Consider the following 55,440-nt stretch of genomic DNA (forward strand, 5'->3'; position numbering starts at 1 on the left):
GGAAAACGAAGCGCGTCTCGGTTATGCTCACGCCGAGCGATAGCAGTCCAGGTCATCGGAAACCCCATTTTGATTTAGCACCAAAAGGGAATCACAACCTGCTGTTATCGCTCAACTACTTTTAAATCGGGCTCTTAGAACATCGGGCCGGAGTAACTGGTCAGCCCCAAAATTAATGTGCATGAAGCCAGTCGAGCCACCCGCCCGCTGGTGAAATCCGATCGTAATTAAGCCACGCGAATGCTGGATTTTCGCCCGGCATCAATTGGCCGATGATCTCCGGCATGATAGCCATTCCGTTGGAGCCATTCGTAAAAACAACAACGGCTGACTGTGTTGCGACAGAGCCGACCACGAATGCTTTAAATCCTCCATTGTCGCCCCAATGGAAAAACAAGCCTTGATCGGGTTCAAGCCCCCAGCCCAAGCCCCAGGCAACGTGCTGATCCGCATCCGGCGTGTCCAACTGGACACATTCGATGCATCGCTGATGAAGCCTGATTTTCGGTTTTAGCCATTCGGCTGCCGTGGCGGGTTTAAGGCGCGCACCTGATAGAACCGCTTGCAGGAAGCGCGCGTAATCTGCCACCGTAGTGTGCAGCGTCGAGGCGACCAGGGGTTTGGCTGGTCGCTTTTTATTGCCGGGATTCAATTGTGCATCATGCGGCGTCGCATAGTCTGCCTCAAAATCGGAACGCCAGATGTAGCTCGATTGCTTCATTTCAAGCGGATCAAACACCAAGCGTGCCATCAGATCATTTAACGTTTCGCCAGTGATCGCAACGACCACACGCTGAAGCCAAATAAATCCTTCGCCAGAATAGCTAAAGCGGCTACCCGGCGCGAAATAGGTTTTCAAAGGACTCGTCTTGCTGCGCCAATTCTGCAAACCGGACGTTTGACTGAGCACATCACCCACGGTGACCAGGGCGGCGCGCGGATCGTCCTTGACATAATCAGGGACATATTTCGATAGCGGGTCATCCAGCGATAGAACCCCAGAATCGACAAGCTGCAGAACGGCATATGCGAAAACAGGCTTCGACAGGGATGCCGCCTCAAAGACGGTGTTCTCGTCGACCGGGTTCCTAGACGACGCGTCACGCACACCAAACGCCTTCAGATCGACAATTTTGCCGCCACGGATAACAGCATAGGCGAGCCCCGGCACGTGGCTATTCTTCAACAATTGCTCGAGATCGGCGGCTTGACATGGAACAAACAAGGCTACGCATAGCCAAGCGCAAACACAGATGATGATAGCCCAACCCGAATTAAACGACGAGAACCGCATTTAGAAGCACCTTGAGCTGTGTTGCTAAAGGGCGATCTTGCCGGTGGAACGTGGCATTTCCAAGTGCTGTCGCCTTCCGCAAGCATTGCGCACGCACTCAAGAATGCGTTGCGCATCGGTCGCCAAGGCGAAATCCGTGACCGCACCTCTGAGGGACAGCACTACCGGATTGCCGGGCTCAACTTGCTCGCCGCAATCATCATTTACTGGAATACCGTTCATCTCGGTCGCGCTGTCGCTGCGCGGCGAAACGAAGGACATGATGTCCCGCCTGAGCTTCTGGCGCATATCTCGCCGCTGGGCTAGGCGCACATACTATTGACCGGCGAATATCTATGGCCCAAGGGAGCCAGCGCTCAGGGTGTCATTTCGCCCCCAGCCGGAACCGACCCCATGGCGAGGATGCGGCCATATCGGGCCATGGCAACGATGGCGAGCAGGGTAACTTCGGCGATTGGCTCACCCCGTCTGCCGGGCAGAAGGGGGGTGAGCCGCATGCGGTTTCTGCGGTGTGATCACCGCGGCAGCGTCGATTCCCCCATCAGCGCCTCGTCGATCGCGCGCGCCGCCTGGCGGCCCTCACGGATCGCCCAGACGACCAGCGACTGGCCGCGGCGCACGTCGCCCGCCGTCCACAGCTTGTCGACCGAGGTCTTGTAGTCGCTCTCGTTGGCAACGACATTGGTCGAGCCGCGCTTGTCGGTGGCGAGCGTGAGGCCGTCGCCGAGTTCGGCGATCAGGCTCGTCTGGAACGGTCCGCGGAAGCCGATGGCGATGAAGGCGAGGTCGGCCTTGATGATGAAGTCCGTGCCGGGGATCGGCTTGCGGCGTTCGTCGACCTGGCAGCATTTCACGCCCGTGAGAACACCATCCTCGCCGACGAATTCCAAGGTCGCGGCCTGGAACTCGCGCACCGCGCCCTCGGCCTGCGAGGAGGAGGTGCGCATCTTTGTCGCCCAATAGGGCCAGACGGACAGCTTGTCTTCCTTTTCCGGCGGCTGCGGCCGGATGTCGAGCTGGGTGACACGCACCGCGCCCTGGCGGAAGGCCGTGCCGACGCAGTCGGATGCCGTATCGCCGCCGCCGACCACGACGATATGCTTGCCGCCGGCCAGGATCGGCGAAGACGGCCAGCCGACGCTGTCGATATTCTCGCGGCCGATGCGGCGGTTCTGCTGCACCAGGTAAGGCATGGCGTCATGTACACCGGCAAATTCGACGCCGGGAATGCCGGCATCGCGCGGTGTCTCGGAGCCGCCGCAATAAACCACCGCATCGTGCTGCGCCAAGAGGGACTCGATCTTGACGTCGACGCCGACATTGGTGCTGCATTGGAAAGTGACACCCTCGCCCTTCATCTGCTCGACGCGGCGATCGATGAAATTCTTTTCCATCTTGAAGTCGGGAATACCATAGCGCAGCAGGCCGCCGGGACGGCTTTCACGCTCGTAGACAGTCACATCGTGGCCGGCGCGCGCCAATTGCTGCGCTGCCGCCATTCCGGCCGGACCGGAGCCGATGACGCCGACCGATTTGCCGGATTTCACCGTCGCCGGCTGCGGCACGATATAGCCCATCTCATAGGCCTTGTCGGCAATCGCCTGCTCGACGGTCTTGATGGCGACCGGAATGTCTTCGAGGTTCAGCGTACAGGCTTCCTCGCAGGGCGCGGGGCAGACGCGGCCGGTGAATTCCGGGAAATTGTTGGTCGAATGCAGATTGCGGATCGCCTCGTCCCATTTGCCGTTGAAGACAAGGTCGTTCCAGTCCGGAATCTGGTTATGCACCGGGCAGCCGGTCGGACCATGACAGAAGGGAATGCCGCAATCCATGCAGCGGGCGGCCTGTTTCTCCACTTCCTGATCCGACATCGGAATGGTGAATTCGCGGAAATGGCGAATCCGGTCCGAAGCGGGCTGGTACTTGCCAACCTGCCTGTCGATTTCAAGAAAACCCGTTACCTTGCCCATCGTCCCTTACTGTCCTCTAAGCGCCGGAAACCCGGCTTTCCTACTTCAACCAGTTCTCAATCTTCAATCCCGGCACCCGGGCAAACTCACTTTCATTTGCAGTCACCAGCACCGCATCGAGTGCAAGTGCATGTGCTGCGATCCATAGATCGTTAGGACCTATATTCCGGCCTTGGCGCAATGCCAGCCTGACATCCGCATAGTGTCGATCACCTGGCATCGTGAAGGCAGCGATGTAAATCCGCTGTGTGACGTTCGCTACCTTCTTTGACAACGCCTCGGAGCCTTTCTTCTTGACCCCGTACCAGATTTCGGCGTGAACGAAGATGCTCGTAAAAACGTTCTCTTCGCCCACCTCGACTATCTTCTCGTAGACCGTTCCCTGCGGTTCGTAGACGAGTGCCGAGACAATGTTCGTGTCGAGCATGTACCTCACGGCAGATCGATTTCGTCCAGCGGCAGAAGATCGTCTTCATCGTCCAAAAACGGCTCGCCAGTCCAGGCTTCGGCAGTCTTTAGATAATCTACGAGACCGGCTGTCTCTCCGGTCCGAATGAGAATCGAGCCGTCGGGCTGCTTCGCCATCAAGACGCTCTTGCCGGCGAACTCGAATTCCTTTGGAATCCTGATCGCTCGACTCCTGCCGTTCTTGAAAACGCTGACTTTGATACCCTTGGATTCGTCTTCGATCTTCGAATGCTCATTCATTGGCAGCTCCATCACAGTAATATGCCATTGTCATATCACAATGACGACATCCCAACAACCTTACTCCGCCGCCTCCTGCATCTTCATCCGCTCCATGTCCTCGAGCGCGCGGCGATATTCCACCGGCATCACCTTGCGGAATTTCGGCCGGAAGCTGGTCCAGTTGTCGAGGATGTCCTTTGCGCGGGTCGAGCCGGTGAAATGGGCATGGTTGGAGATCAGCTGGAAGAGCCGTTCCTCGTCGTGCTTCGTCATATCGCCGGAGACGTCGACCATGCCCATATGGGCGATGTCGCCGCCATGGTGATGCAGCTTTTCGAGCAATTCGTCCTCTTCCGGCACTGGTTGCAGCTCGACCATCGCCATATTGCAGCGACGGGCGAAATCGCCGGCCTCGTCGAGCACATACGCCACGCCGCCGGACATGCCAGCAGCAAAATTGCGGCCCGTCTCGCCGATAACGACGACGACGCCGCCGGTCATATATTCGCAGCCATGGTCGCCGACGCCTTCGACGACGGCGATGGCGCCCGAGTTACGAACAGCAAAACGCTCACCGGCAACGCCGCGGAAATAGCACTCGCCGGCAATCGCGCCATACATGACGGTGTTGCCGACGATGATCGACTTCTCCGCCACGATCCGCGAGTTTTCCGGCGGCCTGACGATGATCCGCCCGCCCGAAAGACCCTTGCCGACATAGTCATTGCCATCGCCTTCGAGTTCGAAGGTGACGCCGCGAGCGAGGAAGGCACCGAAGGACTGGCCAGCCGTGCCCTTGAGCTTGACGGTGATCGTGTCGTCGCGCAGGCCCTTGTGACCAAAACGCTTGGCAACTTCGCCCGAGAGCATCGCGCCCGCCGTGCGGTCGACATTGCGGATCTGAGCCTCGATCGTCACCGGCTGGCGTGCTTCGAGTGCGGGCTTTGCTTCCTCGATCAGCTGGCGGTCGAGGACCGTGTCGATCGGGTGCTTCTGCCTCATCGTCCAGTGGGTCTCGGATTCGGGCGCCGCGACCTTGTGGAAGATTTTGCTGAAGTCGAGACCCTTGGCCTTCCAATGATCGATCGCGCCGTTGCGGTCGAGCAGCTCGGACTTGCCGACGATCTCGTTGAGGCTGCGATAGCCCATCGCCGCCAGCATTTCGCGCACATCATTGGCAACAAAGAAGAAGTAGTTGATCACATGTTCCGGCTCGCCCTTGAAGCGCTTCCTCAGCACCGGGTCCTGTGTGGCGACGCCGACCGGGCAGGTGTTGAGATGGCACTTGCGCATCATGATGCAGCCCGCCGAAATCAGCGGCGCGGTCGAGAAGCCGAATTCGTCGGCGCCGAGCAACGCGCCGATGATCACGTCGCGGCCGGTCTTGAGACCGCCATCGACCTGCAGCGCCACGCGGCTGCGGAGCCCGTTGAGCACCAGTGTTTGCTGGGTCTCGGCGAGGCCGATTTCCCAGGGGCTGCCGGCATGCTTGAGCGAAGTGAGTGGCGATGCACCCGTGCCGCCGTCATAGCCGGAAATGGTGATATGATCGGCGCGCGCCTTGGCGACGCCGGCGGCGACCGTGCCGACACCGACTTCGGAGACCAACTTGACCGACACATCGGCCGTCGGGTTGACGTTCTTCAGGTCGAAGATCAGCTGCGCCAGGTCTTCGATCGAGTAGATGTCATGGTGCGGCGGCGGCGAGATCAGTCCGACGCCCGGCGTCGAGTGCCGGGTCTTGGCGATCGTCGCATCGACCTTGTGGCCCGGCAGCTGCCCGCCCTCGCCGGGCTTGGCGCCCTGCGCCACCTTGATCTGCAGCATGTCGGCATTAACAAGATATTCGGCCGTGACGCCGAACCGGCCGGAAGCGACCTGCTTGATTGCCGAGCGTTCGAGCGGAAGGGTACCGTCGGGCTTGCGCAGATAGCGCTCGCTTTCTTCGCCGCCTTCGCCGGTATTCGACTTGCCGCCGATCTTGTTCATGGCAATAGCAAGTGTCGTATGCGCCTCGCGGCTGATCGAGCCGAAGGACATGGCGCCGGTAGCGAAACGCTTGACGATATCCACCGCCGGCTCGACCTCGGAAATGTCGATCGGGGCGCGGCCGGTATCTTCAGCCATCTTGACCTTGAACAGGCCGCGGATGGAATTCATCCTGACTGAGGATTCGTTGACCAGTTCAGCGAACTCACGATAGCGGTCTTCGGCATTGCCGCGCACGGCATGTTGGAGTGCGGCCACGACATCCGGCGTCCACGAATGCGCCTCGCCGCGCATGCGGTAGGCATATTCGCCGCCGATATCGAGCGTGCTCGTGAGAATCGGGTCGCGGCCGAAGGCGGCAACGTGCCGGATGAAGGTTTCACGCGCCACCTCGTCGAGGCCGACGCCCTCGATGGTCGTCGCCGTGCCGAAGAAAAACTTGTCTACAAAGGCCGAGGACAGGCCAACGGCGTCAAAAATCTGCGCGCCGCAATAGGACTGATAGGTCGAGATGCCCATCTTGGACATGACCTTGAGGATGCCCTTGCCGACCGCCTTGATGTAGCGGTAGACGACTTCGTCCTGCGACACTTCCTTGGGGAATTCGCCGCGCTTGTGCATGTCGATCAAGGTGTCGAAAGCGAGATAGGGATTGATCGCCTCCGCGCCATAGCCGGCGAGACAGCAGAACTGGTGCACTTCGCGCGGCTCGCCGGTTTCGACGACAATGCCGACCGAGGTGCGCAGGCCCTTGCGGATCAGGTGATGGTGCACGGCCGCGGTGGCGAGCAGCGCCGGGATCGCCACGCGATCCGGCCCGATCTGGCGGTCGGAGAGCACGATGATGTTGTAGCCGCTCTTCACCGCCGCTTCCGCACGTTCGCAAAGACGCTCAAGCATGGCCGGCATGGCTTCGGCGCCGCGCTCGACATCGTAGGTGAAGTCGAGCGTCTTGGTGTCGAAACGGTCTTCGGTATGGCCGATAGAACGGATCTTTTCGAGATCGCCATTGGTCAGGATCGGCTGGCGCACTTCGAGCCGCTTGGCGCGCGAGGCGCCTTCGTGATCAAGAATGTTCGGCCGCGGCCCGATGAACGATACGAGGCTCATCACCAGCTCCTCGCGGATCGGATCGATCGGCGGATTGGTGACCTGAGCGAAATTCTGCTTGAAATAGGTGTAGAGTAGCTTCGACTTATCCGACATCGCCGAAATCGGCGTATCCGTGCCCATCGAGCCCACGGCTTCCTGGCCGGTGGTCGCCATCGGCGACATCAACAGCTTGGTGTCCTCGATCGTGTAGCCGAAGGCCTGCTGGCGGTCGAGCAGCGACACGTCGCGGCGTAGCGCCCTGGGCTCGACTTCGTTCAGGTCTTCGAGGATCAGCTGCGAGCGTCCCAACCACTCGTGATAGGGATGCTCCGCCGCCAATTGCTGCTTGATGTCGGCATCGGAGATGATTTCACCCTTCTCCATGTCGATCAGCAGCATCTTGCCTGGCTGCAGCCGCCACTTCTGCACGATCAATTCTTCCGGCACCGGCAGCACGCCGGCTTCGGAGGCCATGATCACCCGGTCGTCGGAGGTGACGATATAGCGGGCCGGACGCAGGCCGTTGCGGTCGAGCGTCGCACCGATCTGGCGGCCATTGGTAAAGGCGATCGCCGCCGGGCCGTCCCATGGCTCCATCAGAGCGGCGTGGTATTCGTAGAAGGCCTTGCGCTCCGGGTCCATCAGCTGGTTGCCGGCCCAGGCTTCGGGGATCAGCATCATCACCGCATGCGCCAGCGAATAGCCGCCGCGGATCAAAAATTCGAGCGCGTTATCGAGACAGGCCGTATCCGACTGGCCTTCGTAAGAGATCGGCCAAAGCTTGGAAATGTCGTCGCCATAGAGCGGCGAGGACACCGATGCCTGGCGCGCCGCCATCCAGTTGACATTGCCGCGCAGCGTGTTGATTTCGCCGTTATGGGCGACCATGCGATACGGATGCGCCAGCCGCCAGGACGGGAAGGTGTTGGTCGAGAAACGCTGGTGCACCAGCGCCACCGCCGACTCGAAGCGCGGATCGGCAAGGTCCTTGTAATAAGCGCCGACCTGATAGGCGAGGAACATGCCCTTGTAGACCACGGTCGTGGTCGACAGCGACACGACATAGAAGCCCTTATCGTCGCCCTTGCCCTGGTCATAGATGCGGTTGGAGATCACCTTGCGCAGCACGAACAGCCGGCGCTCGAACTCGGCATTGTCGGCGACAGCAGCGCCTGCGCCGATGAACACCTGCAGATGGAAGGGCTCGGTGGCAGCGATATCCGGCGCCTTGGACAAAGACGAATTATCCACCGGCACTTCGCGATAGCCGAGCAGAACCTGGCCCTCGTCGGCGATCACCTGGGTGACAATGTCCTTGAAATGGGCACGCACTGCCTCATCGCGCGGCATAAAGAGATATCCGACGGCATATTCACCCGCCGGCGGCAGGGTGACGCCCTGCCCCGCCATTTCCTCGCGGAAGAAGCGATCGGGGATCTGCACCAGGATGCCGGCGCCATCGCCCATCAGCGGATCGGCGCCCACGGCGCCGCGATGGGTGAGGTTTTCGAGCATGAACAGGCCGTCGCGGACGATCTGGTGCGACTTCACGCCCTTGAGATGACAGGCAAAACCGACGCCGCAGGCATCATGTTCGTTGCGCGGATCGTAAAGGCCCTGCTTTTTCGGCAGACCGGCATTGAAAGAGGCGGTTTTCAGCGAAGTTTCAGACACAAGGGTCTCAAACTCACCGAATGCGCGTGACGAGGCATGGTCCGTCATCTCAAATCCTCCTGCCGTGTGCCCAAACGGGCGCTCTTGTGGTCGCGCAAAGCCGCGAGTGCCGCCCTGCGCACAAAATCTTTTCGCATTTTCCTGAACAGGCTGCAATTGTCGGGCCAGTTCGGCGCCGTCACGCAGCTGCCGGCTTCTGCCCTCGCCCGCTTTCCCCAGCAGTGTCGAAGGCCGGACCGCTCTCAGTAAGACCGGATAAATTCCGGCTTCCAGGATCCATGCAGCAAAATAGGACAGCATGACTGTCCTAATTCCGCTATTCTATGACAGAGATCGACCCTGTCTGCAAGGGCCAATACACCAAAAATATGACAAGTGATGGACCGGGAATTTCATTGAAGCCTCTAGCATTTCCTGGCTTTTTAGCCCCGCTATAATCGCCTATAAGCGACCTACCTCAAGACGGAGTCCCGCCTCATGATTTTCGCTTCCGACAACTGGGCCGGCGCCCATCCCCTGATCGCGCAAAAACTGTCCGAAGCGGCAGCCACCCATGCCGTGCCCTATGGCGAAGGCGAGGCCGACCAGAGGGTCGAGGCGAAGCTTTCGACCCTGTTCGAGCGTGATATCAACGTCTTCTTCGTCGCCACTGGCACGGCAGCCAATTCACTGGCGCTTGCCTCGGTGTCGAAAACGGCGCCGCTGATCTTCTGCCATCCGGCAGCGCATGTGATCCACCATGAGGGCGGCGCGGTCGAATTCATGACCGCCGGCGGCAAACTCGTTCCCGTGGACGGCGACGGCAAGACGCAGGGCAAGATCGACCCGGCCAAGCTGAAGAAAGCCATTGCCCGTTACCCCGTCACCGACGTCCACATCGGACAAAAGGTCGCGCTGACCCTCTCCCAGGCAACCGAAGCCGGCACGATCTACACGATCGACGAGATTGCCGATCTCTCGGCCATCGCCCATGAGGCCGGCATGAAGGTGCATATGGACGGCGCCCGCTTCTCCAACGCGGTTGCAGCCCTCGGTGTGACGCCCGCGGAAATGACCTGGAAAGCCGGTATCGACATCCTGTCGCTGGGCGGCACCAAGAACGGCTGCTGGTGCGCAGAATCGATCATCTTTTTCAACAAGCAAGATGCCGCCGGCCTGCCGCACTTGAGAAAACGCGCCGCCAACCTGTTCTCCAAGTCGAATTTCATCGCCCAGCAATTCGACGCGTGGCTCGACGACAATCTCTGGCTGGAACTCGCAAAACACGCCAACCGCACGGCCGACAAGCTGGTCGCCGCGGTGAAAGCCTCCAAGGACGTTCGGCTCGCCTGGGAAACCGGCTCCAACCAGATTTTCCTGATCATGACCGATGCCAAGGCCGAGGAACTGCGCGCCGTCGGCGCCGCCTTCTACGAATGGGAAACCCCGGCCGGCCTGGAACATCTCGTCGGCGAGAACGAACAGCTCCGCCGCTTCACCACGTCGTTTGCGACGAAGGAAGAGGATATCGATACGGTGGCGGCATTATTTTGAGAGCAACGCTGTCTGGGGAACGCTTGGTCTTCCCGCGTTCACCATACATTGCCTCAGCGCTGTTCCAGGAACGAACAAAGAGAAACCATGACTGCCGTTGTTGTCATAGCGAAAGAGAATTTCCCAGCAATTGGGACCTCGGAAAATCCGGCGACGTTCTACGACGGAAGCAACGTATTTCTGTGCTACCGGATCGCGCCGATTGGAGGGGACGGCAATGCTGTGATCAAATTCAAGGATGTCATCGACTTCCGGATTAGTCCCATGAACGTGGATGCTTTGCCCAAATGCAGATACCCACTCAAATATTGGGAATTTAATGAGATTTTGGACGCTGAAGAAACCCAGTATTGGAAATCTCTCAAGCCCAGATTTTGGATGATTTCGTTTCGTGACGTCACTGTTGAAATTCTTTTTGAAGATGTGGAATTCCTCTTTCGCGCGCAAGACGGGGTCGATCCAAGGATCACCTTACTGAAATTCCTGGGCGACATAGGCGACAAAAACTCGTAGCTTCGGCCTGGCCTACAAGATGGCGGTTCACCAATCAAAAAAGCCCCTCCGGCCGGCGGGACCGAAGGGGCTTTCCAATCACTGAGAGGGAGGAGTGATTGTGCTTGGCGTGATCAGCTGTTGACGACCTGGGCCTCGATGGTCTTGGCGGCTTCGGCAGTCGGGGCGGAAATCTCGATCTTGCGGGGCTTCATGGCTTCCGGAATTTCGCGCACGAGGTCGATATGGAGCAGGCCGTTCTTGAGATGGGCCGCACGCACTTCGACATGGTCGGCGAGCTGGAAGCGACGCTCGAAGGCGCGCTTGGCGATACCGCGATAGAGAACATCGCCGTTCTCGTTCTTCTCCTCGGCCTTCTCGCCCTTGACGGTCAGGATGTGCTGATTGAGCTCGATGGAAAGCTCGGTCTCGTCGAAGCCGGCCACCGCCATCGAAATGCGATAGGCGTTGTCGCCGGTCTTTTCGATATTATAGGGCGGATAGGTGGGCTGTTCCGGCTGGGCCAAGCTGTCGAGCATGGTGAAGACGCGGTCAAAACCGACGGTGGAACGATAAAGCGGGGAAAAATCGAAATGACGCATAGTGTCCTCCTTGGAGCAACGTTGCGATTGTTGTTTTGGAGACTGCCGCCCTGATTGACAGGCGCTGGCCGCTCCGCTCATCGAGACCCGACATCGGCGCCTCGCACGACATGAAGTGGTTAGAGCCCAAAAGCGTTTCAAGGGCGCATTGCAAAAAACCGAATGAAAACACCGGTGCCTGGAAATGAACGGCAGATGAACGCAGAGTTCGGAATGCGTTCAGCAAGGCCCTGCTAATCCTTGGACCATTGGGAGGTTCCCTCCCTCGGCTGGTGTGAAACGTCCCTTCCATTCCAGTCTAAGCTTCGGGCCGGAACCCCGCGTCACCTTCGGCGCAGCGTGGTTTCCGGCTCTTTTTATTGGCAGACTTTCGCCATTGTCGCTGTAGGTCCCACAACGCCGCCGCAGCACACGCAAATATTCAGTCCACCGCTCCATACTGCGTATCGGTCACTTTCTCCATCCAGTCGACGACCTTGCCGTCGAGGTTCTCCTGCAGCGCGATATGGCTCATGGCGTTGTTGGGCGCCGCGCCGTGCCAGTGCCTCTCGCTGGGTTCGAACCAGACGATATCGCCCGGGCGGATTTCCTCGATCGGGCCGCCTTCGCGCTGCACCCGGCCGAGGCCGGCCGTGACGATCAGCGTCTGGCCGAGCGGGTGCGTGTGCCAGGCCGTGTGTGCGCCGGGCTCGAAGGTGACCAGGGCACCCGCCGCACGGCGCGTGCCGTTGGCGTGGAACAAAGGATCGACACGCACTGTGCCGCTGAACCAGTCGGCGGGGCCTTTGCCTGACGGCTGCGCGCCGTTGCGAATGATATTCATGAGCTTTCTCCTATGTTTTTGCTTGCGGCGAACGCGCCACGCCGACTGCGATAACGCTCGAAGCCAGAAACAGGATGCCGCCGAAAGCAAACGGGCTCCACCACCCGCTGCTGTCGAACAGCATGCCGCCAATGAAGGCACCGAAGGTTATGGCGAACTGGATGAGGGCCACTTGCAGCCCCCCACCGGCCTCGAGTTCACCAGGAATGACGCGCGTCATCCATGTGCTCCAGGCCACCGGGACCGGCGTGGTGAAAAAACCGAAGAGGAAAAGCATTGCCGCGGTCGTGGTGACAAATGGCCCAAGCGGTATCAACAGCACGGCGATCACCATCAGCACCGCCGGGAAGCCGATCAGCACCGCACTCAGATGCGAGCGCAGCAGGAAGCCGATCAACGAAGTTCCCACAAGGCCGGCAAGGCCGATCCCGAGAAGCACCAGCGACAGGCTGTTCACCTCAAGGCCGGTCACGCTACCCAGAAACGGCCGCAAATAGGTGGACAGCGCGAACTGTCCGGCGAAGAAGAACGTCATCGCCGCCATGCCGACGGCGAAAGTGCGGTTGCGCAGCAGGCCGAATGTGGCCGTAACGGACCCGCTCGCGCTGCCCGGCATGCGCGGAAGCATGATTGCCTGCCATATCAGCGCGACGATCCCGATCGGGACCAGGATGAAGAAGGCACCGCGCCATCCGATCAATCCGCCCAGAAAACTGCCCAGAGGCGCTGCGATGATGGAGGCGAGCGCGGTGCCGCCCTGCAGCATGGCCAACGCCTTCGGCAGGTCGTTGCCGGAAGCGATGCGCGCCAATATGGCCGTGGACAGCGACCAGAAGCCGCCGATGGACACGCCGATCAGCGCTCGCCCCAGCATGAAGACCAGGTAGTTCGGCGCAAACGTGATCGCCAGTCCCGAGGCCACGAGCACGCCGGTATAGGCAAGGACCACGGCGCGTCGGTCCAGGCGCGCCAGCAGCGCATTGCTGAACAGGCTGGTGACGACGGCGAAGAAGCCGGAGATGGAAATCGCCTGGCCGGCTTGTCCCGCACTGATGCCGAGATCATCGGCAATGGGCGTGAGCAGGCTGACCGGCATGAACTCCGAGGCGACGAGCACGAAGGACATCAGCGTCATGCACAAGACCGTGCCCCAAGGATTGGCGGTGGTCTCGATGCGGTTATTGTACGTGGTTTCCATAACGCTTTCCTTGAGGGATGTTCACCGCATCCGGCGACGGCTTGCCATCGGGCTTTGCGCCGCCGGAATTTCGCGTTCCGCAGCGCGGGACGCGCTCACATCCGCAACAGCGCTTTGATCGCGCTGCGCTCGTCCATGGCCTTGTAGCCCCGGGCGACATCGGCCAGCGGCAGTTCGAGATCGAAGACCTTGCCGGGATTGATCTTCCGCGTCATGATCAGATCGATGAGATGGGGCAGGAAGCGGCGCACCGGGGCCGGCCCGCCCATGAGATTCTTCTGTTGGAAGAACAGCATCTGCCCGTCCAATTCCACGCCATGCGGCACGCCGACGAACCCGATGGCGCCGCCGGGCCGGGCACAGTTGATCGCCTGCATCATCGATTCCTGCGTGCCGACGCATTCCAGGACCGAGTCCGCGCCAACGCCGCCGGTCAACTCCTTGATCCTGGCTACGCCCGCATCACCGCGTTCCGTGACGATGTCAGTCGCGCCATATTCGAGGGCGAGTTCCTGGCGCGCCTTGTGGCGGCTCATGGCGATGATGCGCGCGGCGCCGAGCTGTTTGGCCGACAGCACACCCATCAGGCCGACCGCGCCGTCGCCGACCACCACAGCCGTGCATCCCGGCGTGACGCGCGCGGCATCGGCGGCATACCAGCCGGTGCCGAGAACATCCGAGGCGGCCAGCAGGCTCGGGATCAGGTCGTCGGACGGCATGCCGTCGGTCGCAACCAATGTACCGTCCGCCATCGCAACCCGAGCATAGGGCGCCTGCGCGCCGGACATGAATTCGCGGTGCTCGCAGGAGGATTGGAAACCGAAGCGGCAATGTGGGCAGGTATTGTCCGACAGGCAGAACGAGCCGACGACGAACTGGCCGGGGCGGATGGTCTTCACCGCGCTGCCGACCTCGACGACCACACCGCAATATTCATGGCCCATATGTTGCTGGCCATTGACCGGCTGAAGTCCGCGATACGGCCAGAGATCGGAGCCGCAGACGCAGGAGGCCGCAAGCTTGATGATTGCGTCGGTCGGCTTGAGGATCTTGGGTTCGGCGACTTCCTCGCAGCGAATGTCGCTGGGGGCGTGAAGGACGGTTGCGAGCATGTTATATCCGATCTCTGGCTGTCCGGGCGGCGGCGCCCGTGTTCATTCCGGTTCACGGAGACAGATAGCACCCTTCGATAATCCGGATTAGACACGGCAATTTGCATGGACTTATCGAAATCCGCTAATAATGTGCATCGATCTGATGAGCCGGAGGATGCAGATTGGCGCGCGAAAATTTCAACGAACTGCTGTTATTCCTCGCCGTCGCCGAAGAGCGCAGCTTCACCAAGGCCGCAGCCAAATTGGGCATTGCCCAATCGACCCTCAGTCACGCCGTCCGGCAGCTCGAGGCGCGCATGGGTCTCCGGCTCCTGACCCGCACGACCCGCAGCGTGGCGACCACCGAGGCCGGGGAGCGCCTGCGGCAATCGATGGCGCCGCGCATCGCCGAAATCGAAGCCGATATCGAGGCCTTGATGGCCTATCGCGACAAGCCCGCCGGCACTGTCCGGATCACGCTTTCCGATCACGCCATGGAAAGCGTAGTCTGGCCGAAACTATCCCCCATTCTTGCCGACTATCCGGATATCCGGCTCGAACTCAGCATCGACAACAGTTTTCGCAACATCGTCGAGGATGGTTTCGATGCCGGCGTAAGGCTCGGCGAAAGTCTCGAAAAAGACATGGTGGCGGTGCGGATCGGGCCGGACTGGCGCTTGGTGGCCGTCGGCTCTCCCGGCTATTTCAAGTCTCGCGCCATACCGAAAACACCGCAGGAACTGATGCGCCAAAATTGCATCAACCGGCGTCTCGACAGGCTTGGCAGTCTCTATGCCTGGGAATTCGAGAAAGATGGCGAGGAGGTCAGGGTCAGGGTCGAAGGACAGCTGACCTTCAACGCCTCCAGGGACATGGTCGATGCCGCCCTTCAGGGCCATGGCATCGCCTTCGTGCCGGAAAGCGATGTCGAGCAGCATCTGGCAGCCGGGCGCCTGCAGCTCGCGCTGGACGACTGGTCGCAGAAATTCCCCGGCTATTACCTCTACTATCCCAGCCGGCGACAGAACCTGCCGGCTTTCTCGGTGATCGTGGACGCGCTTCGCAAGCCGAGCTGAGGGATCGCAGGTCGATTTCTGACCAAATCCGGTCAGCGCGTTGCGGCTTCGAAACGCGATGGCGCAACTTGGATGAAACGTCTTTTCCATTCTCCGCGCATGGCGGCACTATCCGATGGATGGGCGCCGCGGCGGTCATCCCGTCGAAACGCTCCCGCAAGATCGCAATCGCGCATGATCCAGTCGTCTGCAAACATCACAATCGCATCGAACGGTGCTTCAATCACCTCAAGCATTTCCGCTGCTTTGCTTCCCGTTGCGAACGCCAACCATTGACTTCACGGGCTTCATCCATCTGCCGGCGTCCGCGCCGCCTCACTTGCCAACGCGCTGTTGAAGATGTTGAGGGTATCGTGCGCCCTGGACTTCGATGCCCTCGAGCGCCTCGCGAATTTGCGCGATGTCTTCCGGCGTCAATTCCACGTCAGCGCCACCGACATTCTCTTCGAGGCGGTGTTGCTTCGTCGTCCCGGGGATTGGTGCGATCCACGGTTTCTGGGCGATGAGCCAGGCGAGCGCGATCTGCGCCCGGGTGACGCCCTTGCTCTCGGCAATCAGGCCGACGGCGTCGACGAGCTTCTGGTTGGCCTTTCGGGCGTCTTCGGCGAAGCGGGGAACCAAGTTCCGGAAATCGTCTTTGGCGAAAGTGGTGTTGGCGTCGATCGCGCCTGTCAGGAAGCCCTTGCCGAGCGGGGCGAAGGGCACGAAGCCGATACCGAGTTCTTCCAAAAGCGGGAGGATTTCCTTTTCAGGCTCCCGCCACCACAGCGAATATTCGCTCTGGAGCGCGGCCACGGGGTGCACGGTGTGGGCGCGACGGATGGAATCGACGCCAGCCTCCGACATGCCGAAGTGCTTGACCTTGCCCTCGGCGATCAGGTCCTTGATCGTGCCGGCGACGTCCTCGATCGGGACTTCCGGATCGGTGCGGTGTTGATAGAAAAGATCGAGGCTGTCGACCCGCAGTCGCTTGAGTGAAGTCTCGGCGACCTTGCGGATGTTTTCCGGGCTGCTGTCCATCCCCTGGCCGACATCGCCGTTCCTGAAGCCGAACTTGGTGGCGATGACGACCTGCCCCTTGAACGGTTCGAGTGCTTCGCCGACGAATTCCTCGTTGCCGTTTTGGTAAGCCTCAGCCGTATCGAAGAAGGTCACGCCCCGTTCGACCGCCGCGCGCAGCAGCTTGACCGCGTCTTGCCGTTCCATGACGGAACCGTAGGCATAGGTCAGACCCATGCAGCCGAAGCCAATGGCCGAGACCTCGGGTCCCGATTTTCCGAGTTTGCGCTTTTGCATTTCAATCTCCTTTTTCAGATGGATTCTCTTTCGAGCGTAGAAACCTTTAAGCCGACCAATGGGGTTGCGGTGGGCCGCCGACGCCTGGCGACCAGGGCCGCAACCAATGCAAGTGCAAGCGCCATCATCACGGACGAGCCAGTCAAGGCGATGGTCACGCGTTGCGCGAGAAGCTCGGTTCCCGCCAGTCCAGACGTGCCGAACGCCGCGGCCGCGACCAGGACAGCCAGGCCGAGCGAATTGCCAAGTTGATGGGCGGTGTTTACGACGCCGGAGGCCGCACCGGCATCGGAACCGGAGACGCCGGAGATGCCGGCCGTCGTCAGAGGGCTGAGAACGAATCCCTGACCGCAGCCGATCAACACCATCGGCAACGCAATAGCGGTCACGAAGTCGGCTTGAGGGGTCACGCGGCTCAGCCAAAACATCCCGATCAAACTGAGGACAAGACCGAAGGCGAGCAGACGGCCGTTGCCGATTTTCTGCGTCAACGCGGGGACCGCCATGGCAGAAGCGAAATTCACCAAGGTAGCGGGAAGGAAGGCTAACCCGGCGACCGCGGCGCTATACCCCAGCACGCTTTGCAGGAACTGAGTGGTGAAGAAGAAGAAACCCACCATGGCGCCGAGGAAAAGCACGCGCGCGGCGTAAGCACCAACGCGCTCTCGGCTGCCGAACAGACGCAGCGGCACGATCGGCTGCGCGGCTCGACTTTCGACCACGACAAACAGGGCAATGAGGAGCCCAGCTAAAGTGATGACCGACAGGGTGAGGTGATCGCCCCAGCCGTGGCTGGCCGATCGGATGAGGCCGTAGACGAGCGCCACCATCCCCACGGTCGACGTCAGCGCGCCGGCCATATCGAAACGGCCTGTTTGTTTGGGAGTCTCCGGAACGAACCGAAGAGCGGCGGCGATCATCCCGATTCCGATCGGAAGGTTGATGAAGAAGCCAACGCGCCACGATAGCCAGTCGGCAAGCACGCCGCCGAGGACAAGGCCGACGCTCGCGGCGATGCCTGCCACGGCGCTGTATTGAGACACCGCTCGCGTACGCTCTTGTCCGGCAGCGAAGGTGGTTTGCAGGAGCGACAGCGTTGCGGGTGCCAGGATCGCTCCACCGATGCCTTGGATTGCGCGCGCTGCGATCATGAAAGCCGGGGTGTGGACGAGCCCGATGGCAAGCGATGACACGGTGAATATTGCCAAGCCGATCGTGAGCATTCGCCTGAGGCCGAGAATGTCTCCCGCCCTTGCTCCGAGCAGCAGGAACCCACCGAAGGTCAGGGTGTAGGCGCTCTGGACCCATGCGAGTTCAGGATCGGTAAAACCCAGTTCTCTGTGGATTTTGGGAAGCCCGGTGAGGACAATCGACGTGTCGAGCACGATCATCACGTAGCTCGTCAGGATGATTGCCAGGATGGCGGTCTTGTTGACCGTCGGCGATGTGGTGTTGGTCATCAACATGGTCTCTCAAGCTGCGCCGTAGTCTTCGTCGGCGACCTTTTCCATCCAGTCGACCGCCTTGCCGTCGAGCGTCTCCTGGATCGCGATGTGGGTCATTGCGGTCGTCGGCGAGGCTCCATGCCAGTGCTTTTCTCCCGGCTCGAACCGCACGACATCACCTGGGCGGATTTCCTCGACGGGTCCGCCTTCGCGCTGCACGCGACCGCAACCGGCGGTGACGATCAGGATTTGGCCAAGGGGATGGGTGTGCCAGGCCGTGCGGGCACAGGGTTCGAAGGTGACAGTATTGCCTGCGGCCCGTGCCGCGCCCTGAACAGCGAACAGCGGATCGATCCGCACCGTCCCCGTGAACCAATCCGATGGCCCCTTGGCGGACGGCTGGCTGCCTGCGCGCTTAATCTCCATGACATTCTCCAATACCCGTTGCAGCGACATGCGCCGCTTTGATCGGAGAAATAGCATCAACCTATCTGTCGGATTAGACGGCTAATCCGGCATGTGTTCTTGAGAATAATTCACAAATCAGGATCAAGGCGCGTGGTGGCGCAGCGCATCGACGAGAACCGCGAACGCCGGAGACATCTGGCGGCGGCTCGGATAGTATAAATGATAGCCTGCGAAAGGCGGGCTCCAGTCATCGAGCACTGGAATCAGGCGTCCCGCGCGAATGTTCTCCAATGCGTGATCCTCAAGAAAGTGACCAATGCCGGCACCGCCGAGCGCCGCCTTCATGGCCATAGCGGAATTGTTGAACACAAGCGGACCATCGACACGGACCTTCACCTCCCGTCCGTCCTTCTCGAATTCCCAGACCAGATAACCGCCATATGTTGGTAGCCTGAGGTTGATGCATGCATGCGATGTCAGGTCTTGCGGAGTCTTCGGCCGCGGATTGCGCTCGAAATACGCCGGAGAGCCGACCGTCACCATGCGCATTTCGGGGCTGATCCGCACGGCGATCATGTCGGCATCCAGCTGCTCTCCGAGCCGGATGCCCGCGTCATAGCGCTCGGCGACGATGTCGGTCAGTCCGCTCTCGACCGTGACCTCGAWCTTGATATCGGGATAGTGAGGAAGAAGCCGTTGGATCGCCGGCCAGAGAATGGAGTTCGCGGCATGCTCCCCCGCAGTAACGCGCACCCGGCCGGCGGGCTTGTCGCGCAGTTCGGTCAGCTGGCTCAAGGCGCTTTCGATCCCGTCGAAATGGGGTTGGATCGAATTCAGCAGCTTCTCGCCGGCCTCGGTCAGCGAAACGCGACGCGTGGTCCGGGTGAGAAGACGGATGCCAAGCCGCTCCTCAAGCAGGCGCACCGTATGGCTGAGCGCGGACGGCGACACGCCGAGTTTTGCCGCCGCCCGCGTAAAACTTTGCTCGCGCGCGATGGCGAGGAAGACGGCGAGATCGTTGACGTTGTCCCGAGCCATTTGTGAATTTTCCTCAATACCAGATGCGCATTTTGCAGCCTAATCGCATGATCGCTGATGCGCTAGATATTCGTCATCGAATTCGGCGGGCGCGCCCGACTTGAAGGCCATCGACGGGGCCTTCGCCTCGATAGAGATCAAGAGTGAACCGCTTTCCACGGCGCTCGATGCGGCCATCGACCGCTGACATCGACCAATCGAACACAGGAGCTACCAATGAAAAAACGTCTGCTTGGAGACCTCGAGGTCTCGGAAATCGGTTTCGGCACAATGAGCTTTGCCTCGACCTACGGCGCGTCTCCCGACGACGCAGAGGCGATCAGTGTCATCCGGGGCGCGCATGACCGCGGTGTCACTTTCTTCGATACCGCCGAAGCCTACGGCCCGTTCACCAACGAGGTGCTGGTCGGCAAGGCACTCGGACCGATCCGCAGCGAGGTCGTGATCGCCACCAAGTTCGGCTTCGACATAGATTTCGAAACCGGACAGCGTTCCGGCCTGAACAGCAAGCCGGATCACATAAAGCGAGTCGTGGATCGCTCGTTGAAGCACCAGGGCATCGAGACGATCGATTTGCTTTATCAGCATCGCGTCGACCCGGAAGTGCCGATCGAAGACGTCGCGGGCGCTGTGAAAGACCTTATTGCCGCAGGCAAGGTCAAGCATTTCGGGATGTCGGAAGCCGCGGCGGGAACGATCCGGCGCGCACATGCGGTGCAGCCCGTAACCGCCATCCAGAGCGAATACTCGCTTTGGACCCGCGATCCGGAGCCGGAAATCCTTCCGACTTGCGAGGAACTCGGGATCGGTTTTGTGCCGTGGAGTCCGCTTGGCGCAGGGTATCTGACGGGCAAGATCAACGCCAATACCACGATCGAAGCGACCGACTTCCGTGCGGCTTCACCACGCTTCACCGAGGACGCACGCAAGGCGAACCAGCCTATGGTCGACCTTCTGCAGCGGATCGCAAAATCCAAGAATGCGACGCCGGCGCAAGTGGCGCTCGCGTGGCTATTGGCCCGGAAGTCCTGGATCGTACCCATCCCGGGAACCCGACGGCTTGACCGTGTCGAGGAAAACCTCGGTGCCGCAGACGTCTTGCTGACAGCCGCCGATCTCGCGGAGATCGAGGACGAAGCGTCCAAGATCAACGTGAAGGGCGCCCGTCTTCCAGAGGTCTTCCTGCAATATTCCTATCGGTGATCGGTCGTGAACACGTCGAACCGCAGTGTCGAAGACGAAATCCTGGCGTTGTCTCTGGCCAAGTTCGGCTGGAAGACGTCAGGGCAGATCGATCATGTCGAAGACCTCTTCGACGACGATCTGCATTTCGTCCACATCACGGGACATGTCTCCTCCAAGGCGGAGTGGATGGAAGAACTTAGGTCCGGACGTTTCGTCTACAATCGCATCGAGCCGAGAGGCGCGTCGGTCGCGGTAGAGGGCGACAAAGCCACCTTGAAAGGCAGGGCCGTGTTCACCGTCACGATGGGAGGGCGTCGCGACCAATTCAAGCTTCAATTCACCGAAATCTATGTTCGGCGGGCCAGCGGATGGAAGCTCGTCGAACTTCTCACTTCGACTTACTGACGGCGTTTAAGGGACAGAGATACTCATGACAAAAGTTCTGATCCTCGGTGCCAATGGACAATTGGCACGCAACACGACAAAGGCCTTTCTCGCCGACACAGATGCCGAGCTGACACTCTACCTGCGTCGCGCGAGCCGCCTCGAAAATCCCTCTCCCGGCCGCGTGACGGTCGTCGAAGGCGACGTCAATGACGTGGCGAGGCTGCGGACCGCGATGTCGGGACAGGACATCGTGTTCGCGAGCCTGACGGGAGACATGGCGCGCCAGGCGAGGTCAATCATCGATGCGATGGACGCCCGGGGGGCTGAAGCGGCTGATCTTCGTCAGTTCAATGGGCATCTACGGCGAAGTGCCGGGCGAGCGTTACCGCAGCGTTCTCGATCCCTATAGGGATTCGGCCGCGGTGATCGAAAAATCCGGCCTGGATTTCACAATCCTCCGGCCGGGCTGGTTTACGCGGGCAGCGGGAGGCTCTTATCGGATCACCCAGAAGGGTGAACCGTTCCACGGCCACGACGTCGCCCTCGACAGCTTGTCCGCGCTTATTATCAAGCTCGCAACGACGCCTGGCCTCCATGTCCGCGCGAGCATCGGCGTTAGCGACGCCTGAACGTAGGAAAGAAACCCAGTCGAACGTCAGTTCGTGCTTGCCGAAAGCCCAACCCTGCTCGCGGAGACGGCACTCCCCGGCATCAATGTCTTCAAGCCCTCGACGAGCATCGACGCCGCTTCCATGAGCGCGTCCTCAGGCATGGTTTCCAGGCTCTCCAGCACGAACCACATCCGCCCGGCCGCATTCTCCAATCGCGTACGGGTCCCCTGCCGCCAGTTCCAGCGTCTGCAAGTCACCCCGACACCGTCACACCAGATCACCTCGCCGGGTTCCGGGTTTTCGATGATTGCCTCTCCGTTCATCACGGTGTCGAAGACCTCGCTGCCGTCTGCGACCGTCAACAGCGGCGGCCCAAGATAGGCGTCGGCATTCTCGCCGCCGACCGGGATGGCGTAGCGCAGGCTGACGGCGTTGTAGAGATCGACGACGGGATTGATCGACGGCATGCTGCCGTCCTTCAGCACGCGCTTCCTCAACGCCTGGGCCGAACAGGGCGTCCTGTTCGGCTTCGCACCGAACCGCTGATAGGCTTCCGCCCAGCTCGCCAGATGGGCCTCTGCCCAGGCAGGGCCTCCTTCGATCACGAAGGCGCTCGCGCTTGCGAGAACATCCGGGGAGAAGTCGCCTTGAGACGCGGAAGAGGCGTCGATGAAGACGCTCATCGCCCGGAAACCGGGCGCGATGGTCTCGATGCGTTTATCGATGGTAGGCACGAACATTCAGGTATTTCTCCACGACATCAGAGCGGAATCATTTCGGCGACCGTTTCGTCATGCCGCTCGCCGCGCTCCGCCATGCCGCGTCTGACGCCCAAACGATCCGCTTCCGGACGGTTCTGGCTCATCTTCCGCTTTCCCTGGAGATCGGCGATCGGCATGCGGATGCCGATGATCCCGCGGAGCTGCGCCTTGATGTAACTCTCCGGCGCGTCGGTGACCGTCCACGGCGACTTGCGGGAGGATTCGTGCAAAGCGGTCAGGCGGCTTACGACATCGAGCAGCCGATCGGCATCATCAAAGAACTCGACGGGGCCTGATGCATGGACGGCCGCGTAGTTCCAGGTCGGAACGACCTTTCCATGTTCGGCTTTCGCGGCATACCAGGATGGGGTGACGTAAGCGTCCGGCCCCATGAACACCGCCAGACCATGGCCGACCACCTCTGCCTGCCATTGCGGGTTCGGCCGTGCCAGATGCGCGTAGAGGACGCCCATTTCCCCCTCGGTCGCGTCGACAAACATCGGCAACGGAGTGCACATCGGACCTGTAGGCGTGGCGATGATGAAGTTGGCGAGATGACAGTGCCGGATCATTTCATAGAGTTCGGCCTTGTCGTCGACGACGAAAGCAGGTGGCGTATACATTGTCTGGTCTCCTTGACTTGCTGCCGTTATCACAGGCAACTGGCCTGAATAGAAGTGCCAGTTTCGGAGAAAAGAAATGGTCCAGCTTGCCGGAGCCAAGGAGAAAGTCGGAACGGCGCGCGGTATCTATCTCGCCTTGCGGGACCAGATTGCCAAAGGCGTCTATGCACCGGGAGACAGATTGCCTTCGACGCGGGCATTGGCGGAAGAGCTTGGCGTCTCCCGGACGACCGTGACGACGGCTTTCGAGCAACTGATCTCGGAGGGCTATGTCCAGGTGCGCCACGGCGCGAAAGCCACTGTCGTCGGCAATGTCGCCTCGGATGACGTCGAGCCGAACAGCATATCGCACGATGCGCCCCAAAGACTGTCGGCCTATGCGGCTCGCGCCATGCAACTGCGTGCGAGCGTGCCGGGCGACGCCGGACAACTGGAATACGATTTCCGCTACGGCGACGTCGCGCCGGGCGACTTCCCGAAACTGGCCTGGCGAAAGGCGCTTGGCGCGGCCGTGCTCGCGCACCGCGATCGCCTCAGCTATGGGCACCCTGCGGGTGGCTCGGCTCTACGGCAGGCGCTCCGCGGATATCTCTGGCGTGCGCGCGGCATCCGCTGCGAGGTCGAGCAGATCGTCGTTGTCAGCGGCTCCCAGCAGGCGCTCGACCTCTCAGCACGCGTTCTCGTCGATCCCGGCGACCGGGTGCTGATCGAGGAACCGTGCTACGCCATGGCGCGCAACGTGCTGGTCTCACTGGGCGCGGCACCGACGGCCATTCCATGCGATGAAGACGGTATGGTGACGGCGCAGTTGCCGGAGCCGTCGGGATATTCGCTCGCCTGCGTTACCCCGAGCCATCAGTTTCCGTTGGGCGGCGTTCTTTCCGTTGGCCGCCGTCGCGAACTGGTTGAATGGGCCGAAGCGGGAAACGTCCACATCGTGGAAGACGACTATGACGGCGAATATCGCTACGACGTCAGGCCGATCCCGCCACTCTATCTGTCGGGCCATGGCAAGGTCATCTATGTCGGAACCGTGTCGAAGACCTTATCCCCGACACTGCGTCTCGGCTATCTCGTCCTGCCCGAGCGGCTGGTGGAGCCGTTCGTCCGCTGCAAGCAGATCATGGATCGCCATAGCGCGCTGTTCGAGCAGGAGGCGCTCGCGGCCTTCATCGAAAGCGGCGCCTATGAGCGACATGTGCGGAAAATGCGCAGGACGAATGCCGAGAGGCGAAGGGTTTTTCTCGATGCCATGGCCGGCGCTTTCGCAAACCAGGTCGAGATCGTCGGCACGTCCGCGGGCTTGCATGTCGTGGTCTGGTTCAATGAGCTGGAAGCCCGATACGAGCAAAGCTTCGCGGACTATGCACGGCAAAACGGCATCGGAATTTATCCGGTCTCGCGTCTGTTCACCTGTCCGGGAGATCGGCGCGCAGGCTTCATCTTTGGCTATGCGTCAATGCCGGCTCATTTGATCCCCAACGGCGTCGGGCGCCTTGCAGAGCTTTTGACGCACGGACGCAACACGTTTTAGCCGTCATCGATGCCAAAGCATGTCACGCGACTCAATTCGCAATCGGGCGGCGTCAATCAGTGAAGTCGGGTTCAAGCCGCCTTCACCTCGGATGTCATCGCGCCTTCACGCGATTTTCGCCATGCCCGGCTGCCTTCCGGCGTAATGCAGTCCGAAACGGTTTCCGAGGAAGTCCACAAGCGAGACCTCTTCCTGGCGCACGAATCCCCTCTGCGGCAGCTTGTCCGTCGTCAGCATATCGAGAACGGCACAGATGCCCGCGGCCGTCGTGATCTGGATGGCGCTCATCATCCTTCCGCCGACCACATCGGCGTAGACCTTGTTGGCGTAGGTCTCCTGCAGGTAGCGCCCATCCTTCCAGCCACACACCGTGACGAAAATCACGACGACATCCTGCATCGTTGCGGGCAGAGCGTTTTCGAAAACGTCCTTCAACAGGTCGCGCCGGTTCTTCAGGTTGAGGTCGTTGAGAAGCGCTTTGACGATGAGGAGATGGCCTGGATAGCGCACAGTCCGGTAGTTCATGTTGCGCACCTTGCCCTCGAGCGACTTTGCCAGCGTCCCGAGCCCGCCGGAAGTGTTGAACGCCTCGTATGTCACGCCGTCGAGCGAGAACTCCTCCCGCTCCTCGAGCGCGGGAACATTGACTAGACGCCCTTCCACGATCGCCTCGCAGGGCTCGATATATTCGTTGATCAGACCGTCCGTGCTCCATGTCAGATTGTAGCTGAGCGCGTTGGACGGATACTGGGGCAGCGCTCCGACGCGCATGCGCACGCTGTCAAGCGCATCGAAGCGCTTGGTTAGATCGTTGGCGACAATCGAAATGAAGCCTGGCGCGAGCCCGCACTGGGGTATCATCGCGCATTCCGCCGTCAGTGCGAGCGCTTCGACGTGACGCGTGGTGGCGACATCCTCGGTCAGGTCGAGATAATGGACGCCAACAGCCGCTGCGGCTTCCGCGACTTGGCGGGTCAGGTGAAACGGCGCGGCCGACAGGACCGCGTATTTGCCCGTCAACGCCTGCTGTAAACGAGCGGCATCGGCAATGTCCAGCGCCTCTGTGGAGATGTCGGGATGCGACGGAATGCCTGCGAGTTGCGCAGCACTCCTGTCGATCACGGTAACCGCATAGTCGCGGCTATCGACCAGCATGGCAGCGATGGCGCCACCGATTTTCCCTGCACCAACGATGGCGACATTTTTCATTGCAAGCCCTTTCCCTTGGAAACTCCTTGCAAAGAATGAAGCTCTGGCTAATCAGTTTATAGCTATACTTTTTGCAAAATGACGCTAGATTTCATACAAACTGACGGAGCATTTCGACGAAGTGACCATATCGAGCAAAGATCGCGAACTTCTCGCCATATTGGGAGCGAATGCGCGGACGCCGCTTGCGACAATAGCAAAGCGTCTCGGCCTTTCGCGGACGACGGTTCAGACCCGTTTGGAACGCCTCGAGCAAAACGGCACCATAGCCGGATACGGTGTCCGCCTTTCCGAGCGCCATCTGTCGACGCTTTTGCGGGCGCATATCCTGATCACGATTGCTCCCAAGGCCCTGGTCTCGGTCACGGAGGAGCTTTCGGCCATCGAGGAAGTCGAGCTGCTCTATTCGGTCAACGGCCCTTATGATCTGATCGCGATCGTCACCGCGCCTGATGTCACCGAGCTTGATAGGGTGATCGATCGCATCGGGGAGCTGGCTGGAGTCGAGCGCACTCTCACATCGATCATTCTATCGACGCGTATTTCGAGATAAACCCGCTTTTGACACGGTGCTCCGGGCACCTTCGTCCCTTTCCAATAATCAGGACAGGGGACGGCGGTCAGATCGCCTGTCCGCACCTATCGTTCGACAAAATCGAATGAAACATCATGTTTTATTCGATGGATAAGAACATATAGAAATAATATCCTGCAATCAATCGAATGTGTGGGATATTCGAGTTGCCAATTCGTCAATTCTTAAAAATCTGTCCTGGCGTCGTGGCCGCTGTCGCGATCACCCTGCTGGCGCATGTCCTGGTCGCCGCGGAGAAAAGCGTCTTCGGCTTCGAACTGCTCGACGGCCTGGTCTTTGCCATCGTCCTCGGCACCGTGTTCCACACCGTCTTCGGATTGCCTTCCTGGCTGAAGCCGGGCGTTGATTTCTCAGCGAAATTCGTCCTTGAACTGGCGATCGTGCTGCTCGGCGCGTCCGTGAGCGTCACCACCATTTCCGACGCAGGCACCGAAATGGTGGCGATCGTGGTCGCAACGGTGGTCGCCTCCCTGATGACGAGTTACGGCATCTGCCGCCTGCTTGGTCTCGACGACCAGTTGGCAACCCTGGTGGCGTGCGGAAATTCGATCTGCGGCAATTCGGCCATCGTCGCCGCTGCTCCGGTCATCGGTGCCAAGTCGGACGATGTCGCAGCTTCGATCGCCTTTACCGCGGCACTCGGCATCGTCGTCGTCCTTCTCCTGCCGCCGCTCTTCCCGCTGTTCCATCTCAGCCAATGGCAATATGGCGTCTTCGCCGGCATGACCGTCTATGCCGTGCCGCAAGTGTTGGCCGCTACCGCGCCGATCGGCGTGGCGAGCGTGCAGATCGGCACCTTGGTGAAGCTGATGCGGGTCCTGATGCTCGGTCCCGTCGTGCTGGCGCTGCGGCTGAAGGACGGCAGGAGCGGAACGCAGGCGGGCGGCATCGCCTTTGCGCGCCTGGTACCATGGTTCATCATCGGCTTCTTCGCCATGATGTGCCTGCGCAGCTTCGGCCTCGTTCCCGTAACAATGGTCGACACCGCCAAGGCCGGTTCGGCCTTGCTGACCACGGTCTCGATGGCCGCACTCGGCCTTTCGGTCAACATGCGCACCGTCTTCGCCTCCGGCGGCCGGGTGCTTCTGGCCGGCGTGCTGTCCCTGACCGCCCTGGGGAGCTTCGCCTTCCTGGGCCTGGCGATCCTGCACGCGCAATAGGACTGCAAATCTCTGGCGTCCTGCCCCGCATCAACATCGCATTCGGTTCCATCACCGTAGCGCCTCGTCTCTTGTTCCTGCGCATATCATTGTTCCACAACCGAAGGCCGCTTTCGGGCGAGAGGCCATAGCCTTCGTCAGAATATCGGAACAGCCTTCAGCAACTGCCCTGCAGTTCCCTCACGAAGAGGGGACAGGCGGCAATTTGGGTGCCTCCAGTCCCCGAAAAGGATCGGCCCAGGCTTCGATCAGATCCAATTGATCGGCCCAGCGCTTCAACGCCGGATAGTCCTCGATCGGCATGCGGGCAGCGTCGTTGAAAGGCAGGAACGTCGCCATGCGCAGATCGGCAAACGAGATCGTTTCCCCCAGCAGCCAACGGCGATCCGAAAGCGCATTCTCAAGCAGGCTCGCCGCCCTGTGAAACTGCCTCAGGCCCTCCTCGACCATCGTGTCGTCGCACGAGCCAATGCCATATCGCAGTTTGGTGCCGCGCTCCCAATGCACGATGTCGCAGGCCTTGACGAAATTGTCCTTGCCCCAGCTGATCCAGCGGATCATATCCGGCTCGTCGTCATCCCTCCTCCATAGGGTCGAGCCGGCGCGCCGGGAAAGCCAACAGGCAATCGCATCGGCCTCCCAAAGGGTGCCCCCGGAATGTTCGAGGATCGGCAGAAGCAGGTTGGGATTGAGCGCCCGGAACCGCTCGGCCTGGCCGGAGGCCTGGGGCGAGGCGAACTCGAATTCGATCTTCATGTCGAGAAATCGCGCCACGGCGACGGCAAGACGCGGGTTGGGGTTTCGGCTGAAATACAACTTCATGTGATTTGTCCTCCGATGCGGTTTATAAATGATAGTCGTATGACGCACCCGCTTTTCGACATGAGTGGAAAAATATTGACGGCCGGGAGCGGCACGACGGACCGAAAACAGGCTTGGACAGCGCTCACCGAGACGTTCTCGACCTACGACGCGCCGAAATCCCTGCCGCCGCAGCCTTTGACGACCATCGGTGCGAAAGCGAACCTCGCATTCAAGGAATGGATCGCTGCAATAGAGTGAAGCGCGCAGACGCTGCGGCTCGCATTTTACGTCGAGGCAAGGCGAGACCCGAAGCGTGCCCTTATGGAACCGGGAGTTGAATCTATCGGCCTCATGCATTGACAGGACGGCCCGCGGCGATAAATTGGCCGCGTGAGTTAACGAACTCATCCCATTGTGGGGCGAGAATGCCCGGGAACGGCCCGGCCCCAAGAGGGCCGGTTCATGGCTTACAAATCGACGGACGCTCTCGACCGCGATCACGCCTCCGGTCGGTGGTTGCTGGGCAGGTGGCTGCTTTCATTGGCCACCATGAATGTGCCGCAGGCTGCTGGACCGGTGGCGTTCTCGCTCGTTGCCTTGAGCCTGACCAGAGATGCCAGCGGCGGCGCCGCAATCATTCTTGCAATGACACTGGCGCAAGTGGTTGGCGCGGCCCCGTTGACGCGGCTCGGCAAGAAACTGGCTGCGGCGACCTATCTGAGGCTGTTGGTGGCCGTTCGGACCCTGGCTCTCGCCTCCATTGCGCTCTCCGCATATTGCGAGGCACGCTTCATTTGGTTGATTCCGCTCGCGGCGATCGCAGGACTGGTCAATGCGGCCGCATATGGCTACCTGCGGTCACTCCTGAACCATATAAGTCCTGCTTCCCAACTGCCCCGGGCACTCGGTATTGCGACCACGCTGAACGAGATGACCTACGTCGTGGCACCGGTCATGGCGTCCGGCCTGGGCACTGTTTCCCCGGTCTTTGCCATTGTCGCTCTCACACTTCTCGGTGCCTTGCCCGCGCTCTTGGCTCCGAACACCCGCTCAGCCGCGGTTGAGGACATGCGCCATGCCGAAGGATCGGTCATCAGCCCCGCGATCGCGATGTGGCTTCTATACGACCTGGCAGGTGCCGCGGCCGTTGCCGCTATCGAAATCGGTGCCGTGGCGTTGGCGCTGAAATTCGGATACCGACCAGGCTTCGCCGTTCTTTTCACGGTGCCGCTGTGCCTTGCCTCGGTCACGGGGGGAATTTGGGTCAGCGTCAGAAATCGCATGGCGAAGCGGAGCAATGCGCTGGTGCAACTCGCGATCATGATGCTTGGTTCGGCTCTTATCGCACTGCAGCTATCGATCGCGACGGCCATTGTCGGGACGGTCCTGGTCGGATTGATGCTGGCTCCCCTGGCAACCTATTGCGGGCTTGTTCTGGAGACATTGGTGCCCGCTCACAAGCACCCCGACATATTCGCGCTGCAACGATCCGCAGAAGCGACAGGCGTTATCATCGCAAGCGCAATGCTGACCTTGGCGTCGCTGCCGGTCGCGCTTACGCTCGGTGCTGGCATGATGGTATCCGTCACCGTGATGATCGCTATCGCATCGCTCAAGAGGTAACCGGTGGGAATTGCGACGTCGATAAGCGCGAGGCCTGAATTTTCGAGCAGCGACGGCGCGTGTCCTATTCGAAGCTGGCGGCAAAATTGCTGTGGGGTCGTGTCCGGCGGTGTCACTCACCGATGCCGGCGTCCGGCGTGAGCGCGCCCCAGTTGGCCACGCCTGGACGTCACTCGGCAACCAGGAGCAGGTCGGACGCGATGATGGAGACCCCCACCAGCGCCAGCACTGCATATGTAAACCATCGTCTGAAATTCGAACTCATCCTGAGACTTCCTCTGATTGGCATGGACCCGAGCTAGGTCGCGCCGGGCTCCGTTTCAAGAGGCGGCGACGATGGGCGAGCCGTTTCCTCGGCCGCGCGGCGCCATCGTTGTTGCGTCGGCTTTGACGCAAAGGAGCCTGAAGGCCTGGACTGCTTTTGGCCCCGGGCGGTCGTTGCCGATACGCGCGGAAGGCTTCATTTCGGGGCGCATTCGTGCGAACAATCCGGCCGCAGCAGCAGAGGCGACAAAGCATGCCCTCAATCGACATCGACATCCTCGACGCCAACAGGGCTGCACCACATCTGTCGCGCTTCGCCGACATCCTCGTCGACAGTGTCGAAGGCGGCGCTTTGATTGGCCATGTCCTTCCCATCGACCGGGGATCGGTCGAAACCTATTGGAACGATGTCATTGCATCGGCCGGCGCGGGCGAGCGCCTTCTGATCTGCGCGATCGTCGGCGGCCAGATCGCCGGGACGGTCCAGCTCTATCTGTCGCCCGAGCCGAATGCGCCACACCGGGGCGAGGTCTACAAGCTGCTCGTCCACCGGGACTTCAGGAACCACGGCATCGGCGAGGCACTGATGAAGACCGTCGAGAGCGAGGCGCGGAAGCACGGGCGCACGCTGCTGCTCCTCGACACCGTGCAGGGCGGCGCGGGCGAGCGCCTGTACCGCCGCCTCGGCTGGCAGGAAATCGGCGTGGTGCCCATGCACTTCGTCGACCCCTGGGGAGAGTTCAAGTCGTCCGTCTATATGATGCGCTTTCTCGATCCCTGAACATGGACCGGCTAGGCGACCGGGTTCATCTGTAATATTGCCACCCCTTGAGATAGTAATCGAGCAGCACCGGCCGGTCGAGGGTATTGACCTCGACATCCCCCGCTATCGTGTCTTTGTCGAATTCGAAATGTTTGATTATGTTGGCTTCGGTCAGATAGCGCGTTTCGACCGTCAACCGCGGCCGGGCCATGTTGAGCTTCGCATCGCTGGCCAGCACGAAGCCCCATTCGCCGAATGACGGCACGTTGGTATGGTAGGGGTAGATGTTGCCGAAGCCGGCTTTCTCGACCGTCTTGGCGATGCTCCAGAAGGCCCGGGGCGCGAAAAACGGGCTCGTCGCCTGGGTGACGAACAATCCACCGGGCGACAGACGATCATGCGCCAGGTGGTAGAACTGCTCGCTATAGAGCCGCGTCAGCGCATTGTTGTTGGGATCCGGCAGATCGGCGACGATCAGGTCGAAGCGTACCTGGCTGGACTGCAGGAAGACGAAGGCGTCGTCCAGGATCACCTTTACTTTCGGTGATGCCAGGCTGTTGCGATTGAGCGCAGTGAAATAGGGATTGGTCCTGGCGAGTTCGATCATTTTGGGATCGAGATCGACCAGCGTGATCTCACTGATATCCTTGTATTTCAGCAATTCCCGCACGGCGAGCCCATCGCCGGCGCCGAGCAGCAGCACACGCTTCGGCGGCGTCGGGTCGAGTGAGATCGGAATATGGATGAGCGATTCATGATAGCGATATTCGTCGACCGACGAGAATTGCAGATTGCCGTCGAGATAGAGCCGCACGTCTTCGCGATCCCGCGTCACCACGATCCGCTGATAGCGCGTCTGCGTGCTGTAGACGATGCGGTCCTCGTAGAGGCTCTGGTCCCAATGTTCGAGGAAATAATGCGACAGCGCGATCATCGCCGCCAGCATGACGGTGAGCAGAATGGTGATCCGTGTCAGCCGACGCGCCGGACTGCCGATCTCGTCGCGAAAGGTGTGCAGCACGGCAAAGCCGATCGACATGTTGGCGAAGCCGAACAGCAGTGACGACTGGTAGACGCCGAACACCGGCAGCAGCAGGAACGGAAAGGCAAGGGTCGCCACCAGCGCGCCGAAATAATCGAAGGACAGGATGTTGGCGATATTCACCTTGAGCGGATTGTAGCGCTCCATCAGGCGTGTGAGGAACGGGATTTCCAGCCCGATCAGCACGCCGATGGCGATGGTGAAAAACAGATAGACATGCAGGAAGTATCCGGTCCAGGCATAGGCGAAATAGAGCGCCGGGATGCTGAGGCCGCCAAGTGCCGCCAGCGCCAGTTCGATGCGAACGAAACGGGCCAGCAGGTCGCGGTCGACATATTTCGACAGGAACGTGCCCGCGCCCATCGACGCCATGTAGATGCCGATGGTCAGCGAAAAATACATGACGCTGTCGCCGAGAAAATAGGCGGCGGTCGTGGCGATCAGCAGTTCGTAGATGATCGAGCACAGACCCGAGACGAAGGCCGAAAAGATCAGGGTGAGCGCCCGCCGGCTCGTGCCGGATGACATTGTGTCGTCGGTTTCGGTTTCGATCGGACTGCTCACTTGCCACTTTCCGGGCCGCCGCCGAGGAGGTTGGGGCCATTGATGCTCTCGGCGCGGCTGCTGCGCTCGTGATATTCCTCGACGCCGCTCCAATACCAGCGCGAGGCGCGGGTGTTGAAGCCGTGATAGCCGGAATAGCCGTAGCCATTGGCGGCGGGCATGAACAGCAGCAGATAGATCACGCCGAGAATGACGGCGGTGATCTGCACGGCATTGCGTGTCGCCCGGTTCACAGGAACCTCCTGACGACGCTCGTCAGCGTGCGGTTGAGGATCTCGTTGGCGATCAGCCCGATCGCCAGCGTCAGGATGCCGAAGATCATATGTGGTATGCTGCTTCCGACCGCGCGGTCGATGGTGACATAGATCTCGTCGGGCGTCTTGTCGCCTTCCGTCTTGATGTTGAGGTAATAAATGCCCTTCACCGGAATTGTGATCTTCATCTGGTAGCTTCTGTCGGCTTCGTTCCAGTAGCCGTCCTCGTCGGTACCGTCCTCGTGCCAGAGTTCCTTGCCGAAGGAAAACAGATAGCCTTTGTTGGCGTCCAGAACCTCGCCCTCGACGAAATTCCAGCTGTTGACCGGCAGGCTGGCATCGATGCCGACCTGCAGAACCTGGCCGTCGCTGGTGACCTCGATCGGGCCGACAATGGCATAGCTCAGCATCGGATATTGTTCGCCGGGCTCGACGGCATCGTCGTCGCTGGCCGGCGTGTCCGACTTGCCGGCCACGATGTCGCCCGGCCGGGAAGGAGCCTCCTGGCGTGTGACATTGCTGTGGAAGACGGATTCCGCATCGAAGCTCAGCACGAAAGCGGTCAGCAGGCTGAGCAACCCGAAGGCGATGAACACATAGGCCACCTTGGTATAGTCCACGCTTTCGCGCGAGGGAGGACCGGGCGGCTGCGGATCGGGCTGCGGCGGATCCGCATTCTGTGCTTTTCGGCCGAAGCTTGGTTTGCTCATCGTCATCGGCTTCAGATCAGGAAGGCCAGCACGACAGCGAAGGCGATGGCTGTCGTGGCTTCGAGAATGCCGGCGCCGACATTACGGTCCTCGCGGATCTCGCGGCCGAGCGATTTGCCCGGGATGATCATCCTGTCTATCGCGAGCCGGATCAGCGGCAGGGCGACGAAGGCAATGAGGTCGGCGACGAAGAACTGCGTCAGATCCTTCTTCCAGTCGGTGAAATTGCCGGCCGCGGCATTGGTGATCAGGATCGACAGGGCGACCAGATTGCCGCCGAAGGCAATGCCGGCGGCGAGGTTTTGCTGCATCAGTTCGGCATGTATGTCGTAGCTGGAAAACCTCTCGTAGATCAGGCTGAAGAAGAGCAGCGACAGCTGGCCGAGCACGAAGAAGACGACCGCGGAGAGCACGCCGCCGCCCTCGCCGGAAATCGCCCCGGCGGCGACAAGGCCGGTGGCGAGATAGGCGCCGAAATGCACCGCGCCGACGCCGACATTCCTCTCCCGTACCAATTGTTCGGTGTCGCTGAACCGGCGGAGAATGGCGATATCGTTGAACCAGCGCGCCAGATTGAGAAAAACCAGGCCAAGCAGGGAATAACCGCCGACAACCATCAGATCATGCATCAGCCCCTGCGATGGGCCGATCAGGGCGCCGACGAAGATCGCCGCCGTGGCAAGATAATAACCGGCCATGGCAAGCCCGATGGCCGGATTGTCGCGCTCGGCCAGTTCATCGTTGAGCTTGTAGGAAATCGACAGGCTCTTGAACCACTTGGCCAGCAGGAAGAGGAACAAATACAGGATGATGAAGGCCAGCGCCTTGATCACATCATCCAGGCCGATGGCTTTGAAATCCATTCTCTGCTCGTGGTTTCGGGGGTGACGGAAGAGCTCTAAGGTGATTTTTCCCGCATCACAGAAGAGATTGCAACAGCCTTGCTGCGCGGTCAGCCTCGAGCGATCGTCTTTACCGCGATGCGGACCGGCGAGAAATGGGCTTTCAATGGCTCGACCGCAAGGCGTGCGTCGCAGGCTCCGCACATGAAGATATCGATCGCCGCAAAGCCGGTCTCCGGCCATGTGTGGATGCTGATATGGGACTCGGCCAGCAAGGCGACGCCGGTGATGCCACCCGCTTCGCCGAACTGATGAAGTCGTATATCGATCACGGATGCGCCACACGACCGGGCAGCCGCCAGGAGAGCCGCTTCGATCAGCGCCGGATCCGTAAGGCCTCGCGCATCGAAGAGGTCGAGCAGCACATGCAGCCCGGGCGCGTAGGGATTGACGGCCTCGTTGGCGCCCTCTTTGGCTATGTCAAAATCAGCCGCTTCGCCAGGCATCAAGTCTTATCCAGTCATTGAGAATCAAGCACCGTCGACCGGTCGCAATCCAGAGGTATAGTCAGGCCTCATGGTTCGCAAAAGTGCGATGCTCAAACAATCGCCGTCTCCAGATTTTTCGCAGCGTCGCTTTGATGACGATAATCGAAGAGCGGTTCCCATGGGATGAATTCAGAACAGACGATCGGAAAACTGCCAGTCCTCCCATTTCCCGAGAAAATTCGCCTCCCGCGCGATCCAATCGACGGCGTTGCTTCCCCACTCCTGCATTCGGCCCGCATATTCGCCCATCAGCCAGAAGTGGCGGACGATCACAAACCGGTGGGCAGCTTCGAAATCTTCTGCAGTGATCGGCCGGACGGCCCGATATCCATCGACAAAGGCGTCCCACATGGGGGTCGATTTCCGGCCGAAGGATATTTGCGCCCACAGGAATACCGACAGGTCATAGGCCAGATATCCCGGACCTCCGTCGTCGAAGTCGAAAAAGACAGCTTCACCGGCGTCGTTGATACGCGCATTGAAGCCGTGACAATCTCCATGACAATGCGTCCAGGTCAGGTCGCCAAATGCTTCGATTGCTTTTCCGGTTCGTAGAGCGATGCTCTCAAGATCGCCGAAGACTGTCCCGTTTTCGACAAGTCCGCTGTCGCGAATGCGCGCGAGGGGCCGGTGCAGCAGATGTTCGAGGTCAAGCCGATAAAATGCGCCGTCGGAAGAAAATGTCTCGGCTGCCCTGTGCAGGAGTGCAAGCGTTTTGCCGTTGGCCTGGGCATCGCCGGCGTCCGTCGCATCCGGCTCGCGGCCATCGATTGCATGGAACAGCACCGCCGAACGGGCACCCTCCGGCGCATGACCGTGAAGGAAGAAGGCACCATCGCGTGTTGGGATGGGGGCGGCGACCGGAACTCCCGATTGCGAAAGATGCAACAGAAATGCCGTTTCGGTTTTGACGTCGGCAGGACCGCGAGCACGGCGATGGGAAAGCCGAAACACATAGCGCTCGCCGTCTTTTCCCGTCGCGAGATAGACATCGTTGAAGCCGCGTTGAAGCATTCGGCAGGAGACCGGCCCTGCGAGCGCATAATGCTTGTTGATGAACCGTTCGATCGCCTCAATCTGCGAGGTCGCGTACAGTGGATCGAAATCAAGCATGTCAGTGCTCCGTAAGAGCCTCGCGAGGCAGGTTCCGGAAAAGTGTCCCACGGTTTTCCAACGAGAACCTGTGACAAACAAAAGACGAGAGCATGTCGCCTGAAAGTGGACACCGGTTTCAGGACAACGACATGCTCAAACAAAGGCTTTGAGCGCGGTTCTGATTCTATCAGAACGCAAAGCGCTCTAAGCGTTTCGTAGCCGGTTTTGCGATTTTGGAAAATAGTCGGTTCTACCGCGGCTGCAACGGCTGCAATCGGCGCAACGCTGCCTCGTCGCGGGGGCCGCCTCGACTTTTCAACGGTCGTGAGGAGAGACCTTATTTTTGGCCGCTACCGAAGACCGGCTGGGCGCGCCGCATGAAATCGCTGAATTGCGCCGCCGGCATCGGCTTGCCGACGAGGTAGCCCTGGATTTTCTGGCAGCCGCACTCCATCAGAAACRCCGCCTGTTCGCTGGTTTCGACGCCTTCGGCGATGACGTCCAGGCCGAGCTTTTCAGCCAGCGAAATCATCGCCATCGACAGCGTCATGTTGCTGGCATCGCCGGGCACGTCGGTGAGGAAGGAACGGTCGATTTTCAGCCGCGAGACCGGAAAGCTCTTCAAAACGCTCAGGCTTTAATAGCCGGTGCCGAAATCATCGATCGACAGCGCCACGCCGAGGTCGGAGATTTCGCGCATCTTGGCAATGGCGAGCGGCAGGTCCTGCATGATCAGGCTCTCGGTCACTTCCAGTTCGAGATAGCGCGCATCGAGGCCCGCGTCTTCGAGCACATGGGCGACGTCCGAGGCCAGGTCCTTTTCCTGGAATTGTCGTGCCGAGACATTGACGCTCACGACCAGGGCAGGCAGGCCCTCGTCCTGCCACGATCTGGCCTGCCGGCAGGCCTCGCGCAACACCCAGGCGCCGAGCGGAACGATCAGCCCGGTCTCTTCCGCCAGCGGGATGAAGGTCGACGGCGGTATCAAGCCGCGGACCGGATGGTTCCATCGCAGCAACGCTTCGGCGCCGAAGATCTCACCGCTGCCGAGATTGCGCTGCGGCTGGAAGTGCAGGACGAATTCATCTTCCCGCAAAGCCTTGTACAGCTCTTCGGTCAGTGCGAGTTTCTGGCGGACGCTTTCGGCCATTTCGAACGAGAAGAGCTGTAGATTGTCGCGCCCGGCCTCCTTGGCGCGGTACATGGCAGTGTCGGCATTGGCGAGAAGTTCGGACCGGGTTTCGCCGTGCTCGGGATAGCATGAGACACCCATGCTGCAGGTAACGCCCAGTTGCTTGCCGCCGAGGGCGATGGGCTGGGCGATCACGCCGCGAATGCCTTCGAACCTCGCCGTCAGCCTGTCTTTTTCTTCTTGAAGCACATTCAGAATGACGACGAACTCATCGCCACCGACGCGACCGACCGTTCCGTCCTTGCCGAGAACGGTCTGCAGACGCGACGCCATGACCTTGAGCAGTTCATCGCCAGCGGCATGCCCCAGGCTGTCATTGACGAGCTTGAAATTGTCGACATCGATGAAAGCGACGGCGACGCGCTGCCTGGCATTACGCGCCCTGGCAAGGCTGTTCTCGAGCTCTGTGTCCATGAGCAGTCTGTTGGGTAATTCCGTCAGTGTGTCATGCAGCGCGAGAAAGTTGATCCGGTCTTCCGTGCGCCGGCGCTCGATGGCGATGCCGGCAAGGTGTGCCGCAATAGCGATCAGTTTCTCATGCTGCTCGGTGGGAGCGCGCCTCTCCGTGGCGTAAAGCGCAAATGTGCCAAGCACATCGCCTTGCGATGAATGGATGGGCGTCGCCCAGCACGACTTGAAATCAAATGCAGCGATGTCCGAATTGCAATTTCTCCATGCCGGATCCGAGTCCATATCTGCGGCGATGACGGGTCTGTCGAACCAGACCGACGCCCCGCACCCTCCGACATCGGGTCCAATCTCCACCCGGGCGCAAAGCCGGCAAAAGCCTGCAGGCAGCGAAGGCCCCGCGCCGAATGTCAGATGCCCCCGGTCCTCGGCAACCAGCATGACGCAGCCAGACATGCCCGGGACCTGTGCCTCGATCATCGAGGTCAACTCGGCCAGGAATTCGGTGAGCGGCATGCCTTTCGCAACAAGCTCCAGCAGTCGCGCCTGAGCCTGAATGAGACGTTCCGCCTGCTTGCGGGCTGATATATCCCGGGACATGCCCAACACGCCGATAATGTTGCCATTGGCATCACGAAGCGGCAGGCGTGACATCATCAGCCAGCGGTCACCGTTGCGGATCAAGGACACTTCCTCGATCCCAAGATCGGGCTCTCCGGTGTCGATAACCTTTCGTTCGACGGCTTCGATCGCCGATGCCGCCTCGAACGGGTGCAGATCGAATTCGGTCTTGCCGAGAAGCTCGGCCAGGCTCGTCAGATTGTTGTCGACGACGACGGCTTTGTTGGCGAAGAGAAATCGCCCCTCGAGATTCTTTGCATAGATATAGTCGGGAATCTGATCGATCATTCCTTCCAGCCAGTCATGGCGGCCGGAGCTGTTGTCTTGCCCAAGGGGAAGGCGCTCGATGGCGCGCTTGAGCTGATCGACATCGGCGCTGTCGGATCGCTGATCCCGTATGATTGCCGATTTTACCGAGTTTTTTGCGGTCAAATCGATTTCTCCACTGTCGAGGTCAGGTACCGGTCGTCTGATTATTTCCATGGGTTACTAAAATGCAGTTAAAACTAAAGGGTTAGCTATATTAGCAGGCGAATGCGAGCCGCTTGCGGCCTCGCGACGGATGCAGCCCGGACGTTGCCGGCGAAACGCCGGCCCATTGGATCACGGCCGTGGAGGAAGCCCTGATTTGCCCAAGGACGCGCTGGAGGTGAAGCGCGGGATTTCCGATAGCCGACGGCCATATTGTCGCCCCTCTTGTCTGGCGTCCTCAGGCGTCACCGACATGAAGGAGGCTTCGTTGCATTTCGCCAGCCGTTTCGCTGTTCTCGCTTGCCTGCTCCTGATGCCGTCATTGGCGCTATCGAGCGATCAGAAAGACGCGTCGTTCAAGGACTGCCGGACATGGGTGAACAGCCTGGGCATCGTCGAGGCCAATGAAAAAACCACGATAGACGACATTCCCGATGGCTGCCGGCTCAGGCATTTCTACGCGAAATTCTCGCCCCGCAATCGCTACCGCATCGATGAGGCCACGCTCGTCGCGCCCGGACTGTTCGACGCGATCGCCCACGAAACACCGCCGGCACAGTTGGACCTGACGCTCACCGGCTTCAAGGTCTCGCCCGAAGTCGGCAGCCGCCTCACGGGCTACATCATCGAAATGCAATCCGACCCGATGACCATCCATCTGAACTACAGATGGGATCAAAAGGCGCGGACGGTCGACCTGGCCGACTTCAGCGTCACCGTCGGCCGCAATGGCGGTGTCCGCCTGGCGGGCCACGTTTCGGATTTCGATTTCGATCCGGCGCTGACCGGCGGCCCCGACACGGTCCCCGGCAAGCTCGACAGGCTGACGGTGACGCTGGACAATGGCCGTCTTTTCACCTCGTTTGCCGCGATCCCCCTGATCGGCATGCTGACGTCGGACGCCGATCCGGTGCCGCTGATCGACGGCTATAAGGCGGCGGCAACCGCTTTCATCGGCGGCCTGCCCGCCGACAAGGCATCCGACGGCAGCAAGGCGGCTCTCAAACATTTCGTCGCCGACTTCCCGCGCCCGACAGGTGCCTATTCGCTGGAATTGACATCCGATGCCGGCATTGCGTTCAACACGCTCGACGATCTGTCAGCCTTGGCTCGTGCGCTTTCCAGCACCCATATCGAGGCTTCGCGCACGGACAAGCCATGATCTTCTACAAGTGCTGTCCGCTTCTATCGCCGCTCATGTTGCAATCCGGCTTAACCGCTCTTGACGACGACGGGTCCGGCGTCCGATCAAGCAGGCGCGATTTTCGCGGGAACTGTGGCCGAGGGGCGGATGATGGACGACGGCGCGACGGTGAACGGCAATGTGTCCTTCTGGTATGCCGATATCGGCGGTCTGCCGGGCTATCGGGCGCCCTTGCCGGGTGACATCACCGCAGATGTCTGCATCGTCGGCGCGGGCTATACCGGGCTCTGGACCGCGTACTATCTCCGAAAGAGCGATCCCTCGCTCCGCGTGGTCATCGTCGAGAGGGAATTCGCCGGCTTCGGCGCTTCCGGCCGCAATGGCGGCTGGCTGTCCGGCGGCTTTTCCTGGTCGAAGGCCAAATATCTCAGGACCTCGTCGCGTGCCGACGTGATCCGCATGGAGCGCGCCATGGCCGGCACGGTCGATGAAGTCTGCGCCGTCGCGGCAGCGGAAGGCATCGATGCCGACATCAGGCGCGTCGACAACCTGCTGGTCGCCACCAACAAGGCACAGCTCGACCGACTGCAATCCGCCTATCGCGACGACCTCGCCTGGGACATCCCGCCGGAGGAAGTCGAGCTGCTCGACGCCGTCGAAACCGCAAAACGCATCGCCATCCGTAATGTCCAGGGCGGTTTCGTCAGTCGCGGCATGGCCCGGGTGCAGCCCGCCAAGCTGGTGCGCGGACTGGCGGCAGTGGTCGAGCGCCTGGGCGTTCCGATCTACGAAAGGACGGAGGTCCTCGGCATCGAAAAGGGCAAGGTTACGACGAGCAAAGGCACAGTCCGCGCGCCAATCATCATCCGCGCCACCGAAGGGTTCACCGCAGGTCTTGCCGGTCATAAGCACACATGGCTGCCACTGAACTCCGCCCAGATCGTCACCGAACCCTTGCCGGGAAGCCTCTGGCGCGAGATCGGCTGGGAAGGCCATGAACTGCTCGGCGACTTGGCGCATGCCTATTGCTACGCCCAGCGCACCCGCGAGGGCCGGATCACCATGGGCGGCCGCGGCGTGCCCTATCGCTTCGGCTCCCAAACCGACGACCGTGGCCAGACGCAGGCTGCGACGATCGCACAGCTCAAGGCCATCCTCTACCGGCTGCTGCCGCAGACCAAAAGCCTCAGGATCGACCATGCCTGGTGCGGCGTGCTCGGCGTGCCGCGCGACTGGTGCACGACGGTCGGCCTCGACCGGCAGACCGGGATCGGATGGGCAGGCGGCTATGTCGGCCTCGGCGTCTCCACCTCCAACCTATCCGGCAGGACGCTCAGAGACCTGATCCTCGGCCTCGACACGCCGCTTGCGACGCTGCCATGGGTCAACCACGCGGTCAAAAAATGGGAACCGGAGCCGCTCAGATGGCTCGGCGTCCACTCCATGTACCAACTCTACCGCATCGCCGACGAACGCGAGGCGGCAGGCCTTGACCACACGTCAAAACTTGCCGCCGTCGCCGACCGGCTCACCGGACACTAACCGCATCAATCTGAAGGACCTTTTGATGATACCTTTCCTCACATTCGCCCATCTCGCCGACATCGACCTCGGAGCCGCCGAGCCCAAGCCCACATCGATCGAAGGCGATCAGATGGAGGCCGCCGCGACGCTCTGGACCTCGCCGGACGGCCGTGTCGAGGTCGGCGTCTGGGAATGCACGCCCGGCCGCTTCACCGCAAACCGCGAGACCAATTCCGAAATCTGCCACATCGTTTCCGGCAGGGTATCGCTGCACGACACTGACGGCCGGACGCGCGATGTCGCTCCCGGCGAAGTGCTCGTGCTCCCGATCGGCTGGAAGGGCGAGTGGACGATCCATGAGAAGACCCGCAAGCTCTACATGACGCAGTCGGTGTGACGGGTGCGCAAACGACAACCTGTCGTCAAAAGTGGCGGCAGGCTTTCGGGATAACCACATGCGTAAAACAACAGACAAAGCGCGCTGCCCAAACCCATGAGTGGGTGACGCGCATTAGATGAAATAAACCCTTGCCTTCCGAAGCGGCTTTCGATCTTCTGACGACTGACGCATCCGCGGAGGAAGGATTGGCCAGCCCTTACGATTTTTCATCGATGACCGCCTTGATCTGCTTCGAGGCGGCAGCGCGGAAGCTCAGCTTTCGCAGGGCCGCGGAGGAGATGAATGTGACCCCGGCCGCCATCAGCCACCAGATCAAGGCGCTTGAGGCCGATCTTGGCTGCAGCCTGTTCATCCGGCGCAGCCGAGGCGTAGAACTCACGGAGAAGGGAGCCTATCTGCTCGTCGTCATCCAGCGCGGCTTCGAAGGCATCAGCGATGGCGTCACCAAAGTCCGGGATCGGCCGGAAACGGTCGATGTGACGATCCGGGCGACCACGGCGGTGAGTTCGCTGTGGCTGACGCCCAAAATCTCTGCCTTCTGGAAGACGCATCCCAAGATCACCGTCTCGCAGACGGTCAGCGATGTTCCGAGCTCAATTCACCGCTGTGACCTCAGCATTTACTACGGCAGCGATCAGAGCACCGAGGAAGCGACCATCCTGCCGCTGTTCAAGGACAGGATCGTGGCGCTCGGCTCGCCCGAATTTGCCGAAAGGCAGGCGATCGGCTCGCTTGGCGATCTGGTCGACGCGCCGCTTATTCACCTGGACAGCGAGGAGACCGACTGGACGACCTGGGAGGGCTGGTTTGGCAGCCTGGGCTTTCCGTCACCGCGCGGCCATGGTTTCCGCGTCAACAATTACATGATCGCGCTGCAGGCCGCACAGGATGGCATGGGTGCCGTGCTGGGATGGGATGGGCTTGCCGGCAAGCTGATGCGCGAGGGCCGCCTGGTGCAGCTGGTGCCCGAGAGCATTGCGTCGCCGGTGCCTTTCTGCCTGAAGGTGCATTCGCGGGCGTCGGCCAAGGCGCGGCTGTTCGCCGACTGGGTCGCGACGCATTGTCTCGGTGAGAAGGCCTGATTCAGAGAGATTATCTGAACTAAACTCAACGAAAATTTATTGCCGTTGTCGATCTTGTCATCCCGGCGCACCTTGTCATGGGTTCAACCAGACAAACAGGGTGGTACATGTCTATCGATCTCGTCGCCAAACTTGATGACAAGCTGCGTGCAAAGCGCGAAAGTTTTGATCGGATTCCGGTCATCGACGTCGCACCGCTGCTCAATGGCAGCGACAAGATGGCGGTCGCCAATCAAATCCGCTGGGCGCTTTCCAATGTCGGCTTCATGTATGTGAAGAACCATGGGATCGACAGGGATTTCGTCGATTCCGTCTTCGACGTGACCCGGCGGTTCTTTGCTCTGCCGATGGAAGACAAGATGAAGCTGCATGTCGGCCATTCCGGCGTGGCGCTGCGCGGCTATATCGAACCCTTCGGCGAAAACACCAATCCCGGCAAGACCCGCGACCTGAAGGAATGCTTCGATATCGGCCCGGAGCGGGCGGCGTCGACAGGTCCCTTCTTCGGCCCGAACCAGTGGCCGGCCGGGTTCCGGCAATTCCAGGAACTGGTCTATGGCTATCATCAGAAGATGGTCGAGCTTTCAACCGGACTGCTGAAGGGGATTGCGCTCAGCCTCGATCTTGCCGACAATCACTTCGAAAAGCTGATGCATGATCCGATCAGCATCCAGCGCCTGCTGCATTATCCGTCGCAGACCGGTCATGTCGGTGAGGACATTATCGGGATCGGCGCGCATACGGACTACGGCAATCTGACGATCCTGGCGCAGGACGATGTCGGCGGCCTGCAGGTGATGAACCGCGATGGCGACTGGATCGAGGGCACGCCGATTTCCGGCACCTTCGTCATCAATATCGGCGATCTGATCCAGCGGCTGACCAATGATATCTACCTGGCCAACATGCATCGCGTGGTCAATACGTCCGGCCGCGAGCGTTATTCGATCCCGTTCTTCATCGATGCCGATTTCGATGCGGTGATCAAGCCGCTGCAGTCATGCGTCTCCGAAGCAAACCCGATACGCTATCAGCCCGTGACCTGTGGCGCACACAAGTTCGGCCGGTTCGTCGCGAGCTACGCCCACCTTGCCGGCTACAAGGCCGCGAGCTGACCGCCGCACGAGGCAAGCCGGCTGGGCAATGCGCCCTGCCGGCTTTGTGGGGAGGGGCTTGGTGACCGGCGCTTCAGCCAGCCCGCATGGAAAGCTCGATATCCTCGGCGAAGGGCGTCGAGAGATAGCCGTTCGCCGGTGCGCGGACATAGGTCAGATAATCCGGGCTATCATCGGCGTTGTCCGCCACCACCAGCGCACCCGGGCGAAGGCGGGGTTCGAGCAAAGCAAGGACCTCCGGGTAAAGCGCCTTGGCGCCGTCGAGCAGCACCAGGTCGATTGCGTCAGGCAGGTCGGCCGCGAGCGTCGTCAACGCATCGCCTTCGCGGATTTCGACGAGATCGCCAAGGCCACCATCGACGAGATGCTGCCTTGCCCGTGCCACCTTGGACGGCTCGAACTCCGTGGTGATCAGCCTGCCGCCGCCATTGTCCCTGAGCGCGGCGGCAAGATGCAATGTCGAGATGCCGAACGACATGCCGAACTCGACCATGTTTTGCGCCCTCGTGCTGCGGGCGAGCATGTAGAGGAGATGGCCGGTCTCGCGCGATACGGGGAGCCACAGGTCCTTCAGCCGGCCATAGAGATCGAGATATTCGGTCTTGCTGGTCAGAAGGCGCACCCGCTCCTCGCGCGATACGTTGGCCATGACCGGGCTGGTCGCCGAAGCGGCCTCGGCAAACAGCCGGTCGAGAAGCGGCGCCAGCGGCGCGGTTGTCAAAGTCGACATGATTAAACTCCGTGTTGGGATGTCTATTGCGTCGAGCGACAAAATACGAATAATTCGTCGCATTCGCTAATCGCATCTCGGTCCGGCAACATGGCAAAGGGTTCAAGCCCCAGAATTTCCACGCGAAAATCGCCCCGGCAGGCGCGCTCGAATGACCTTGTGGCGGCAATCCTGGAGGCGGGGATTCGCGTTTTGGCGGAAGAAGGCGCGCACCGTTTCACCACCGCGCGGGTCGCCGAGCGGGCGGGCGTCAGCGTCGGTTCGCTCTACCAATATTTTCCCAACAAGGCGTCGATCCTGTTTCGGCTGCAAAGCGACGAATGGCGGCAGACGACCACCATGCTCGCCGGCATTCTGGGCGATCGGTCGAGGCTGCCCTTTGAAAGACTTCGATTGCTGGTGCATGCCTTCCTGCGCTCGGAATGCGAGGAAGCCGCCGTGCGCATCGCGCTCAGCGACGCTGCCCCGCTCTACCGCGATGCGCCCGAGGCCGAAGCGGCCAAGAGCGCAACCGATCCGGTCATGCAAGACTTCATTGAGGACGTGCTGCCCGGCATTTCCCACCCGGTTCGCGATGTCGCACGAGACTTGATCATGACCACGCTCGGCACCGTCGGCCAGGATTTCTCCGCGACGCCGCGCACGGACGATGAGATCGAGACATATGCCACGGCCATGGCCGACATGTTTTGCGCATACCTTCAGAACCTGGCGAGCCGGACTGATCCGATGGCAGGCAGCACCGTTGCGGCCACCGGCGACGATGGGTGCAAGTGACGCGCTTCAAGCCTTGTTTTTGCGATCAAGGCTTTACGGTGAAGCTGTATTTGCCCTCGGTCTTGTGTCCATCCGCCGACAGCGCATGCCATTGCACCGTATAGGTGCCGGGGCCGAGCGTGTCGGAGACCGACATCATCAGCATCGTGTCGCCGTTCATCAGCATGGCACCGCCGAGCTTCACCTCCTTGTTGTCCGGTCCGAGGACCTTGATGCCGGTGAACTCGAGATTCAGTTCCTCGGAGAAGAAGAGATCGAGTTCAGCGGGAGCCGCCTTGACGACAGCCTTGTCGGCCGGCGCAGAGGATTTGAGATCAGCCTGCGCCACGGCTTGGCCAGCGATGGCAAGGCTCGCGACGACGGCGAAAGCGAAGATGTTTGCTATCTTGGACATGCAAGTTGCCCTTGTCAGGTAAGGAAGCTGTGGACCCGGCGGGAGCCGTGCGGTCGCGCCGGGTCGGGTTTCGGCGTCAGGGAAATGCCTGCCTGAGCGGCGGCACGAGGCGAAGGATCGCCTGGTCGACGAGGATCATAATCGCAATGGCGATCCCCGTCATCGGAAATGCCAGGCCGAACGCCGCCGCAAGCGCCCAAAGGCCGACATAGACGCTTCTCCTGGGTGGCATGGGCGGAACGCCGATCCGACCCGAGGGACGGCGCTTCCACCACATCACCGCGGCCGATACGCATATGAGGATGATGGACAGGCACGTTGCCAGCATCAGCAGCTGGCTGAAGAGACCCGATTGCTGGCCCTGGTGAACGTTGATGCCCCATTCGATCCAGCGGCCGCCATCCGGACGGTCAATGCGCCAGGTCAAGCAGAAATGACGCAGCCAGGTGAAATCCCATCCCCACTCACCGGATGTCGGCAGCGATGAGATCGACCGGCGAAGCGATCACTCCCTAAATTCGCATGTCGGACAGCATGAATGCCTGCCCCTCGGGCGCATCGGATTTCGCAGCACAGCTCAATGCCTGATATCACCGGGCGGCACCGAGAACCTGGCCTTGAATGCCCGGTGAAAATGGCTCGCATCGCGGAAGCCGCAGGAAAAAGCGATCGTTTCGATGCTGCGCGGGCCAAAATTCGGCGCGTTCAGTCGCGAGCGCGCGAGATCCAGCCTCTCGGCCAGCATCCATCGCGAAAAACTCTCATCGCTCTCGGCAAAGCGGGCCTGGATCGTACGCGCCGTGCAGTGGAAAATCCGGGCCAGTTTGTGGGTGTCGAAATCCGGGTCGGTAAGATGATTGCGGGCGACATTTTTGATGCAGTCCAGATCCGGGCGGCCCGACTGCACCGGACTATCGGCGTTTTCATCGCGCAGCGCCGACAAAAGTCCGAGAACCGGGACACTCATCTGCTGAGCAAGAACAAATTTTCCGGCCCTGGTGGCCTCGCACATCAGACGCATCTGCTGGGCCAACTGCCGGCCGGAATGGGAGCGCGCCATTGCGTTGTTCATGCGCTGCAAACGCGAAACGGAACCATCCAGTGGCAGGGCGTTTCTATCAAAACGCAGCGACCAGAGTGTCATGGGGCTGCGCCGGTCGAAATCCAGCCGGAAGGGCCGGGCATTGTCGATCAGAAACGGGATACCGGGCGGCAATTGCCAATCCGAGCCCATGCAGTCGGCGCGATAGCTCGAATATTCGCAGACATTGAGAAACAGATGCTCATCCGGCTGCCTGCGGATTTCGGCTTTCTGGCGATTGGCGCAATGGCCGGGTGCGGAAATCGTTGCCAGAATGGAGTCGCCAATGGCAAAGGCGCGGAAATCGGCGTGAAATACCCGATCCTCCGACTGTTCAGGACGGATGCCGGTAAAGACCTTGCAGGCGGTCTCGCAGAAATAATCGAATTTCTCGCCGTCATCGACGGACGCAGTGGAAACCTCGGCGATGCAGGCCTGCATCCGCCCTTCGCTCACAGTCATAAGTTTTCGCTCCCAGCCAGGGCCCCCATCCCTGAACACTGCTAGTTTTGCCTGCATAGTGCCTGCATTTCAAGGGAGGAAAAAATGCCCGCATCCAAACCGGCTTTCGTGTTCGTGCATGGCGCATGGCATTCGGGCAGATCATGGGACAAGGTCGTCCGGCTTCTGGAAGACGCCGGTCATCCCTGTATTGCCGTCGACCTGCCCGGAGCGGGCCAAAACGCCAAATTTCCGGAAAGCTTTTATCAGCGACCGCTGAATGGCGCAGCCTTTGCCACCGAACCATCGCCCAATGCGACAGTCTCGCAGGCCGATCGCACCAATGCCGTTATTGACGCCGTCAGGAAAGCCGCGCTGGCGGCCAATGGCAAAGTGGTGCTGGTCGGCCATTCCATGGGTGGAGTGACCGTCTCCCCCGTCGCCGAGGCCGTGCCGGATCTGATCGAAGCCGTGGTCTATCTCACCGCCTTCATGCTGCCCACGGGCATGCCGGCGATTGCCATGATCCAGCACGAGACCATGGCCAAGGCCGTGGTCCCTGCCCTGTTCATGGCCGACCCGATGGCCGTCGGAGCGATCCGCATCGATACCGGCTCAACAGATGAGACCTACCGCGCCACGCTGAAATCCGCCTTCTATGGCGATGTCGACGATGGCGAAATAGCCGCGTTCACCGGGACGCTGCATTGCGATGAACCAGCCTCCGTGGTGGTGGAGCCATCACCGGTGACACGCGAACGGTTCGGCCGGGTGAGCCGCCATTATATCAGATGCAGCGGCGATTGGGCGGTGACGCCCGAGGGACAGTCATTCATGATTGCCGCAATGGACGGAGCCATGGGCAATGCGACCGGGTTGCATGAGATGGAGACCAGCCATTCGCCATTTCTCTCGGCGCCGGGTGAATTGGCCGGGATTCTAAGGTCGATTGCGGGGTAAAGAAAAACACCTGTTCGCGCCATGTCGGCAGAGATGAGATCGACATCGGCGAAGCGATCTTTCCCTAAATTCGCATATCCGACAGCATGAATGCCCGCCCCTCGGGCGCAAAGGCACCGCGAACCATATAGCCATTGTCGACCGGCTGCGTTTCATCCGGCGTCCAACAGAGGCGGTCCGGCGTAAGACGCACATCGACCCGCGCACCGTCGAAATCAAGCGCGGTCATGATTGCGGCCAAGGGCGGGATCGACGGCGCCACAATGTCCAGCAGGATCATTGTCCGCCAATTTCTCTTGATGGCGACAACCGCATCCAGCTGCGGAAGATGCAGCAGCTTTATCCCCGGCGTCAGGCTTGCCTTGAGCATGAATAAAGCCGGATGATCGCACGCCGACGCCAGCAGCGATGTGGGCACCCGCCGTGAGAACAGGTCGCGCAGCAGCGCAATATCGGCATCGACATTGAGCAACAGTTCGCGAAACCCGGCTTCTGCGCGCTGCCGCACCCATGCGGAACGGAATCTTGTCTCCTGGAGCTGACGGAACCCGAAAGGCCGATAAAGTCCCGGCGTACCGGTGGCGAGGATAACCAGGCTCACCCCGGCATCGGCATGGTCCAGCGCCCGGCGCATCAGATCCCGAAACAGGCCTCTCCCACGCCATTCCGGCCGAACGGCAACGGATTGCACGCCGAAAGCCGCGACCTCCTCCCCGGCCAGCCAGAGCCGCCGCTCATAGAGACTGACATTGGCGACCAGATTTTCGTCATGCCACCAGCCGAAAGCGACGACACTGGGGTCGTGTCCCAAGCGATCGAGCGGCGAAATATCGACTGCGAATATGTCGAAGATCAATCGGCTGAGTTCCGCCAGGCCCTCTTTCGTGTGCGCATAGTCGGATCGAAAATGAAGAGGCTGCATCATGGCTTGTGGGTTATGAGGGATATATGGAAAACCGATCGGATCGATATTTGCAAAGGTGAATATGCCCGCTTTTGGCCCGAAGCGGACATCTTCCCCAGTTCTTGGGACCATTGCCGTCACGCCAGCGCCGCATTCTCATGAGAGGCACGCGCTGCCGGGCCTTGTGGACCACCACGCTCGCGGATCTCTTCCAGAATTCGGGACACCGTTTAGGATTTGCTTACCATATATCTTCATACTTTGCCCGTTCGGCGCAGTTGCGGCAGCCATCGCTCCGCTCTTCGCCGGCAGTGTAGCGACCTGCGGACAATGCGGTCACCGCTATCTAGAGTAACGAGTATCGGGTAACTGTATTCATGGCGTCTCTTAACAAGCCTGCGCATTCCGCGTCGAAATCCCGCCGCGGCCATACCCTGAATATTGCTCTGGGCGCCTTGCTTACCTGCAGCGTTACCGCCGGATGCGCTTGGGGCCTCGCTTCGATGCTCGGTGCGATGCACGAGGCGGCTCGCACATTGTCCGAAGCCAGGATGAGCTTTGCAACACCTCTCCATTTCAAGGTGGCTGCCGCTGTCGAGCGACACCCGGAGCGCAGGCTGAAAGTCGCCAAATTTTCACGCCTTACGCAACTCTCGGCAAATGAGATCCGGCGGCAGCAGCTGACTGTCGCGGCAATCCGGATGGCGCACCAGCGCGACGTTGCTGCCCAGCTCGCCTTTGCGGAAGAGAAAAAGAAAATCGAGAACGCAAAGCTCGCGGTGGCCTTTGCGCGTGCCAAAAGTTCGGTGGAACAGGACGAGAAGATCAGCGGCAAGCCATCCTTGGTCACGGCGCTGGTGGAAAATCTTCCTACCCGCGACCTCCCGCCCTTCGGCCTTGTGCTGACGAAACCCGAAACAGAAGACCCCGAAACAGAAGAAGACCTGGCTCTTCCCGACCAGATTCCGCTGCCTGAAGCCAGGCCCTTGATCGAGACGGTCGTTACCGATCAAAAGTCAGACGACGAAAAACCCGTCGCGCGCAAAAACCGCGACGGCAAGGACACCAAGCAAGACCTCGCCTATGCAAAACCCGAGCGCTCGCTGCTCGGCGATCTCTTTAACAGCAAGGCCAGCGACACCGGCTGGTTGGGAAAGGGCACGAAGGTCGCAATCTACGACGTTTCCAGCGCGACCGTCTACCTGCCCGATGGAACCAGGCTGCGCGCTCATTCCGGCATCGGCAAAATGCGCGACAATCCACGCTACGATCACGTCACCATGCGAGGCCCGACGCCATCAGGCATCTATCGCCTGACGATGCGCGAAGAGCGTTTCTACGGCGTCGAGGCACTTCGGATGACGTCAATCGACGGGCGCAACCCGGAGAACCGGATCGGGCTCTTGACCCACACCAACCTGCTGCGCGGTCAGATCGGCTCGCATGGCTGTGTCGCCTTCCAGAACTATCAGCCATTCCTCAGAGCCTTCAAGCGTGGTCAGATCAACACATTGGTCGTGGTGCCAGAGCTACCGTCATCACGTACGCAGCTCGCCGCGCTCTATCGCAAGGCGGGCGCCTGATCAGTCTCTAAGCAAGGCCTCTACTCTCGCGAAGGCAGCTCTGCGCCCTCATAATGGTCATCGAGCCACCCGCCGCTGTTGCTGCAAAGCGGACATGACGCAGTGACAACGCGGGGTCGCAGTTGCGCCGAGCCGCCCATTCCGCGCCATGTGGGTGATCAGATCACAAATTCCTCCGCGTATGTCTGCGGCGCGGGAACGACCGTAACCTCCACCGGAACGATCCAGTTGGCCACGTAGCTCTCGCAGTCGGAACGCTGGAGGTCGGGCTGCACGCTCCCCGCCGCATCGATCGCGCGACATCGCAGGTCATATCGCCCCACGTCTTCAGGGGTCCAAATGTACTCCCACAAGCGCCATGCAAAGGGACGTTCCGTTTCGAGCAGCCTTGCCTCGCGCCAGCCCGTGCCATCCCCAGTGCAGACCTGCACCTGCCGGATGGCAGCCTCTCCGCTCCAGGCGGCTCCGAAAATCCGGTAGGGTTGGCCGACGGTGAGACGCGCCCCCTGTACGGGACGCGCGATCTGCGCTTTGACCTCCATCTCCGCAAGCGGGACCAGCCTGGGTTCCCCGAGGCTGCGCTCCCAACGGAAATAATCGCGGGCCTGCCAGTAGCCAAGGAACGGTTGCTCCACAACCGTGATATGCGTGATCCACTTGACCCAAGCCATGCCGAACCAGCCACCCACGACCGCGCGCAGCGGGTAGCCGTGATCGCGGGTCAACGGCTCCTCGTTCATCGAATAGGCAAGCATCGTGCTGTCGGCGATGGCCTTCTCAAGCGGCAAACTGCGCGCAAAAGCGATGGGGCCGGGAGAAGCCGTTTTCTTGTGCGTGTCGACGACGCCGCTGTCGGCGCCTGCGAGCAGAACCTCGCACGCGGTTCGCTTGACGCCCGCCATTTCCAAAATCTCGCGCAGAAGAACGCCTGTCCACGCGGCATTGCCGACGGCTCCGTTCTGCCACTGCAACCCCTCCCTCGGCGGCACGTAGTAGACGCGCCCGTTGCCTGCGCACTCGACGACGGCGCTGAAAGTCGTGCTCCGCATCGCCCTGATGCTGTCGAGGTCAAGTTCGATCGGCCGCTCCACCGCCCCGTCAACGCGCAATCTCCAGTCTCGCGCATCGAGGTCCGGCGACGGGAAATGGTTTCGCACGAAGAACAGCTCGGTTGGGATCAGCCGATCGGCGAGCGACGCAAACGGAAACTCGATATTCGCTGGGGATTTCTGTCGAACTATCAGACTGGGTTGCTGCGGTGTCGGCATCGTTCTCGTCTCCCCTTCAAAGTGCACAACGTCGGCTCTCGGTCGCGCGAATTCCGGTACGATCACACCGCCCCTAGAGCGTGTCGCATCCCGCCTTCGGCCGCATTCCAGCACATGCCGCACGTTCTCGTATCGACCTCGAGCGGCAGCAAAGGGCCCGAATGCTGCTATAGGCCCACGTCTCTTTCGTGCCCGCTTGTCGTTCAGGCATTACCGCTGGAGAAGACCAGCAATATATTGTTGGCAGGCATCTCGATCGTCTCGCGGAGATCAAGTCCAGCGGCCTCACCCACGTGTTCAAGATCAGCGATATCACGCACCCCCCAGGATGGGTTGCGCTCCTTTAGAGCCGCGTCGAAAGCAGCGTTCGAGGGGGCGTTGTGTGCCCCGTCGCGCATGAATGGGCCGTAGAGAAGAAGAAGCCCGCCAGCGTGAAGCAAACGACCAGCGCCTGCGAACAATCCCAAGCTTGCCGCCCATGGCGCGATATGGATCATATTGATCGACACGATGGCGTCAAAATGCCCCGTTTGTTCGACGCCCCATTGTCCTGAGCACACATCAATATCCCGCGGTGCCAGCACATTCTTCAGCCCTGCGAATTTGATCCAGCTGGACGTGCTGGTGCGGGCGTCGGCATCCGGATCGCTCGGCTGCCAGGTGAGGTTGGGCATCGCTCCCGCAAAACACACGGCGTGCTCGCCGGTCCCGCATCCAATCTCCAGCACGGCGCCACGTGTTGGAAGGACACGTTTTAGGACCGCGAGGATCGGCGCCGAATTTCGCGCAGCGGAAGGTGAGAACATGCGCTGGTCGGCGCTTACGTCGCGCTGTTCCAGCGCAACAGGCGAACGGTCCTTCTTCTCTGGGGGCATTGGCCTTGAATCCCCTTTGGGCGATGTCTCCCACCTTATAGCTGAAATGATGGGACTGAAACCAAGGATTTCGGACTTACGAAGGGCGTCGTCGGCGCGTGCGTTCGGCCGAGGGCGACCGACGGCTACCAGCCCCATATCGGTCATCGGTCGACGCGCAGCCCATGTCCGCTCCTGCCGAGAAGCGGCCTAGAACCAGAGGTCACGCACGCATCGCCCCTTTGCCGGAAGGTCTTGCCATGTATCGAGGCCGTCGAAATGGTCGATCGGCAGATCGCAAACCTCTTCCGGCGGCGCAAGTCGCAGATTGACGGCCATCCGCCTGCGACCATTCTCATCGAGACGAAGGCCGCGCCAGCTCAGGACGCAAGCGCAGGATGGGCAAAACAATATTTCGAGAGTCGGATTGCCCCGGTCGGTCCGGGTATAGGAGGCAGTGATGCCGGAGACGGTGATCCGCTCTCCGTCGTAATCATAAGCCCACAGCGTCCCGTAGCGTCGACAGAGCGTGCAGTTGCACGCAGTGATCGAGCCCGGATCGCCTTCCAGCGTCCAACTGGCCTTGCCGCAATGACATGAGCCGATGAGCATGTCGCTACCCCAGTCGCTCTGATCGCCTCTATGGTGCAGCAACCGCTCGCGCTTTACAATGGCCACGCTCCCCGCATCGCCGTTTCCAGCCCGAAGCGGACCTGGGTTCGCCTCAAAAGACGCCAGTTTTTGCGCCCATGTCGGACGTCGAGAGTTTTGGCCGCATCCGAAAAGCGGACATTTGCGCGAACTGGAGACAGCGGATTGGTGCCACCAGAGGACCTCCGGCAAATCGGAGGGCAATGCTCGTGACGTTCGTTCCGCTTGTCTTCTCGCGCCCGAGACTGAACCAAGCCTTTTGACCGCGGGCATTGCGAAGCCCGCGGTCAGTCGTCACGCCGCTGCACCAAGTCCGTGGCGGGCAACGGTCACCAGAAACAGCAGCATCGAGGCCAAAGTCAGTATCGCGCCGGCACTCGCCAAAGCGGGCGAACCTCCGACGACGACCATGGCAATACCTGGGGTCATGAGAGCGACACCGAGGATGGCAAGTCCGGCGTGAATGCGGGGAAGGATCCCCTGCGCTGCCGTGGGGGTCAGTCGGTAGTACAGGCCAAACAACGCCAGCGTCGTCCATCCCACCAGGTTGAGATGCGCATGGGCTGGCGCCAGCAAGTGGTCCTCGCTGATTGCCATCTCAATCCCCCAACCCATGCCAACGGTGACGCACACGACCGCCGCGAGAAAAAACACAAAGGCGATGTCACGCATATCAGCCTCTCTGCGCCAGCCCGGGGCCGGTAAACTGCGAGCCATAGCGTGCCGCACATTCGGCAATCGCGGCGATGTCACGCGGTATTTGAAAACCGCTTGCGGCGACTTCTTTGAAAAAGCCTTCAAAGCCGCCCGGCGTCAGCACGGCGATGCAAACAGCGCCGTCCGGACCGGTGCGGAAGCTATGACGCTTGCCACGGGGGATATGCGCAGTCTCCAACGGACCACGCCGAAACACGGTGCCCTCAAGTTCGAAATCGATGACGCCTTCCAGCACAAGGAACGTTTCGTCCTCGGCCTCGTGGACGTGCGAAGGCGGGCCTTCAAGCGGGCCGGCAACGCCATGGACGATGGACATGGCGCCTTGGGTTTCAGCGGAGGACAACAGGATGCGATAGGTGGTGCCGTTCCAGCGATGAGACTGCTGTGGCTGGGTAGATATGTTCATGATAAAGGGGCTTTCGTGGTTGGTTGATAAGAACGTCCCCGATATGGCGCACCGCCGGGCTTGTGATAAATTGAATGATTATATCGACTGAATTGATCCGATGAATTTATCCGCCTTCGACCTCAACCTGTTGAAAGTGCTGGATGCCTTGTTGCGCGAACGGTCTACCGTGCGCGCCGGGGAACGGGTTGGCCTATCGCAGCCGGCCGTCTCGGCGGCCCTTGGGCGGTTGCGCGCCGCCTTCGGCGATCCACTGCTGGTGCGTGATGGCCAGCAAATGCGCCCCACCGAATTCGCACTTGGCCTGGTGTTGCCGCTGACGCAGCTGCTTGAGGATTCAAGCCGCCTTTTGAACCCGGCAGGCTTCGATCCCGTGAGCGCGGTGCAGACGTTCCGCATTGCGGCGTCGGATTTTTTCACCGAGATGAT

Annotated in this window: 56 protein-coding genes and 3 pseudogenes (1 of these 59 only partly in view); 23 read left to right on the plus strand and 36 right to left on the minus strand. The window is 60.7% G+C overall.

Features of this window, described 5'->3' with window-relative positions; all coding sequences use genetic code 11:
* Window positions 1-172 precede the first annotated feature (172 nt).
* Entirely contained in the window at window positions 173-1,186 is a 1,014-nt protein-coding gene (locus AC1DYF_RS17725) for a serine hydrolase domain-containing protein (RefSeq protein ID WP_477878067.1), read from the minus strand.
* A gap of 198 nt (window positions 1,187-1,384) precedes the next feature.
* Between AC1DYF_RS17725 and AC1DYF_RS17730 the strand changes: the two are divergent.
* Window positions 1,385-1,600 (plus strand): annotated as a pseudogene (locus tag AC1DYF_RS17730) (Tn3 family transposase); the annotation flags it as partial.
* A gap of 50 nt (window positions 1,601-1,650) precedes the next feature.
* On the opposite strand, the gene AC1DYF_RS17735 reads toward AC1DYF_RS17730, so the two are convergent.
* Genes AC1DYF_RS17735 through gltB form a run of 5 tightly spaced genes read right to left on the minus strand, consistent with a single transcriptional unit; the run spans window position 1,651 to window position 8,757 of the window.
* The gene (locus AC1DYF_RS17735; RefSeq protein ID WP_477878068.1) at window positions 1,651-1,791 is read right to left on the minus strand and encodes a hypothetical protein; all 141 of its coding nucleotides are present in this window, start codon (window positions 1,789-1,791) and stop codon (window positions 1,651-1,653) included.
* Between the two features lie 18 nt (window positions 1,792-1,809).
* Complete coding sequence (locus tag AC1DYF_RS17740) at window positions 1,810-3,264, minus strand: glutamate synthase subunit beta (protein ID WP_477878069.1); 1,455 nt, start codon at window positions 3,262-3,264, stop codon at window positions 1,810-1,812.
* Window positions 3,265-3,304: 40 nt separating this feature from the next.
* On the minus strand, window positions 3,305-3,691 hold the full coding sequence (locus tag AC1DYF_RS17745; RefSeq protein WP_477878070.1) for a PIN domain-containing protein: 387 nt from the start codon (window positions 3,689-3,691) through the stop codon (window positions 3,305-3,307).
* Window positions 3,692-3,696: 5 nt separating this feature from the next.
* Window positions 3,697-3,972: an antitoxin gene (locus AC1DYF_RS17750; RefSeq protein WP_477878071.1), complete on the minus strand. Its 276-nt coding sequence runs from the start codon at window positions 3,970-3,972 to the stop codon at window positions 3,697-3,699.
* A 60-nt stretch (window positions 3,973-4,032) separates the two neighbouring features.
* Complete coding sequence (gene gltB, locus AC1DYF_RS17755) at window positions 4,033-8,757, minus strand: glutamate synthase large subunit (protein ID WP_477878072.1); 4,725 nt, start codon at window positions 8,755-8,757, stop codon at window positions 4,033-4,035.
* 429 nt (window positions 8,758-9,186) lie between these two features.
* On the opposite strand from gltB, the gene AC1DYF_RS17760 reads away from it, so the two are divergent.
* The gene (locus AC1DYF_RS17760; RefSeq protein WP_477878073.1) at window positions 9,187-10,242 is read left to right on the plus strand and encodes a threonine aldolase family protein; all 1,056 of its coding nucleotides are present in this window, start codon (window positions 9,187-9,189) and stop codon (window positions 10,240-10,242) included.
* A gap of 87 nt (window positions 10,243-10,329) precedes the next feature.
* A complete protein-coding gene (locus AC1DYF_RS17765) occupies window positions 10,330-10,755 on the plus strand; it encodes a hypothetical protein (protein ID WP_477878074.1) in 426 nt (141 codons plus the stop codon).
* 113 nt (window positions 10,756-10,868) lie between these two features.
* On the opposite strand, the gene AC1DYF_RS17770 is transcribed toward AC1DYF_RS17765, so the two are convergent.
* The 4 genes from AC1DYF_RS17770 to AC1DYF_RS17785 form a co-directional block, all read right to left on the minus strand.
* Entirely contained in the window at window positions 10,869-11,336 is a 468-nt protein-coding gene (locus AC1DYF_RS17770; protein ID WP_477878075.1) for an Hsp20 family protein, read from the minus strand.
* A 421-nt stretch (window positions 11,337-11,757) separates the two neighbouring features.
* Window positions 11,758-12,159 (minus strand): (R)-mandelonitrile lyase, encoded by a 402-nt coding sequence (locus AC1DYF_RS17775; protein ID WP_477878076.1) that lies wholly within the window; start codon window positions 12,157-12,159, stop codon window positions 11,758-11,760.
* 10 nt (window positions 12,160-12,169) lie between these two features.
* Entirely contained in the window at window positions 12,170-13,357 is a 1,188-nt protein-coding gene (locus AC1DYF_RS17780; protein WP_477878077.1) for an MFS transporter, read from the minus strand.
* Window positions 13,358-13,452: 95 nt separating this feature from the next.
* Window positions 13,453-14,469, minus strand: a complete 1,017-nt coding sequence (locus AC1DYF_RS17785; RefSeq protein WP_477878078.1) for a zinc-dependent alcohol dehydrogenase family protein — start codon at window positions 14,467-14,469, stop codon at window positions 13,453-13,455.
* Window positions 14,470-14,633: 164 nt separating this feature from the next.
* Here AC1DYF_RS17785 and AC1DYF_RS17790 point away from each other — a divergent pair, with 164 nt between their 5' ends.
* A complete protein-coding gene (locus AC1DYF_RS17790) occupies window positions 14,634-15,527 on the plus strand; it encodes a LysR family transcriptional regulator (RefSeq protein ID WP_477878079.1) in 894 nt (297 codons plus the stop codon).
* Window positions 15,528-15,559: 32 nt separating this feature from the next.
* Here the strand turns inward: AC1DYF_RS17790 and AC1DYF_RS17795 are convergent, their stop codons facing one another.
* The 5 genes from AC1DYF_RS17795 to AC1DYF_RS17815 form a co-directional block, all read right to left on the minus strand.
* Window positions 15,560-15,796, minus strand: coding sequence for a hypothetical protein (locus AC1DYF_RS17795; protein ID WP_477878080.1), 237 nt, complete (start codon window positions 15,794-15,796; stop codon window positions 15,560-15,562).
* A 46-nt stretch (window positions 15,797-15,842) separates the two neighbouring features.
* Window positions 15,843-16,823 (minus strand): aldo/keto reductase, encoded by a 981-nt coding sequence (locus AC1DYF_RS17800; protein ID WP_477878081.1) that lies wholly within the window; start codon window positions 16,821-16,823, stop codon window positions 15,843-15,845.
* Window positions 16,824-16,837: 14 nt separating this feature from the next.
* On the minus strand, window positions 16,838-18,283 hold the full coding sequence (locus AC1DYF_RS17805) for an MFS transporter (RefSeq protein WP_477878082.1): 1,446 nt from the start codon (window positions 18,281-18,283) through the stop codon (window positions 16,838-16,840).
* 12 nt (window positions 18,284-18,295) lie between these two features.
* Window positions 18,296-18,694: a (R)-mandelonitrile lyase gene (locus AC1DYF_RS17810; RefSeq protein ID WP_477878083.1), complete on the minus strand. Its 399-nt coding sequence runs from the start codon at window positions 18,692-18,694 to the stop codon at window positions 18,296-18,298.
* A 123-nt stretch (window positions 18,695-18,817) separates the two neighbouring features.
* Window positions 18,818-19,714, minus strand: a complete 897-nt coding sequence (locus tag AC1DYF_RS17815) for a LysR family transcriptional regulator (protein ID WP_477878084.1) — start codon at window positions 19,712-19,714, stop codon at window positions 18,818-18,820.
* Window positions 19,715-19,930: 216 nt separating this feature from the next.
* On the opposite strand from AC1DYF_RS17815, the gene AC1DYF_RS17820 reads away from it, so the two are divergent.
* The 4 genes from AC1DYF_RS17820 to AC1DYF_RS17835 are packed head-to-tail and all read left to right on the plus strand — an operon-like array spanning window position 19,931 to window position 21,915.
* Entirely contained in the window at window positions 19,931-20,917 is a 987-nt protein-coding gene (locus AC1DYF_RS17820) for an aldo/keto reductase (protein ID WP_477878085.1), read from the plus strand.
* 6 nt (window positions 20,918-20,923) lie between these two features.
* Entirely contained in the window at window positions 20,924-21,304 is a 381-nt protein-coding gene (locus AC1DYF_RS17825) for a nuclear transport factor 2 family protein (RefSeq protein WP_477878086.1), read from the plus strand.
* 25 nt (window positions 21,305-21,329) lie between these two features.
* Window positions 21,330-21,695 carry an NAD(P)H-binding protein gene (locus AC1DYF_RS17830; protein WP_477878087.1) on the plus strand — a complete coding sequence of 122 codons (366 nt, stop codon included), beginning with the start codon at window positions 21,330-21,332 and terminating at the stop codon, window positions 21,693-21,695.
* Entirely contained in the window at window positions 21,589-21,915 is a 327-nt protein-coding gene (locus AC1DYF_RS17835) for an NAD(P)H-binding protein (protein ID WP_477878088.1), read from the plus strand. Before AC1DYF_RS17830 ends, AC1DYF_RS17835 begins: the two co-directional genes overlap by 107 nt.
* 26 nt (window positions 21,916-21,941) lie before the next feature.
* Here AC1DYF_RS17835 and AC1DYF_RS17840 read toward each other — a convergent pair whose 3' ends face one another.
* Both AC1DYF_RS17840 and AC1DYF_RS17845 read right to left on the minus strand, forming a co-directional pair.
* A complete protein-coding gene (locus tag AC1DYF_RS17840; RefSeq protein WP_477878089.1) occupies window positions 21,942-22,637 on the minus strand; it encodes a B3/B4 domain-containing protein in 696 nt (231 codons plus the stop codon).
* 20 nt (window positions 22,638-22,657) lie between these two features.
* Window positions 22,658-23,281, minus strand: coding sequence for an FMN-binding negative transcriptional regulator (locus AC1DYF_RS17845; protein WP_477878090.1), 624 nt, complete (start codon window positions 23,279-23,281; stop codon window positions 22,658-22,660).
* A gap of 76 nt (window positions 23,282-23,357) precedes the next feature.
* On the opposite strand from AC1DYF_RS17845, the gene pdxR reads away from it, so the two are divergent.
* Window positions 23,358-24,815, plus strand: coding sequence for a MocR-like pyridoxine biosynthesis transcription factor PdxR (gene pdxR, locus AC1DYF_RS17850; protein ID WP_477878091.1), 1,458 nt, complete (start codon window positions 23,358-23,360; stop codon window positions 24,813-24,815).
* A gap of 105 nt (window positions 24,816-24,920) precedes the next feature.
* Here the strand turns inward: pdxR and AC1DYF_RS17855 are convergent, their stop codons facing one another.
* Entirely contained in the window at window positions 24,921-26,024 is a 1,104-nt protein-coding gene (locus tag AC1DYF_RS17855; protein WP_477878092.1) for a saccharopine dehydrogenase family protein, read from the minus strand.
* Between the two features lie 121 nt (window positions 26,025-26,145).
* Between AC1DYF_RS17855 and AC1DYF_RS17860 the strand changes: the two genes are divergently transcribed.
* Together AC1DYF_RS17860 and AC1DYF_RS17865 are read left to right on the plus strand one after the other, a co-directional pair.
* A complete protein-coding gene (locus AC1DYF_RS17860) occupies window positions 26,146-26,577 on the plus strand; it encodes an Lrp/AsnC family transcriptional regulator (protein WP_477878093.1) in 432 nt (143 codons plus the stop codon).
* A gap of 188 nt (window positions 26,578-26,765) precedes the next feature.
* Entirely contained in the window at window positions 26,766-27,779 is a 1,014-nt protein-coding gene (locus tag AC1DYF_RS17865) for a YeiH family protein (protein ID WP_477878094.1), read from the plus strand.
* 180 nt (window positions 27,780-27,959) lie between these two features.
* Here AC1DYF_RS17865 and AC1DYF_RS17870 read toward each other — a convergent pair whose 3' ends face one another.
* The gene (locus AC1DYF_RS17870; protein WP_477878095.1) at window positions 27,960-28,601 is read right to left on the minus strand and encodes a glutathione S-transferase family protein; all 642 of its coding nucleotides are present in this window, start codon (window positions 28,599-28,601) and stop codon (window positions 27,960-27,962) included.
* Between the two features lie 39 nt (window positions 28,602-28,640).
* Here AC1DYF_RS17870 and AC1DYF_RS17875 point away from each other — a divergent pair, with 39 nt between their 5' ends.
* The 3 genes from AC1DYF_RS17875 to AC1DYF_RS17885 all read left to right on the plus strand — a co-directional run bounded on the left by AC1DYF_RS17875 (window position 28,641) and on the right by AC1DYF_RS17885 (window position 31,251).
* Window positions 28,641-28,841 carry a hypothetical protein gene (locus AC1DYF_RS17875; protein ID WP_477878096.1) on the plus strand — a complete coding sequence of 67 codons (201 nt, stop codon included), beginning with the start codon at window positions 28,641-28,643 and terminating at the stop codon, window positions 28,839-28,841.
* 204 nt (window positions 28,842-29,045) lie between these two features.
* A complete protein-coding gene (locus AC1DYF_RS17880) occupies window positions 29,046-30,206 on the plus strand; it encodes an MFS transporter (RefSeq protein WP_477878097.1) in 1,161 nt (386 codons plus the stop codon).
* 517 nt (window positions 30,207-30,723) lie between these two features.
* Window positions 30,724-31,251, plus strand: a complete 528-nt coding sequence (locus AC1DYF_RS17885) for a GNAT family N-acetyltransferase (RefSeq protein ID WP_477878098.1) — start codon at window positions 30,724-30,726, stop codon at window positions 31,249-31,251.
* A gap of 25 nt (window positions 31,252-31,276) precedes the next feature.
* Here the strand turns inward: AC1DYF_RS17885 and AC1DYF_RS17890 are convergent, their stop codons facing one another.
* From AC1DYF_RS17890 to AC1DYF_RS17920, 7 genes and pseudogenes are all read right to left on the minus strand, one after another.
* Complete coding sequence (locus AC1DYF_RS17890; RefSeq protein ID WP_477878099.1) at window positions 31,277-32,839, minus strand: polyamine aminopropyltransferase; 1,563 nt, start codon at window positions 32,837-32,839, stop codon at window positions 31,277-31,279.
* Window positions 32,836-33,072, minus strand: a complete 237-nt coding sequence (locus AC1DYF_RS17895) for a hypothetical protein (RefSeq protein WP_477878100.1) — start codon at window positions 33,070-33,072, stop codon at window positions 32,836-32,838. Before AC1DYF_RS17895 ends, AC1DYF_RS17890 begins: the two co-directional genes overlap by 4 nt.
* Entirely contained in the window at window positions 33,069-33,803 is a 735-nt protein-coding gene (locus tag AC1DYF_RS17900) for a hypothetical protein (protein ID WP_477878101.1), read from the minus strand. Before AC1DYF_RS17900 ends, AC1DYF_RS17895 begins: the two co-directional genes overlap by 4 nt.
* Before the next feature lie 11 nt (window positions 33,804-33,814).
* Complete coding sequence (locus AC1DYF_RS17905; RefSeq protein ID WP_477878102.1) at window positions 33,815-34,666, minus strand: DUF350 domain-containing protein; 852 nt, start codon at window positions 34,664-34,666, stop codon at window positions 33,815-33,817.
* A gap of 89 nt (window positions 34,667-34,755) precedes the next feature.
* Window positions 34,756-35,151, minus strand: a complete 396-nt coding sequence (gene speD, locus AC1DYF_RS17910; RefSeq protein WP_477878103.1) for an adenosylmethionine decarboxylase — start codon at window positions 35,149-35,151, stop codon at window positions 34,756-34,758.
* 171 nt (window positions 35,152-35,322) lie between these two features.
* Window positions 35,323-36,306, minus strand: a complete 984-nt coding sequence (locus AC1DYF_RS17915) for a phosphotransferase enzyme family protein (RefSeq protein WP_477878104.1) — start codon at window positions 36,304-36,306, stop codon at window positions 35,323-35,325.
* A 319-nt stretch (window positions 36,307-36,625) separates the two neighbouring features.
* Window positions 36,626-38,992 (minus strand): annotated as a pseudogene (locus AC1DYF_RS17920) (sensor domain-containing protein).
* Between the two features lie 241 nt (window positions 38,993-39,233).
* Here AC1DYF_RS17920 and AC1DYF_RS17925 point away from each other — a divergent pair.
* The 5 genes from AC1DYF_RS17925 (at window position 39,234) to AC1DYF_RS17945 (ending at window position 44,245) form a co-directional block, all read left to right on the plus strand.
* A complete protein-coding gene (locus AC1DYF_RS17925; protein WP_477878105.1) occupies window positions 39,234-40,142 on the plus strand; it encodes a hypothetical protein in 909 nt (302 codons plus the stop codon).
* A gap of 129 nt (window positions 40,143-40,271) precedes the next feature.
* Window positions 40,272-41,666, plus strand: a complete 1,395-nt coding sequence (locus AC1DYF_RS17930) for an NAD(P)/FAD-dependent oxidoreductase (RefSeq protein WP_477878106.1) — start codon at window positions 40,272-40,274, stop codon at window positions 41,664-41,666.
* 25 nt (window positions 41,667-41,691) lie between these two features.
* Entirely contained in the window at window positions 41,692-42,045 is a 354-nt protein-coding gene (locus AC1DYF_RS17935; RefSeq protein WP_477878107.1) for a cupin domain-containing protein, read from the plus strand.
* Window positions 42,046-42,260: 215 nt separating this feature from the next.
* Entirely contained in the window at window positions 42,261-43,130 is an 870-nt protein-coding gene (locus AC1DYF_RS17940) for a LysR substrate-binding domain-containing protein (RefSeq protein WP_477878180.1), read from the plus strand.
* A gap of 107 nt (window positions 43,131-43,237) precedes the next feature.
* Window positions 43,238-44,245, plus strand: coding sequence for an isopenicillin N synthase family dioxygenase (locus AC1DYF_RS17945; RefSeq protein WP_477878108.1), 1,008 nt, complete (start codon window positions 43,238-43,240; stop codon window positions 44,243-44,245).
* A 73-nt stretch (window positions 44,246-44,318) separates the two neighbouring features.
* Here AC1DYF_RS17945 and AC1DYF_RS17950 read toward each other — a convergent pair whose 3' ends face one another.
* Window positions 44,319-44,975, minus strand: coding sequence for an O-methyltransferase (locus AC1DYF_RS17950; RefSeq protein ID WP_477878109.1), 657 nt, complete (start codon window positions 44,973-44,975; stop codon window positions 44,319-44,321).
* A gap of 90 nt (window positions 44,976-45,065) precedes the next feature.
* On the opposite strand from AC1DYF_RS17950, the gene AC1DYF_RS17955 reads away from it, so the two are divergent.
* Complete coding sequence (locus tag AC1DYF_RS17955; RefSeq protein WP_477878110.1) at window positions 45,066-45,752, plus strand: TetR/AcrR family transcriptional regulator; 687 nt, start codon at window positions 45,066-45,068, stop codon at window positions 45,750-45,752.
* Between the two features lie 25 nt (window positions 45,753-45,777).
* Here the strand turns inward: AC1DYF_RS17955 and copC are convergent, their stop codons facing one another.
* The 3 genes and pseudogenes from copC to AC1DYF_RS17970 form a co-directional block, all read right to left on the minus strand.
* Window positions 45,778-46,146: a copper homeostasis periplasmic binding protein CopC gene (gene copC / locus AC1DYF_RS17960; RefSeq protein ID WP_477878111.1), complete on the minus strand. Its 369-nt coding sequence runs from the start codon at window positions 46,144-46,146 to the stop codon at window positions 45,778-45,780.
* A gap of 76 nt (window positions 46,147-46,222) precedes the next feature.
* Window positions 46,223-46,543, minus strand: a pseudogene (locus AC1DYF_RS17965) (PepSY domain-containing protein); the annotation flags it as partial.
* A gap of 180 nt (window positions 46,544-46,723) precedes the next feature.
* Complete coding sequence (locus tag AC1DYF_RS17970) at window positions 46,724-47,689, minus strand: helix-turn-helix domain-containing protein (RefSeq protein WP_477878112.1); 966 nt, start codon at window positions 47,687-47,689, stop codon at window positions 46,724-46,726.
* Window positions 47,690-47,773: 84 nt separating this feature from the next.
* Here AC1DYF_RS17970 and AC1DYF_RS17975 point away from each other — a divergent pair, with 84 nt between their 5' ends.
* Window positions 47,774-48,628: an alpha/beta fold hydrolase gene (locus tag AC1DYF_RS17975; RefSeq protein ID WP_477878113.1), complete on the plus strand. Its 855-nt coding sequence runs from the start codon at window positions 47,774-47,776 to the stop codon at window positions 48,626-48,628.
* A 64-nt stretch (window positions 48,629-48,692) separates the two neighbouring features.
* On the opposite strand, the gene AC1DYF_RS17980 is transcribed toward AC1DYF_RS17975, so the two are convergent.
* Window positions 48,693-49,553, minus strand: coding sequence for a GNAT family N-acetyltransferase (locus tag AC1DYF_RS17980; protein ID WP_477878114.1), 861 nt, complete (start codon window positions 49,551-49,553; stop codon window positions 48,693-48,695).
* 530 nt (window positions 49,554-50,083) lie between these two features.
* Here AC1DYF_RS17980 and AC1DYF_RS17985 point away from each other — a divergent pair.
* Window positions 50,084-51,115 carry a DUF2778 domain-containing protein gene (locus tag AC1DYF_RS17985; RefSeq protein ID WP_477878115.1) on the plus strand — a complete coding sequence of 344 codons (1,032 nt, stop codon included), beginning with the start codon at window positions 50,084-50,086 and terminating at the stop codon, window positions 51,113-51,115.
* Between the two features lie 158 nt (window positions 51,116-51,273).
* Here AC1DYF_RS17985 and AC1DYF_RS17990 read toward each other — a convergent pair whose 3' ends face one another.
* The 5 genes from AC1DYF_RS17990 to AC1DYF_RS18010 all read right to left on the minus strand — a co-directional run bounded on the left by AC1DYF_RS17990 (window position 51,274) and on the right by AC1DYF_RS18010 (window position 55,011).
* Window positions 51,274-52,383, minus strand: a complete 1,110-nt coding sequence (locus tag AC1DYF_RS17990) for a sulfite oxidase (protein WP_477878116.1) — start codon at window positions 52,381-52,383, stop codon at window positions 51,274-51,276.
* A gap of 203 nt (window positions 52,384-52,586) precedes the next feature.
* Window positions 52,587-53,258 carry a DUF938 domain-containing protein gene (locus AC1DYF_RS17995; protein WP_477878117.1) on the minus strand — a complete coding sequence of 224 codons (672 nt, stop codon included), beginning with the start codon at window positions 53,256-53,258 and terminating at the stop codon, window positions 52,587-52,589.
* Between the two features lie 189 nt (window positions 53,259-53,447).
* The gene (locus AC1DYF_RS18000) at window positions 53,448-53,849 is read right to left on the minus strand and encodes a GFA family protein (protein WP_477878181.1); all 402 of its coding nucleotides are present in this window, start codon (window positions 53,847-53,849) and stop codon (window positions 53,448-53,450) included.
* A gap of 333 nt (window positions 53,850-54,182) precedes the next feature.
* On the minus strand, window positions 54,183-54,560 hold the full coding sequence (locus tag AC1DYF_RS18005) for a hypothetical protein (protein WP_477878118.1): 378 nt from the start codon (window positions 54,558-54,560) through the stop codon (window positions 54,183-54,185).
* Window position 54,561: 1 nt separating this feature from the next.
* Window positions 54,562-55,011: a cupin domain-containing protein gene (locus AC1DYF_RS18010; protein WP_477878119.1), complete on the minus strand. Its 450-nt coding sequence runs from the start codon at window positions 55,009-55,011 to the stop codon at window positions 54,562-54,564.
* Window positions 55,012-55,111: 100 nt separating this feature from the next.
* Here AC1DYF_RS18010 and AC1DYF_RS18015 point away from each other — a divergent pair, with 100 nt between their 5' ends.
* On the plus strand, window positions 55,112-55,440 hold the beginning of the coding sequence (locus AC1DYF_RS18015; RefSeq protein WP_477878120.1) for a LysR family transcriptional regulator. The gene runs 655 nt beyond the window's last position; 329 of the gene's 984 nt are visible here — the first part of the coding sequence; it begins with the start codon at window positions 55,112-55,114; its stop codon lies off the right edge, out of view.

This window comes from Rhizobium sp. P2_G9, from assembly GCF_056403475.1.

What these genes read in the sequence shown, in the direction of transcription:
- AC1DYF_RS17735 (WP_477878068.1), bottom strand. Translation starts at nt 1,791, where the DNA reads ATGCGGCTCACCCCCCTTCTGCCCGGCAGACGGGGTGAGCCAATCGCC.
- AC1DYF_RS17740 (WP_477878069.1), bottom strand. Translation starts at nt 3,264, where the DNA reads ATGGGCAAGGTAACGGGTTTTCTTGAAATCGACAGGCAGGTTGGCAAG.
- AC1DYF_RS17745 (WP_477878070.1), bottom strand. Translation starts at nt 3,691, where the DNA reads ATGCTCGACACGAACATTGTCTCGGCACTCGTCTACGAACCGCAGGGA.
- AC1DYF_RS17750 (WP_477878071.1), bottom strand. Translation starts at nt 3,972, where the DNA reads ATGAATGAGCATTCGAAGATCGAAGACGAATCCAAGGGTATCAAAGTC.
- gltB (WP_477878072.1), bottom strand. Translation starts at nt 8,757, where the DNA reads ATGACGGACCATGCCTCGTCACGCGCATTCGGTGAGTTTGAGACCCTT.
- AC1DYF_RS17760 (WP_477878073.1), top strand. Translation starts at nt 9,187, where the DNA reads ATGATTTTCGCTTCCGACAACTGGGCCGGCGCCCATCCCCTGATCGCG.
- AC1DYF_RS17765 (WP_477878074.1), top strand. Translation starts at nt 10,330, where the DNA reads ATGACTGCCGTTGTTGTCATAGCGAAAGAGAATTTCCCAGCAATTGGG.
- AC1DYF_RS17770 (WP_477878075.1), bottom strand. Translation starts at nt 11,336, where the DNA reads ATGCGTCATTTCGATTTTTCCCCGCTTTATCGTTCCACCGTCGGTTTT.
- AC1DYF_RS17775 (WP_477878076.1), bottom strand. Translation starts at nt 12,159, where the DNA reads ATGAATATCATTCGCAACGGCGCGCAGCCGTCAGGCAAAGGCCCCGCC.
- AC1DYF_RS17780 (WP_477878077.1), bottom strand. Translation starts at nt 13,357, where the DNA reads ATGGAAACCACGTACAATAACCGCATCGAGACCACCGCCAATCCTTGG.
- AC1DYF_RS17785 (WP_477878078.1), bottom strand. Translation starts at nt 14,469, where the DNA reads ATGCTCGCAACCGTCCTTCACGCCCCCAGCGACATTCGCTGCGAGGAA.
- AC1DYF_RS17800 (WP_477878081.1), bottom strand. Translation starts at nt 16,823, where the DNA reads ATGCAAAAGCGCAAACTCGGAAAATCGGGACCCGAGGTCTCGGCCATT.
- AC1DYF_RS17805 (WP_477878082.1), bottom strand. Translation starts at nt 18,283, where the DNA reads ATGACCAACACCACATCGCCGACGGTCAACAAGACCGCCATCCTGGCA.
- AC1DYF_RS17810 (WP_477878083.1), bottom strand. Translation starts at nt 18,694, where the DNA reads ATGGAGATTAAGCGCGCAGGCAGCCAGCCGTCCGCCAAGGGGCCATCG.
- AC1DYF_RS17820 (WP_477878085.1), top strand. Translation starts at nt 19,931, where the DNA reads ATGAAAAAACGTCTGCTTGGAGACCTCGAGGTCTCGGAAATCGGTTTC.
- AC1DYF_RS17830 (WP_477878087.1), top strand. Translation starts at nt 21,330, where the DNA reads ATGACAAAAGTTCTGATCCTCGGTGCCAATGGACAATTGGCACGCAAC.
- AC1DYF_RS17835 (WP_477878088.1), top strand. Translation starts at nt 21,589, where the DNA reads ATGCGATGGACGCCCGGGGGGCTGAAGCGGCTGATCTTCGTCAGTTCA.
- AC1DYF_RS17840 (WP_477878089.1), bottom strand. Translation starts at nt 22,637, where the DNA reads ATGTTCGTGCCTACCATCGATAAACGCATCGAGACCATCGCGCCCGGT.
- AC1DYF_RS17845 (WP_477878090.1), bottom strand. Translation starts at nt 23,281, where the DNA reads ATGTATACGCCACCTGCTTTCGTCGTCGACGACAAGGCCGAACTCTAT.
- pdxR (WP_477878091.1), top strand. Translation starts at nt 23,358, where the DNA reads ATGGTCCAGCTTGCCGGAGCCAAGGAGAAAGTCGGAACGGCGCGCGGT.
- AC1DYF_RS17855 (WP_477878092.1), bottom strand. Translation starts at nt 26,024, where the DNA reads ATGAAAAATGTCGCCATCGTTGGTGCAGGGAAAATCGGTGGCGCCATC.
- AC1DYF_RS17870 (WP_477878095.1), bottom strand. Translation starts at nt 28,601, where the DNA reads ATGAAGTTGTATTTCAGCCGAAACCCCAACCCGCGTCTTGCCGTCGCC.
- AC1DYF_RS17875 (WP_477878096.1), top strand. Translation starts at nt 28,641, where the DNA reads ATGACGCACCCGCTTTTCGACATGAGTGGAAAAATATTGACGGCCGGG.
- AC1DYF_RS17880 (WP_477878097.1), top strand. Translation starts at nt 29,046, where the DNA reads ATGGCTTACAAATCGACGGACGCTCTCGACCGCGATCACGCCTCCGGT.
- AC1DYF_RS17885 (WP_477878098.1), top strand. Translation starts at nt 30,724, where the DNA reads ATGCCCTCAATCGACATCGACATCCTCGACGCCAACAGGGCTGCACCA.
- AC1DYF_RS17900 (WP_477878101.1), bottom strand. Translation starts at nt 33,803, where the DNA reads ATGAGCAAACCAAGCTTCGGCCGAAAAGCACAGAATGCGGATCCGCCG.
- AC1DYF_RS17905 (WP_477878102.1), bottom strand. Translation starts at nt 34,666, where the DNA reads ATGGATTTCAAAGCCATCGGCCTGGATGATGTGATCAAGGCGCTGGCC.
- speD (WP_477878103.1), bottom strand. Translation starts at nt 35,151, where the DNA reads ATGCCTGGCGAAGCGGCTGATTTTGACATAGCCAAAGAGGGCGCCAAC.
- AC1DYF_RS17915 (WP_477878104.1), bottom strand. Translation starts at nt 36,306, where the DNA reads ATGCTTGATTTCGATCCACTGTACGCGACCTCGCAGATTGAGGCGATC.
- AC1DYF_RS17925 (WP_477878105.1), top strand. Translation starts at nt 39,234, where the DNA reads ATGAAGGAGGCTTCGTTGCATTTCGCCAGCCGTTTCGCTGTTCTCGCT.
- AC1DYF_RS17930 (WP_477878106.1), top strand. Translation starts at nt 40,272, where the DNA reads ATGATGGACGACGGCGCGACGGTGAACGGCAATGTGTCCTTCTGGTAT.
- AC1DYF_RS17935 (WP_477878107.1), top strand. Translation starts at nt 41,692, where the DNA reads ATGATACCTTTCCTCACATTCGCCCATCTCGCCGACATCGACCTCGGA.
- AC1DYF_RS17940 (WP_477878180.1), top strand. Translation starts at nt 42,261, where the DNA reads ATGACCGCCTTGATCTGCTTCGAGGCGGCAGCGCGGAAGCTCAGCTTT.
- AC1DYF_RS17945 (WP_477878108.1), top strand. Translation starts at nt 43,238, where the DNA reads ATGTCTATCGATCTCGTCGCCAAACTTGATGACAAGCTGCGTGCAAAG.
- AC1DYF_RS17950 (WP_477878109.1), bottom strand. Translation starts at nt 44,975, where the DNA reads ATGTCGACTTTGACAACCGCGCCGCTGGCGCCGCTTCTCGACCGGCTG.
- AC1DYF_RS17955 (WP_477878110.1), top strand. Translation starts at nt 45,066, where the DNA reads ATGGCAAAGGGTTCAAGCCCCAGAATTTCCACGCGAAAATCGCCCCGG.
- copC (WP_477878111.1), bottom strand. Translation starts at nt 46,146, where the DNA reads ATGTCCAAGATAGCAAACATCTTCGCTTTCGCCGTCGTCGCGAGCCTT.
- AC1DYF_RS17970 (WP_477878112.1), bottom strand. Translation starts at nt 47,689, where the DNA reads ATGACTGTGAGCGAAGGGCGGATGCAGGCCTGCATCGCCGAGGTTTCC.
- AC1DYF_RS17975 (WP_477878113.1), top strand. Translation starts at nt 47,774, where the DNA reads ATGCCCGCATCCAAACCGGCTTTCGTGTTCGTGCATGGCGCATGGCAT.
- AC1DYF_RS17980 (WP_477878114.1), bottom strand. Translation starts at nt 49,553, where the DNA reads ATGATGCAGCCTCTTCATTTTCGATCCGACTATGCGCACACGAAAGAG.
- AC1DYF_RS17985 (WP_477878115.1), top strand. Translation starts at nt 50,084, where the DNA reads ATGAGCTTTGCAACACCTCTCCATTTCAAGGTGGCTGCCGCTGTCGAG.
- AC1DYF_RS17990 (WP_477878116.1), bottom strand. Translation starts at nt 52,383, where the DNA reads ATGCCGACACCGCAGCAACCCAGTCTGATAGTTCGACAGAAATCCCCA.
- AC1DYF_RS17995 (WP_477878117.1), bottom strand. Translation starts at nt 53,258, where the DNA reads ATGCCCCCAGAGAAGAAGGACCGTTCGCCTGTTGCGCTGGAACAGCGC.
- AC1DYF_RS18000 (WP_477878181.1), bottom strand. Translation starts at nt 53,849, where the DNA reads ATGCTCATCGGCTCATGTCATTGCGGCAAGGCCAGTTGGACGCTGGAA.
- AC1DYF_RS18005 (WP_477878118.1), bottom strand. Translation starts at nt 54,560, where the DNA reads ATGCGTGACATCGCCTTTGTGTTTTTTCTCGCGGCGGTCGTGTGCGTC.
- AC1DYF_RS18010 (WP_477878119.1), bottom strand. Translation starts at nt 55,011, where the DNA reads ATGAACATATCTACCCAGCCACAGCAGTCTCATCGCTGGAACGGCACC.